The organism is Kitasatospora azatica KCTC 9699 (genome assembly GCF_000744785.1).
Lineage (GTDB): Bacteria > Actinomycetota > Actinomycetes > Streptomycetales > Streptomycetaceae > Kitasatospora > Kitasatospora azatica.
In genome coordinates, this window is record NZ_JQMO01000003.1 from 4,281,695 (window position 1) to 4,337,957 (window position 56,263).

The window sequence follows — 56,263 nt, forward strand, 5'->3', positions numbered from 1 at the left end:
GGCAGCTGCGTCAGGGTGTGGGTGCCGGGGTCTTGCTGGCGGTAGGAGTCGAGGTGGCTCTGGTAGTAGGCGTTCAGCGCATCGTCGGAGGCGGGGACGGCGCCGGAGGCGGCGAGCTTCTCCGGGAGCGCCGCACTGACGCCGTTCAGGACGTAGCTGAAGTAGTTGGCCTCGGTGTACTGCACGGGGCCGTAGATGACCTGGTGGGCGGCGACGGCCTTGAGTCGGCGGGCGTTCTCCGCCGTCCAGGCGGTGAGGAAGGCGTCGTAGCCGGCGTCGGGGATCAGCTGGTTCCGCTGCGCGAGGTCCAGGACCACGGTCGCGCGGGTGACGTCGGCCAGGGCAAGCTTCTTGAGGTGATCGGCGGGGGTCTGTCCGCCGTGCGCGGTGGTCCAGAAGTGCGGTCCGTCGGCGACGCCGTAGGTCTGCTGGAAGTAGGCGAAGGTCGCGGCCCGGTCCTGCGCCAGGTAGAGCGCGAACTCGCGCACGGGGATCTGGTGGCTGTCGATCTCGGCAACCGCGGCGCTGGACGGCGGTGGAGCGGCCGCCGATGCGGGACTGCTGCCCTCGCGGCCGACGGTCACGAGGACGATGGCGGCGAGGACGACGGCGCCGAGGAGACCTGCGACACCGACCGCCCACCGCGGAACCGCCCGACGCGGGACAGTACCGGTGGACGACGCCGTGCTGCGGCGACGGACCTGGCGGGTGGCCGTGCTCATTCCCGTCTCCTTTCCTCTGGGTTGGCCCGGCCCGGGAACTCTCGTTCCCGGGCCGGGAACCGCCTTCCGCGCGTCGGCTCAGCCGGCGGCGAGCTGGGAGATTTCCGTGCTGGTCAGGGTCCGGTTGTAGAAGTGGACGTCGTCGATCTGGGCGTTGGCGAAGTCGACGGGCCCCAGGTCCCACATCGCCGCCCCGATCAGGGTCGGCCCCACCGCCGTCCAGCCGCTGCTGAAGGAGGTGCTGCCCTGCAGCGTGCCGTTGACGTACAGGGAGATGGTGTGGGCGCTGCTGTCGTAGATCCCCAGGAGGTGGTACCAGGTGCCTGCGGTCGCCGACGAGGTCGCCGCGACGGAGGTACCCGTCGAGGACGTGGAGTCGGAGGAGCGGGTGGCGAAGGTGAACTTGCCGCCCGACAGCTGCAGGTAGAAGGGGGAGACATCGAAGCCGGTCACGCTGGCGAAGGTCTGGTTGCCGCCGCTGACGGTGTTCGGCTTGACCCAGGCGCTGACCGAGTAGCTCTGGCCGGTGTCGATGACCGTGGACGGGACGACCGCCATGGTGCCTGAGGTGCCGTCGAGGCTGAGCGAGTTGCTGCCGATCTTGCCGGAGCCTGCCCAGGTGGCGTGGCCTTCGGTGTAGCCGTTCGCGGTGTTGCCGACGAGGAGGTTGGTGACGGTCTGGCCGCTGCCCTCGTCGAGCTGGTAGTAGCCGGCGGCGCCGGTGCCCAGGGCGTAGGCCTCACGTGCGGTGAGCGCCTTCGGGGTCAGGCGGACGTCGTCGATGGCGCCGTTGACGAAGTCGACGTTGCCGCCGTTCCACTTGGCGCGGCCGATGGTGGTGTGGCCGTTGGCCTTCCAGGGCGAGGAGAACGCGGTGCTGCCCTGGAGGGCGCCGTTGACGTAGAGCGCGATGGTGTGGGCGCTGTTGTCGTAGACGCCGGTCAGCTGGTACCAGGTGCCGGTGGTCGGAGCGAGCCCCAGGACCTGGGTGGCGGTGGAGCCGGTGGAGTCGGAGCTGCGGGTGGTGAAGGCGAACTTGCCGCCCGTGAGCTGCAGGTAGAACGGGCTGATGGAGCTGCCGTCGGTGCTGGCGTAGGTCTGGTTGCCGGTCAGGCTGTTCGGCTTGACCCAGGCGGAGACCGAGTAGCTGCCGCTGGTGTCGACTGCGGTGGTGGGGACGTCGACCCAGGAGTTGCTCGCGCCGGTCAGGTTGACCGCTCCCGCGCCAACCTTGCCGGTGGTCCAGGAGGCGCCGGCCTGCAGGGTGCCGTTGTTGTTGCCGCCGCTGATATCGGCGGTCTTGGTTCCGGTGCCCTCCTCCAGCGGCCAGTACGCGCCGGAAGTGGCGGTGGGTCCGGCGACGGCTGCTCCGTTGTAGGCGCCGATGTTGGGTGCGGTGCTGGAGGAGACGGGGTTGCCGAAGTAGTCCTGGCCGCCGTTGCCGGAGATCAGGGTGCCGGCGCCGAGCGCGGGGGAGCCGGCCTGCAGCTCGTACACCGACGCGGAGGAACGACCCATGCCACCGGCGCCCGGGCTGACGAGCAGGGGATCGGAGGTGATCTTCGCCGGGTCGGTCGGCTCGGAGGCCGGGTGGTTGCCGTAGAAGAGGTTGTGGCTCCAGGTGGTGTTGGTGGTGCTGTACCCGCCGTTGCCCAGCTTGTAGATGAGGTTGTTGGAGAAGGTGACAGGGCTGTTCGGCGTTCCGTTGGTCACCTTGCCGTTGTCGCCCTCACCCATGTAGATGGTGTTGTTGTACACCTGGGCGAAGGAGTTGCTGTCGACGCCTTCCATGGTCGGGTAGACCGCGTTGTCCGTGCCGTCGTTCTGGCTGACGTTGTAACGGACGACCGAGCTCTTTCCACCGAAGCCGCTGCGGCAGCACCACTCGACGGAGCCGAACGGGTTGTCGTGCGTCCAGTTGTACTGGATGACCGTGCCGGTGGTGTTGTTGTCGATGTCGAAGGCCTGACCGTCGTAGAGCTTGCGGTACTGGCGGGCGACTTCGTTGTTCTGCCAGACGGCGTTGGTGGTCCACCCGCTCCACAGGCCGGCCCCCGAGTAGCGGTAGCCGCTGTCGGTGGCGACGTTGTTCTCGATGAGCGGGGAGGCGCAGAAGACGCAGACGATGTCGTTGCCGCCGGCGTCGGTGATGGTGTTGTTGTTGATCACCACGTTGGTGGTGTTGATGTTGTGGTTCAGACCCTGGAGGGAGCCGATGTAGACGGCGGCGGCGTCGTCGTGGGCGAGGGTGTTGCCCTGGACCAGGACGTCGTTCCAGCCGCTGGTGGTGTTGTTGTCGGTGACGTCGAACGCGATCGCGGCGGACCGGCTCGGCTGGACGTTCGTCCAGGAGCCCAGCACGTTGTGGATGTTGTTGTTGACGATGTGGATGCCGTTGAAGATCCCGCTGGTGTCGTTCTCCAGCTGGATGCCGCTGCGCACGGCGGCGCTTCCGGTGGTGTTGGTGATCTCCAGGTTCTGGATGGTCCAGTACTGCTGGTCCTTGAGCAGGACGGTGGCGGCTGCGCCGGCGCCGTTGAGGATGGGCGCGGCCCCGGAGCCGTAGCTGGAGACGGTGATCGGGTTGCCGGAGGCACCGGAGCCCTGGGGCTGGAGTTCGCCGGTCCAGGAGCCGCCGTCCTGGAACAGGATCTGGTTGCCGGCGGTGAACGTGGTGGCGTTGAGCTTGGCGATGCTCTGCCAGGGGGTGCCGGCGCTGCAGCCGTCGTTGCTGTCGCTGCCGCCGCTGGCGGAGACGAAGTAGGTGGTGCAGGTGGCCGCGTGCGCTTGCGTCGCGGGCACGATCACGACACCGAGCGCTGTCAGCGCGCTCGCTGTCGCCGCGAGGAGGCGTCTTTGCCGCTTTCGCATGGCGTTCCCCTTTTGAAGGGTGGTGGTGGGGGCGAACCCGGTGCGGGGGAGGGCGCAGCGGGTGCCCGCACCGGGTCGTTCTGGGGTGGGCCTCAGCCCTTGACGGCGCCGCTGAGCAGGCCGGACATGATCTGGCGCTGGGCGGCGAAGAAGAAGGCCACCATGGGGATGAGCGCCAGCACACTGAGGCTGAGGAAGGCCGGCCAGTCGACCTGGAACTGGCCGACGGAGGTGTAGACCTCGAGGACGATCGTGCTCTTGCCCGGGTCGCTGAGGTACACGCTCGGGGTCAGGAAGTCGTTCCAGACCCACATGGTCTGGAAGACCGCGACCGTGGCCAGGATGGGCCGGATGAGCGGCAGGACGATCCGCCAGAAGATCTGCCAGGGGCCGCAGCCGTCGATCCGCGCGGCCTCGACGACCTCCATCGGCAGCGAGGCCAGGTAGCCCTGGATGATGAACCAACAGAAGATCGAGCCCGCGCTGTAGACCAGGACCAGGCCGTTGAGGCTGTCGACCAGGCCCAGCTTGACGAAGATGCGGTAGACGGGGATCAGGGTGGACTGGGTCGGCACCACGAAGGCGAGCAGCAGCAGCTTGCCGAACCGCCGGTTGAACCGGGTGGGCCGCATGGTCAGCGCGTACGCCGCCATCGCGCCCACCAGCACCATCAGCGCCACCGAGAGCACGGTCACGTAGAGGGTGTTGGCGAAGGCGGCGAACACCGGGACGTCCTGCAGCACGCGCTGGTAGGTGGAGAAGTCCGGGGAGCTCGGCAGGGCCAGCGGCGAGGCGGTGGCCTGTTGCTGCGTCTTGAGGGTGTTGACCAGGACGTAGTAGAACGGCAGCACCATCACGGCGGAGATCGGCAGCATGTAGGCGCTGGTCAGCCAGCCGCGTCGGCGCAGGGACGTGAGCAGGGCCATCAGCGGAACCTCCGTTCCAGGCGGCGGGTCACCGAGAGTTGCAGGAAGAGCACGATCGCGACGGCGACGAGGAAGACCACGCCGAGGGCCGCGCCGAGTCCGTAGTCGCCCCCGCTGACGCCGCGCTGGATCAGCACCTGGGTGAAGGTGGTGGTGGCGTAGCCGGGGCCGCCCTTGGTGAGGGTGAACGGCAGGTCGTAGACCCGCAGACCGTTGATCAGCAGCAGGAACTGGCTGACCGTCATGGCCGGGGCCAGCAGCGGCAGGGTGATGCGGAAGAACTGCTGCCGCGGCGTGGCCCCGTCGATGGTGGCGGCCTCGTAGTAGTCCCGTGGGACGGACTGGAGGTACGCGAGGTAGAGCACGGCGTGCCAGCCGGCCTGCGCCCACACGCCGACCGTGACGACCGAGACCTTGGCGAGGGTGTTGTCCGACAACCACGGGACCGGCCCGACGCCGAAGACGTCTCCCAGTACGGAGTTGATGACGCCCGAGGAGAGCGGGGAGAGCACGAACGTCCAGACCAGGCCGAGCAGCGCCATGCTGGGGACGGCGGGGAAGAAGAACGCCGCACGGACCGCGTTGCGACCCGGGAAGCGGCGGTTGAGCACCGTCGCCAGCGGTATCGCGATGACGGTCACGATCACCGTGGTGGCCACCGCGTACAGCAGGGTGAAGCCCAGGCCGGTCAGGACCTCGGAGTCGGTGAAGATCTCCCGGTAGTTCCGCAGCCCCACCAGGTGACTGCTCTGGCTGAAGCCGCTGTAGTCGGTGAAGCTCCAGTACACCGACTCGGCCAGCGGCACCAGGAAGAACAGCGCCAGCACGACGGTGATGGGGATGAGGAACGCCTGGGTGCCCAGCCGCTCGCGCAGCCGGTGGCGGCTGATGCGGCGGTCGGCGCCGGCGGACAGGCCGCCGGCACGCACCAGGGGAGGAGCAGAGGTCTCGGTCGCCATGGCAGGAGCTACTTCCCGTCGAGCTGCTTGAGCTTCTTGTCCAGGGCCGCCGGAATGTCCTGCGGCTTGACCGAGCCCTGGATCATCTGCTGCAGCTGGGTGGTCAGCTCGGTGTTCAGGTCGTTGGAGTGACGCGGCCAGGCGACGACGGGCAGGTAGATCTTGCCGGAGCGGGCGCCCGCGGCCTGGTTGGTCAGCGCCGCCGGCACGGTCGGGGTGTAGTTGCTGGTGGTGGTGATCGCGCCGCTGGAGGTGCCGTACACCTTCGCGCCGTCCAGGCTCGCCATGAACTCCAGGAACTTCAGCGCCGCCTCGGGGTTCTTGGCCTTGGCGTTGACGGCGAAGCCGGGGCTGGCGGCACCGGTCCAGTAGGTGGTGCCCTTGTTGAAGCCGGGGATGGCCCCGGTGTCGAAGGAGAGGTCCGGGGCGCTCTTCTGGACGGTCGGGACGTTCCAGGTGCCGGCGCCGAACATCGCCACCCGGCTGTTCGCGAACTCGCTGACCACCTGGTCGCCGGTCAGGCCCAGGATGCTCTGCGGCGTCAGGCCCTGGGTGTAGAGCTTGCAGTAGGCGACGAAGGGCTCGGTCCAGGTGTCGGCGAAGGTCGTCTTGCCGGCGAAGATGTCCTGGTCGGGGAAGCCGCCGTGGTCGGCGAAGTAGCCGCCGAGCAGCCCCCACAGGGACATGAAGTTGCCCTCCTTGGCGGCGTCGTAGTACGGCGTGATGCCCTTGGCCTTCAGCGCGGCGCAGAGCTCCAGGAAACCGTCCCAGCTGTCGGGCAGGGAGCTGGCACCCACCTTGGCGAGCAGCGCCTTGTTGTACATGATGCCGCCGGCCCAGGAGGAGATGGACAGGCCGTAGACCTTGCCGTCGACGGTCATGAAGTCCTTGTTGGCGGAGTTCATCACGCTCAGGGAGGACTGGCCGGAGAGGTCCTTCACGAAGCCGCCGGGCACGATCTGCTTGTCCTCGGCGGTGAGGATGAACACGTCCGGGGCGGTGCCGGACTGCAGGCGGGTCTGCAGCGTGGAGACGTACTGCGCGACCGGCGGCGCGTAGGAGGCGGAGACGTCGAACCCGGTCTGCTGCTTGAACAGGTCGAGGACCGGCTGCATGACCGTCTGGGTGTCCCAGGACAGGAACGACAGCGTCTTCGCGCCCCCGCCGCCGCCGGCGGCCGTGCTGGTGGAGCAGGACGAGGTGGCCAGGGCGGTGCCGCCGAGCAGTGCGGCCATCAGGCTGCCCTGGACGAAGCGCCGTCTGCTGAGCTGGGCGGTGGTGGGGTCGATGGACATGGTCGCTCCTCGGGGAAAGCGGGTGGTGGGGGTCACGGCAGGGGCAGAGCGTCGAAGGGGACGGTGTCGCGGTCGAGGACGAGCCGGTCTCCGTCCGGGGTGAGGCGGGCCAGCTGGACCACCGAGCGGCGCTGGTGGAGTCCGGCGCTGTCCGGCAGCGACGGGTCGCGGTCGGGATGGGTGAAGTAGAAGACCCAGGCGGCGTCCGGGCCGGCGACCACGTCGGCGTGGTGGCCGATCCCCCGGTCGCCGGGGCGGGTCCCGGAGCGGTCGAGGATACGGCCGGCCGGGGTCCATGCGTCGAGGTCGGTCGAGCGGAACAGGTCCTGGCCGTCCCAGCAGTCGACGATCATCCAGTACCAGCCGCCGAGGGCGAAGACGTTCGGCCCCTCGTGCGGCCGGTGCGTCAGGACCGGACCACGCACCTGCCAGTGGTGCAGATCGGTGGAGTCGGCGGCCCAGGTGTGCGCCTCGTGGCCCTCGTCCTTGTACCACATGCGCCAGCCCGAGCCGTCCGGCAGCGGATGCACGCAGGCGTCGATGACGTACGAGGAGCTGAGCGCTACCGCTCCCTGGTGTGACCAGTGCCACAGATCGGTGCTGGTGTAGTGCAGGATCTGCCGCTCGTAGCCCTCCCAGCGGTCCGGTACGCCCTGGATGTAGCTGACGTACATGTGGAACCGGCCGTCCGGCGCCCGTACGACCTCCGGCGCCCAGAAGGTGTTGGTGCCGGGCTCGAACGGGAGACTGTCGAGCACCCCGCGGTAGAGCCACTCGCGGCCGTCGGCGCTCGTGGCCACGCCGATCGCGGTGCCGTGCACCCAGGCGAAGCCGGGAGCGGACACGTCCGCGCGGCGCTGCGTGTAGAACATCCACCACTGCGTGCCGTCGTGGATCACCACCGGGTCGGTCGGACCGGAGTGGACGGGATCTTCGTACAGCGGTGCGGGGGCGGGTGCGGGGAGTGGGGAGCCCATGGCGACCTTCTTCTTCCGGCAGCGGCCGGTGTCGTCGGGAGGCGTCGTACGCCGCGGTCCGAGACGGAAACCGGACGGCGAGAGCGGGATCAGCATGGACGTTGGGTACATCGTCGTCAAGCCCTGATGTCCACGAGTTTTCGGCCAGGTTTCACGGATCGCCTACTAATCCGTTCATCTCTGGCGATGTTTCTGCACGTGAGGCGGCCTATGCCTACCTTTGTCGCCCGCAGCATCGGCTGGTGTAGTCCGGGAGTCGCCGTCCACTCCGTTGACAACGATGAATCACCGATGCGATGCTCACCGCGCTCAGGGCCCAAGAGGACGAGGAGACATTGACCGTGCCAGCACGTACCAGCCTGGACCAGGTGCCGTCAGCCGCCGCGCCATCCACCCTTGGCCCGGCTCCGCATCCGCCGGCTGGATACCTGTTCGCGTACTTCGCCGGTGAGCACACCCACGACGGCGAGCAGGTCCGGTTCGCGCTCTGCGACAGCCCCCAGCCCTCCCACTGGCGGGAACTCACCGGCATACCCCGGCTCGCCCCCGCCGGAGGCGGCGCGCGGGACCCGTTCCTGATCCGCGACGCCCACGGCGACGGATTCCACCTGCTCGCCACCGACCTGCGCATCCACGGCAGCGAGGGCTGGGAGCAGGCCGTCGCCCACGGCAGCCGCAACCTGCTGGTCTGGCACTCGCCGGACCTCCATGCGTGGGACGGCCCGCACCGGGTCGAGGTCATGTCCGAACAGGCCGGCTGCGTCTGGGCGCCGGAGGCGGTCTGGGATCCCCAGCGACGCGAGTACCTGGTCTTCTGGGCCTCGACCCTCTACGACGAGGACGATCCCGACCACCTGCGCCCGTCCTACCACCGCATGTGGTGCGCGACCACCACGGACTTCCGCACCTTCGGCGCCCCGCAGGTGTGGGTCGACACGGGACACCCGGTCATCGACTCCACCGTGGTCGAGGACGACGGCTGGTTCTACCGGTTCAGCAAGGACGAACGGCAGCCCGAGACCCCCGACGCCAAGTTCGTGTTCGTCGAGCGCTCCCGCGAACTGGCGGCACTCCAGTACGAACCCGTGGCCAAGGGGCTGGGTCGCGGCGTGGCCGGCGCCCCCGGCTTGCAGCACGCCGAGGGACCGATCGTCCTGCCGGCCCCGGACCGACAGGGCTGGTTCGTGCTGCTGGACGAGTTCCTCGGCCGCGGCTACGTCCCCTTCCACGCCGACCGGCTGGACAGCCCCGTCTGGCATCCGGTCGCCGACCCCGAGCAGTGCTCCGTCCCGCCGGGGCTCAGACACGGCTCGGTGCTCGCGCTGACCGGCGCCGAGTGCACAGCACTGCTCCGGCTCGCCGCGCCGGAAGCCTAGAGTTCAGCCATGCCCACGATGTACGACGTGGCCCTGCGCGCCGGGGTCTCCCTCAAGACGGTCTCCCGTGTGGTCAACGGCGAGCCCAACGTCAGCGAGGAGACCCGGCGGAAGGTCACCGCAGCCATAGCGGAGCTGGACTTCCGCCCCAACTCGGTCGCCCGCAACCTGCGCACCGGGCGCGTCGACCTCGTCGGCCTCGCGCTGCCGTACCTGTCCCAGCCCTACTTCTCGGCGCTCGCCGAGGCGATCATGCGCGAGGCCGAGCGCCGCGGACTGACCGTCCTCGTCGAGCTGACCGGAGGCGACGCCGAAGCCGAACTCGCCCTCGTCCGCGAGCACGGCCACCACCTCGGCGGGCTGCTGCTGTACCCCATCGGGCTCTCCGACGCCCAGGCCCGTTCCGTGGCGGAGACGGTGCCCGCGGTCCTCATGTCCGAACGACCGTACGACGCACCGGTCGACCGGGTCGCCATGGCCAACCGGGAGGGCGTCCGGGCCCTGGTCGGCCACATGGCCTCCCTCGGATACACCCGGATCGCCGCTCTCGGCGCCGACCACACCGGACTCCCGGAACGCTCCGCCGCCCACCTGCGCCTGGACGGCTACCGCGACGGCCTGCGCGACGCGGGGCTGCCCTACGACCCGGAGCTCGTCCTCGATGTCGGCACCCCGCACTGGAGCCGGTCCGCAGGTGCCGAGCAGCTGCGCCGTCTGATCGCCTCACAGGTCCGGTTCGACGCCGTGGTGGCCTTCGCGGACGCGCTCGCCCTCGGCGCCCTGCACGCCGTGCAGGAAGCGCGGCTCCGGGTTCCCGCCGATGTGGCCGTCGCAGGCTTCGACGACACCGACGAGGCCCGCTACTCCTACCCGTCGCTGACCTCCGTCGCACCCGGAACGGCGCAGATCGCGCGCGAGGCACTCGACCTGCTCCGCGACCGCATGTCCGGCACCGCCCCCCAGGGAGAGGGCCGCCTCGTCGTGGCCGACTTCGAACTGGTCGTCAGGGAATCCACGCTGGGAGGGAGCGCCGCATGGGCAGGAGCGTGACGATGCGCGCGGTCGCCGAGCGCGCGGGAGTCTCGACCAAGACCGTCTCCAACGTCGTCAACGGCACCGGCGCCTTCAGCCCCGAGACGGAGCGCCGCGTCCGGGCCGCCGTGGAAGAACTCGGCTACCGCCTCAACCCCTTCGCTCGGGGCCTGCGTTCGCGCCGCACCGACACGGTCGCCCTGGCCGTTCCCAACCTCTACCAGCCCTTCTACGCCGAACTGGCCGAGCAGGTCATCCGCGCCCAGGAGATCCAGGGGCTGAAGGTCGTCCTCGAAGCCACCCACGGGAACGCGGAGCGCGAGCGGGCGGTTCTCACCGGCGCCCGCCGGGAACTGGTCGACGGCGTCATCTATGTGCCACACACCTTAGCCCCCGAGGAGCGGGCGAATCTGTCGGTCGCCCAGCCGACCGTGGTCCTCGGCGAACGACCCGACCCCGCCGGCGACCCCGGTGTCGACTCCGGCGTCGACTTCCTCGAGACCGCCAACGAGGAAGGCGCCTACGCGGCCGTCGGCCACCTCCTCGCCCAGGGGCGACGCCGCATCGCCGCCATCGGCGAGCGACCCGACTGGCAGGTCGGCGCACAGCGGCTGGCCGGCTACCGCAGAGCGCTCGCCGACGCCGGCGTCCCCTACGACCCATCTCTGGTCATCGGCGTGGACAACGTGGACATGTGGGCCTCGGGCGTGGGCGCGGCCACCCGCCTGCTCCGGACCCGGGTCCGCTTCGACGCGCTCTGCTGCCTCAACGACGTCATGGCCATCGGCGCGCTCTCCGTCCTGGAACGCAGCGGCATCGCCGTCCCCGGAGAGGTCGCCCTCCTCGGCTTCGACGACATCGAAGCCGCCCGCTACGCCTCCCCGCCGCTGACAACGGTCGACCCGCACACCGAGTCGCTGGCCCGCGCCGCAGTCTCCCTGCTGCGCTCGCGCCTGGAACTGGACGACTTCCGTGAGATGCCCAGCCGCCGCGAGACCGTGGGCTTCACCCTGCGGGTCCGGATGTCGACGAGCGAAGCGTGAAGGCCGCTCAGCACGTGAGCGGAGCACGCTGATTCGCAGGGAGCAGACGGGCTCGGTGGCCAGTCTCCGGCGTGTTCGGTGAGACTGCGCCTATCTGCCTACTGCCTACTGCCCACTGAGCAACCTGCTGCTGGAACACTGCGCTCCACACGGGCCTGAAGGGGACGGGACATGACCGGTGGTGTCGCCAGGCATTGAGAACCTCCCAGCCGACTTCGTGCCCGTGCTCGGTTACCTTCCGGGCGGGCTCGCTTCCGCCCGGTCGGACACCCGTTGGGCGTACCAGGAACCCGGGCAGGGTGCCCAGGCCGAGCCGCTGCGCGGTCGCGGGGGATTGAGGGGCGCGACCCTGATGCTACGCAGCGAGCCCTGCGACAGGGTGGAGGGACGGGAGCCCGCCGGATGGCGACCCTGGCTCCTGAATGGCACGACGAAGGGCTGGCCGAAGATGATGGTGGATCGTGACACCGAGTTCGACCTGGAGGCCTTGCAGCTCCTCCCCGAGGAGCTGGCGGCGGAGCAGGTCTGGTGTCGGCTTACCTGCAACCACACCATTTGCGATCACAGCAAGATTCTGGACTGACACGGGGGCTGCACGCGGCGGGTGCCGCGGACAGCCGGGGAACGGTGGCCCCTGACGGCCGGGCGGGTGTCGACGGACCAGCTGGTCCGCCGCGTCCGCGGGGCCCGGTACCGGTGGAAACCGGTGCCGGGCCCCTTCGTGCGTTCACCGAGCGGCCGGGCGTGGCGCCGAACAGCACTTGTCCACGGGTTTGGGAGGCAGTCGGCGCTCGCGGAGAATCGAAATGTTCATGGACTCGGACAGCACCGGCCCCCCTGGCCCCGCCCTGGTGATGTGCATGTTGCCAGGGCAGTCCGGTTGCGGCCGGAGTCAGCGGTATGCGGCGAGGAAGGCCCGGACGCCCGCGTCGGCGTAGTGGTCGAGTTGGGGCTGGGTGTGCTGCGGGCTGCCGTGGAACATGGCTTTGTTGACCGGGATCCACAGCAGCAGGCCGGAGAAGTGGTTGGCGGCCAGGAGGGGGTCGTCGATCCGCAGCAGGCCCTGGTCGGCCAGGCGTTGGAAGGTGTCGGCAAGGGTGGCCAGTACCCGCTCGAAGCCCTGCTCGTACCAGGCGGCGCCCAGGTCGGGGAAGGTGTCGGCGTTGGCGATGATGAGGCGCCGCAGCTGGAGCACCTGGGGCTGGGTGAGGGCGGTCAAGAACTGGCGGGCCAGCCGGAGCAGGTTCTCCTCCAGTGAGTTGGCGTCGGCGGGGATGCCGGCCACCAGGTCGATCATGGCCTCGATCCGGTCGGTGGTGGCCAGGACGATCGCGGCGAACAGCTTCTCCTTGTCGGCGAAGTGCTTGTACACCGTCTGCTTGGATACGGCGGCCAGCCTGGCGATGTCGTCCATGCTCGTGCCGGCGTAGCCCTTCGCCATGAACACCGTTGTCGCGGCTTCCATGATCGCCTGGTGCTTGCGGGCCGAGCGGCCGCCGGGTTCGTTCGTTTCCATGTTTCCTCCTTCGAGCAACAGTACTGGACAGTCCAGTTCCACGATGGGTACTGTACCGTCCAGTTCTGTAGTACTGTACCGTCCAGTTCCGAGGTCCAACCTCGGCTTAGGGGGATTTCGCATGACTCAGGCAATCCGCGTGCCGTTCACCGGCCGCGCTGCTTCGACTCCGCTCGCCACCCGCGCGCTGCTCGCCTGCGGGGCGGTGGCCGGCCCGCTGTTCCTGGGGATGGGAGTGACTGAGGGACTCACCCGCACCGGCTTCGACTTCACCCGAAACGCCATCAGCCAGCTCAGCCTCGGCCCGCTCGGCTGGATACAGGTCGCCAGCTTCCTGGTCACCAGCGTGCTGATCACCGCCGGCGCGGTGGGACTGCGGCGGGCGATCGGTCAGACCGCCGGTGGGACCTGGGCGCCCCGCCTGGTCGCCGTCTTCGGTGCGTCCTTCCTGCTCGCCGGGCTGTTCACAGCGGACCCCGGCGCGGGGTTCCCGGCCGGTACATCGGACGGTCCGGCCACGCTGAGCGGGCACGGAACGGTCCACATGCTCAGCGGCACAGTGGGCTACCTCGCGCTGTGCGGCGCGTTCCTCGTGCTGGCGCGGCACTTCGCCGCCCAGGGCCGGCGCGGCTGGGCCCTGGCCTACCGCCTTCTGCCGCTGGCGGTCATCGCCGGGTTCGCCGCCTCCGCCACCACGGTCGCGGCCTTCACCGCCGCAGCCGGCCTCGGCCTGCTCGCGCTCACCGCAGCCACTATCCAGCTGGCCGGCCTCGCCCCGGCCGCACGGAGGTAGCGGCTACAGCTCCCGCTCGCACAGCAACAACCCGAGACCACCGCACTCAGACAGACAGGATGCCGCGTCATGACCGCACCGGTGAAAGGCCCCGCCAGCTACTTCCCGTCGATCGAGAAGAAGTACGGCCGCCCGATCGAGCAGTGGAAGGACCTGATCCGCACCTCCCACCTGACCAAGCACATGGAACTCGTCGCATGGCTCAAGTCCGAGCACGGCCTCGGTCACGGGCACGCCAACGCCCTTGTCGCCCACACCCTCGCCGAGCGCGGCAGCAACTAGCCCCGGGTCGGGCGGGAGTTCTGCGGGCGGCGGACCTCACGCCCGACCCCGGGGTGCTGTCGGTTCTCGTGAACATCGAACACGCCGACCGCAGGGCGCCTCCCAAAGTGATGAACAACCGCTGTCGGTTCTCATGAACAGAACCGTCCTGCTGCTTCTCGGCGACGGATCGCCGGTACGCCTTGGACTCGCACGCCTGGTTGCAGTTCCGCTTCAGCCGGCCCCGGCCGGTGTGCGGCGGCAGCTCCGCCCCGCACCCCCGGCACGTGCGTTGGGCCAGCTGGCTGCGTAGGTGAGAGCCGAGGCGTGGGTGAGTTCTGGGCGCTGACCGCAACTCCGTGAAGCCTCGCTTCGTCGTGAAGCCTCGCTTCGTCCCGGGCCCGGAGCCGGCCGTGGCTCCCGTGCGGCCATTCGGGTGCCTTCCGGATATCTCGTGAGCGAGGGACAACCGGTGAGGGGTATGTCGTCTCCCACGAGATGACCCGGGACCCATGAGGAGACCAGCGTGTACGCAGCAGTGCGGCGGTACGAAGGGGTGACCGATCCTGCGGAGGCAGGACGCCGCGTGGCCGAGGGATTCGTGCCCCTCCTTCGCCAGGTTCCCGGATTCGTGGCCTATTACTGGGTTGATGCCGGGGACGGGGTGATGGTCTCCACCAGCGTCTTTGAAGACCAAGCCGGGGCGGAAGAATCAGTCCAGAGGGCTGCGGAGTTCGTGCGGGACACCCTCGCGTCACTGCTCCCCAATCCTCCCCAGGTCACGGCCGGCCAGGTCGTGGCTGCTGGGTAGCGACCTCTCCGCAGCGGGCCCTTCACGGAACTGCGGTCAGTCAGAGCCGAGTTCTGGCAGCGGCCGGCCGTTGATCGTGGGTCGAATCTCGGTGAGAACCGAGAGCACTCACGCATGTCGCTGATCTCCCGCAGTGCCCGGCGTTGACAGCGCGCAAGGATCGGCTCGACGGTCGGGGCATGGCGATCTCCGGTCTTCGTCGGCGCGCAGGTAGTCACGGAACAGCAGGACGTAGCGGGCGTTCGGGCCGCCGATCTGCCGTAGGTGGACGTTGCACCGCCGCCCGCCGATCGGCGGAGCGGACACGAGCTTCCGGCACTCCCGCCCGCCCGAGATCTCTGCACGGTCCCAGGGCTCCGGTCGAGGGGAACGTAGGCTTACGGGCTGTGAGTCAACAGGGTGAGGTCGGTAAGACGCGCTATCTGGTCCTTCATGACTATGGAATGGGGGGTCTGTGGTGGTGGGTGTGGGCGGGCTCGGCCGAGGAGATCGTCAGTGCCTGCGCCGAGGTTGAGGTGGTCACGGACCCGGACGTCGTGAGACGTGTGGAGACGTGGGGTTTGGAGGAGGTCCGTCTTGACGATCCGGACCCGAATCCGCTGTCCAGCCTCCGCGCTCAGCGGGATGCCCAGCGTGGTCAGCCGGGATTCGGTGTCCTGGCGGGACGGGACCGTGTGTGCTTGCGCTGGCCGGCGGGGGAGGACGGCGAGGTCTTCTTGATGGAACTCGGTCCGAATGGACGGCGGTTGCGGCAGATTGAGATCGGCCCGGACGGTGGCTCGGTCAGGACGGGCAATGGGGACTGGCCGTTCAACCCGCCGTTCGACCTTCACGATCCGCAATATGCGTCCTTGGAGATCGGCCCTGGTGAATTTGAGGATGCGTGGCAGCTGGCTCGTCAGGAGTCTGACGACTGATCAGGCGGCTTCCCGGGCTGCTTGAGGTCGGCAGAAGCGCTGGTACGGACCTCCGCTGAACTGAGGGAGCGGATGCGGCGGCTCCATCGGCTTGCGGGCAGCCCACCTCCGAGATTCCTGGAGTTGCGGGCACTCGAACCACGGTTCGGCTGAGCCGGTGCACCACGGCCCGCAACCACCGGCACCGCAGTCCGATGGTCGAGGCGGGCGAGCGCATCGCCTGAGGAGAGGAGAGCACGTGCCGATCGAAGCAGAGCTGAAGGCCGTCGTCCGGGACCCGGAGGCGGTCATGGCCCAGTTGGAGCGTGACTTCGGGGCGGGGCGCGCCCAGATCTACCGCGATACGTACTACGACGCGCCGGACGGCTCGTTGATGGGTGCCGACCGGGAGCTGCGAATCCGCACGGTGCACAGCGACAGTGACACCCGCACGGTTCTGACCTACAAAGGTGCCAGGGTGGATGAGGCGTCCGGGTCGAAGCCGGAGCACGAAACCCGGGTGGATGACGAAGTCGCGGCGCACGAGATCGTTCGCGGATTGGGCTTTGTGTCCCGGATTGCGTTCGAGAAGCGCTGTCGTAACTACTCGGGACATCGCGGTGGCCGTGAGCTCCTGGCGACCCTGGTGCGGGTTCCTGAGATCGACGGGACGTTCCTGGAGCTGGAGACCATCGCGGTGGACGAGCAGGACCTGCCGGACGCGCTGGCCGTGGTGCGCGCAGCCCTCGAACAGTTGGGAATCACTGACAGGGACCTCACGACGGAGCTCTACACCGACGCGGTGGCTGCTGCGCGCTAAGAAGGACCGCGCGGCGCTTGGTGCAGGTCAGAGGTGGTGTGGCAGGAGACGCGAGGGCTTCCCGTACACATTCAGCACACACATGGCAGACGATCCCGAACTCGACCGGTTCGCCCTGGAGTCGGCCGCTGGTGTGGGCGACGGCGAGGCCGTCGACCCACCCGGCATCAGACGCCGCCACCCGCACGGCTATTGACCCCGGCGCAGCGAGCCCGTGAGAATCGCGACACACATCCCCCCGGGACAACACCCTGAGCCGAGTCAGCATGCGTTGTTCCTGCCGCCCTGGGATGTTAACGCTAACAATTGCCTTTCGGGCAAGGGACAAGAGGTCAGCATGAGCGTTCACCCGCGCTTTCGACGTGGGCGGAGGGGGCTGCTGTCGGTACTGGCGACGGTCGCCCTCGCTGCCTGCTCCCTGGCGGGAGCCGGTGGACTGACCCCGGCGGCCGCCGCCGTCGCCTCCACCCAGGAGGCGGTGACGCCGTCTCCGATGGGATGGGCGTCGTGGAACTCCTTCGCCAGCCAGATCGACTTCAGCACGATCAAGGCCCAGGCCGATGCCCTGGTCTCGTCCGGCATGGCCGCCGCCGGCTACAACTACATCAACATCGATGAGGGCTGGTGGCACGGCACGCGGGACTCCAGCGGCACGATCACCGTGGACACCGCCAAGTGGCCCGGCGGAATGGCGGCCATCGCCTCGTACATCCACAGCCGGGGCCTGAAGGCGGGTATCTACACCGACGCGGGAAAGAACGGTTGCGGCTTCTACTTCCCCACCCCCAGTTCGGTGCCCCCCGCCCCGAACACCGGCAGTGAGGGCCACTACCAGCAGGACATGGAGACCTTCCAGAACTGGGGCTTCGACTACGTCAAGGTCGACTGGTGCGGTGGCGACGCCGAGCACCTCGACCAGAAGACGACGTACCAGGCGATCAGCGCGGCCAACACCGCCGCCACCGCCGTCACCGGCCGCAAGCTCGTCCTGTCCCTCTGCGAGTGGGGCACCGGCCGGCCCTGGAACTGGGCCGCCGGCACCGGAAGCCTTTGGCGCACCAGCGCGGACATCGTCCTCTTCGGCAACAACCCGTCGATGAGCAACATCCTGGGCAATTTCGACAAGACGCTGCACCCCTCGTCGCAGCACACCGGGTACTACAACGACCCCGACATGCTGACGGTCGGCATGACCGGGCTGACGGCGGCTCAGAACCAGACGCACATGGGCCTGTGGGCGATCTCCGGAGCCCCGCTCCTCGCGGGCAACAACCTGGCCACCATGAGTTCGACCACGGCGTCCATCCTGACCAACAGGGAGGTCATCGCGATCGACCAGGACCCGCGGGGCCTTCAGGGTGTCAAGGTCGCCGAGGACGCCACGGGCCTGCAGGTCTACAGCAAGGTCCTGTCCGGCAGCGGCAAGCGCGCCGTGCTGCTGCTCAACCGCACCTCCGCCGCCGCCCCGATCACCGCCCGCTGGACCGGCATGGGCCTGACCACGGCCTCCGCCTCGGTGCGCGACATCTGGTCCGCCACCGACCGGGGCGGCTTCACCACGAGTTACACCGCGACCGTTCCCGCGGGTGGCTCCGTGCTGCTGACCGTCTCCGGCACGGAGGCGTCCGGCACCACCTACGAGGCCGAATCCGCCGCCAACACCCTTGGCGGGTCGGCCGCGACAACCGCCTGCTCCGCGTGCTCGGGCGGATCGGAGGTCCACAACATCGGCAACGGCTCGGCCAACACCCTGACGTTCAACGGCGTCACCGCCTCCGCGTCCGGGGTCGAGATCGCCACCCTCGCCTACGTCAACGGCGGCAGCACCGCGCGTACGGCGGTGCTGCAGGTCAACGGGCAGGATCCGACGGTCGTCTCCTTCCCGCCGACCGGCTCCTGGTCCACCCCGGGCACCGTCTCCGTCCTGGTCGGCCTCGCCAAGGGCAGCGCCAACACCCTGAAGTTCTCCAACTCCACCGCCTGGGCGCCCGACCTCGATGCCGTCCAGCTCCAGGGCATCGCGGGCACCAACGGCAACGGGATCACCGGGAGCGGCTCGGGCCGCTGCGCGGACATCAACGACAACACCATCGTCAACGGCACGCAGGCTCAGCTGTGGGACTGCAGCGGCGGACACAACCAGACCTTCACGCCCACCTCCCGGGGCGAGCTGGTGGTCTACGGGAACAAGTGCCTCGACGCGTCCAACAACGGCAAGAGCAACGGCACCGTCGTCGACATCTGGGACTGCAACTCCGGCACCAACCAGAAGTGGACCGTCAACTCCAACGGGACCATCACCAACAACCTCTCCGGCCTGTGCCTGGACGCCTCCGGCAACGGCACCGCCAACGGCACCAAGCTGGACCTGTGGACGTGCAACGGCGGCAGCAACCAGAAGTGGACCCTCAACTGACTCCTGAGAGTTGCTGTGCCGGGGCGAGGCAGACCGCATGCGCGGTCTGCCTCGCCCCGGCCGAGGAGTGAACCCCCTGGGTGGGTCCCGCGATTCAGCGGGCGGTGAGGGTCCAGAGGTGGTCGGGGGTGCCGTTGTCGTCCCACTGGAGGACCTGGGCCCCGGAGGCGGTGCTCTCGTTGGTGACGCCGAGGAGCAGGCCGCTGTGGTAGTTGGCGATCTTGTACCGGCCGCCGCCGGCGGGGATCATCTGCCACAGGTGGTCGGGAGTGCCGTTGTCACCCCAGATCAGCGCGGTGCCGCCGTCGCTGGTGCTCTCCTGGTAGATGCCCAGAGCCTGGCCGCTCTTCTGGTTGATGATCTTGTAGAGGTTGGAACCGGCGGGCACCAGGGTCCAGTTCTGGTCGGTGCCGGTGGTGGGGGTGGCCTGGACGACGGCGGTGCCCTGCGCGGTGGCGGCGTTCTGGGTGTCCAGCGCGAGGCCGCTGTTGACGTTGGTGATCTGGTAGCGCCCGGCGAGCGATGTGGAGGTGCCGCTGGGGGTGACGACGAGGTGGTAGCCGTCGGTGGAGTTGGTGCTGACCGGCACCGTGACGGAGCCGTTCTGGACCGGGTAGTCGCTCTCGGAGATGGTGGTCGGCGAGGCGACGGCGGTGGTGCGGCCGGGGGAGGGCGTGTACTCCAGCTTGACGTGCACGGTGCTGCCGAAGGCCGTCAGGGAGCCGAGCCCGTTGAGGGTGACGGCCGAGGAGCCGGAGCCGCCACCGAAGATCACGCTGATCTGGTTGCCGGCGCTGTTGAGCGAGGCGGCGCCGTCGAGGCCGGTCTGCGCCGGGGGAGTGGTGGCGAGCATGTTGCCGGACATGTCGCCGTACCACTTGTAGAGCCAGTAGGCGCCGTTGGGCGAGCCGCCGGTGTCGACCAGGGTGTCGCCGAGGGTGCCGTAGTGGTTCCAGAAGGCGAGTTCGGCGTCGTGGACCCCGACTCGCTCGAACTTGGCGATATAGCCCGCCAGGGGGCCGGGCACGCCGACCTCGCTGGTGGTGGCGTACTCCTCGATGGCGATCGGGCGCGGGCTGATGCCCAGGCTGCTCTCCAGTGACCGGTACGCGGCGACGTCCGCGGCGATGTTCTGGCTGCCCCCGAGCTCGTGCCAGGAGACGATGTCGGGAACGGTGCCGCTGGCCTTGGCGTCGCTGAGGAAGGTGCTCATCCGGCCGCCGTTGTAGTACGAGTAACTCGGGCCCTGGATGGGGGTGCTGGCGCCCTTGGCGCGGATCTCCTGGTAGGTCCTGGCCCAACCGGAGTCGAAGGAACCGGCGTTGTTGGTGTCCCAGGTCCAGTCCGGCTCGTTCCACGGCTCGTAGGCACTGATGTTGGTGGCGCCGGAGGACTTGACCGAGGCGACCTGGGTGTCGACGGCGGACAGCCAGTCGTTCCAACTTACCCACTTGTAGGGGAAGTTGGGGTACCAGTCGGACATTCGGACGACGACCTTGGCTCCGGCCCTGGCCGCCTCGGGGGCGACCACCAGGGCGTCACCGGCGGGGCCGGGCTCGCCGTTGGGCAGCTGGTGGCCGCCGGGGGCCATCTGGACGAAGGTGTTGGGGTGCAGCGGTGAGACCAGGCTGTCGCTCGGACTGGTGGCGGTCGCGAGGCCGTAGAGACCGCCGCTGGCGACGTGGGTGACGGGCCGCAGGGTCTGGTTGGCGTTGACGACCAGGGTGGTGGTGGCGGCCTGGGCGGGGGTGCCGACGAAGGTTCCGGCGACCATCGCCAGGGTCGCGGTTCCGATGGCGGCGACGGTGGCGGTGCGCGGCAGCGGCCGTCGCCTGCGCGGCGTTTGCGGCGTCCGCGGTGTGTGCGGTGTCTGCATGGGGGAGCTCTCCTGACTGACTGGGTGGGGGTGAGCGGGGAGCGGGGACCGGCTCAGTCCTTGACGGCGCCGGCTGTGACGCCGGCGGCGACGTAGCGCTGTGCGAGGACGAGCAGGACAGCGGCGGGGATGGAGGCGACCACGGCGGTCGCCATGATCGAGTTCCACTCCTGGTTGTTGTTGCCGATGTAGCGGTAGATGCCGAGGGTGATCGGCTGGAAGTCGCCGCCGCTGTCGAGGGTGTTGGCGAAGACGAAGTCCGACCAGGCCCACAGGAAGCTGAACAGCGAGACGGTGACCACCGCGTTGCGGCTGACGGGCAGCACGACGGACCAGAAGGTGCGCAAGGCGCCGGCACCGTCGATGGTGGCCGCCGCGGTGAGTTCGTCGGGGATGCCCGACATGAACGCCGTGAAGATCATCACGCCGAACGGGACGGCGAGGGTGGAGTCGGCGACGACCAGTCCCCACCAGGTGCGCATGATGCCGAGGTTGAGGAAGATGCCGTAGAAGCCCATCGCCATGACGATGCCCGGGACCATCTGGGCGATCAGCAGCGAGATCCCCAGGAACCCGCCGCCCCTGGGGCGCAGCTTGGCCAGGGCGTAGGCGGCCGGTGCGGAGAGCACGAGCGTCACCACGACCGTGCCGAGGCCGATGAGCAGGCTGGTGCCGAGGTACGGCAGCTGGTCGTGCAGGACCGCCTGGTACCCGGTGAAGGTGGGGTGGAGCGGGAAGAGGTCCGGCGGGGACTTGCGCATGTCCTGCTGGGGAGTGAGGGACACGTTGATCATCCAGTACACCGGGAACAGCATCAGCGCGGTGAGGACGACGCCGATCACGGTCGTGCGAAGGGAACGTTCGGAGCGGGGGCTGCCGGCGCGGGAACGGCCAGTGCGGGGAAGGGTCATGCCTCCTGCCTCCTCTGGACGCGGATGTAGAGCAGGCCGAAGAGCAGCGCGATGAGGATGAGGATGTTGCCGACCGCCGCTCCGGGGCCGAACTGGGGCAGCAGAGTGCCGAATCCGAGCTTGTAGGACCAGGTCGCGAGCGTGGACGAGGAGTTCCCCGGGCCACCCCTGGTCATGATCCAGATCAGGTCGAAGACCTTGAGGGTGTAGACGAGGCCCAGCAGCAGGGTGATGGCGGAGACCGGCCGCAGCAGCGGGAAGGTGATGCGGCGGAACTGCTGCCAGGCGCCGGCGCCGTCGAGGGACGCCGCCTCGTACAGCTCGGCGGGGACGTTCTGCAGGCCGCTGTAGAGGACGACCAGGTTGAACGGGATGCCGATCCAGATGTTGGCGATGATGACCGAGGTCAGGGCCCAGCGCGGCGAGGTGAGCCAGTCGACGGGGGCGATCCCCACCAGGTGCAGCGTGTGGTTGACGATGCCGGATTCGCTGTTGAGCATCCACGACCAGGTCGACGAGGAGACGATCAGCGGCAGCAGCCAGGGGACGAGGAAGAGCGCCCGCAGGATGCCGGCCAGCCGGAAGTGCCGGTTGAAGAACACGGCCAGGGCCAGGCCGATCACGTACTGGAACGCGAGCGAGGCCAGGGTGAAGACCGCGGTGTTGGTCAGCGCGGGCCAGAAGGTCGGGTCGTGCAGGACCTGGGAGAAGTTGGCCCACCCCGAGAACGGGGCGTTGCCGTCGACGAACGAGCGCACCGTGTAGTGGTGCAGGCTCAGATCCAGGTTCCGGTAGAGGGGGTAGAGGTAGAAGGCGGCGAGGTAGACGACCAGCGGGGCGACGAAGGCCCACGCGGTGAGCTGGGTGCGTCGGCGCTGGCGCCGAACGGCGGCCCGCGCGTCGCGGGTTCGGTGGGTCGCCCTGGACGCCACCGGTGACCGCGGCGGGCGGTCGGTGTGGGCGAGAGTCACGGAAAGCTCCTTGAGCGGTGGCGGCGTCCAGGACGCGCGGTGGTCCCGAGACGAGGCTCCGGGTCAGCCCTTGTGGTTCGCGGCGGCGTTCTGCGCGGCGTCCAGGGCAGCCTGCGGGCCCTGGCCTCCGGACAGCGCGCCCTGCACGGCCGTCCACAACTGCTGTGAGATGACCGGATACTTGGAGCCGAGGCCGTTGCTGGTTCGGCCCCGGGCGGCGGCCACGGCGCTCACCCACGGTGTGAGGGCGGAGTTGGCCTGGGTCTGCTGGGCCTGCACGGCCTGGGTGGGGGCGATGTACGACAGCGTGGTGTCGGTGCCGAGCAGGTTGGCCGAATCGGTCAGACAGGAGACGATCTGCTTGGTGACGGCGTAGCGGGCGGTGTCCTTCTGCACCGGAACGGTGACGAACTCTCCACCGGTGGGGGCGGGGGCCGGTCCGCCGTCCTTGGCGGGGATGTTGATGACGCCGTAGGGGAAGCCGGCCTTCGCCGCGTTGGCCAGTTGCCAGGTGCCGTTCTCGCCGAAGGCGTACTGGCCGGTGGCGAACTCCTGCCAGCTGGTGGTCTGGGTGTTGTTCAGCACGTCGTTGGGTGCGGAGCCGTCGGCGACCCAGCCCTTCCACAGCGAGAGGGCGGCCACGCCCTTGGCATCGTTGAGGTGGGTGAGGTCACCGCCGGCGCCCCAGAACCAGGGCAGGAACTGGAAGCTGCCCTCCTCGGTGCCGATCGCGGAGAAGGTGATGCCCTTCTTGCCGGCCGCCTTGACCTTGGCCAGCGCGGAGTTGAGGGAGTCCCAGTTCGTGACGGAGGCGGGGTCGACGCCGGCGGCGTCCAGGACCGACTTGTTGTAGTAGAGCGCCAGCGTGTTCGCACCGATCGGGAGTCCGTAGGCGGCGCCGTCGATGGCGCCCGCACCGATGATGTTCTGCTGGACGGACGCGGTGTCCACGCCCAGATCGCTCATCTTGTTGAGGATCCCGGCCTCGACCAGTGTGGAGACCACGGGGTTGTCCACCAGCATGACGTCGGGCGAATTGCCCTGCTGGGCGGCGAGCAGGGCCTTGTTGCCGAGGTCGGTCGTGTCCAGGGAGGTGCGCTTGACGGTGACGCCGGCCTGGGTGCCGCACGCGGCGACGCGCTTGCCCCAGTCGGAGGTGGCGTCGAACTGCGGGTACGGGTCCCAGAAGGTGAAGGTGCCCTTGTCGGACGAGGACCCCTGGACGGTGGAGCCGCTGGAACAAGCGGTCGCGGAGGCGAGCGCGGTGACGGTGAGGAGGGCGGCTGCGATCGCGGTGCGCCGGGTCTGTCTCATCGGGATGACCTCATTGTGGGTGGGCTCGGTGCGGTGGGGACGGTCCGGAAGGGGACGCTGCGGAGGGGACGCTGCGGTGCGGGCGGTGCCGAGAGGTGCGGATGCCTCGGAGGCGGGGTGCGTCCTGAGCGGGGGATTCAGTCGGTGGGAAGCCAGACGCGCATGCTGCCGTCCTCGCGGTTGGCCCAGGCGTAGTAGGGGACGGCGGTGAGCTCCACCGGCTCGCCCGTGCCGACGGGCGACGCGTGGTCGCCGCGCTCCGCGTCCGTGCGGTCCTGGTAGGGCCACCAGCCGGACGGGGCGAGGCGGCGCCGGTAGCCCGCGCCGACCACCGTGACGACACCGCCGAGCAGGTCGGGACGGTCCTTGGCGGACAGCGGGCGGCTGGGGTCGAGGACGACGTCGTCCAGCCCGCCGCCCGGGTGGTCCACCTGCTCGACGCAGTAGACCAGCGGGCCGCGTTCGATCGCGACGCAGCCGCGGACGGCGTCCACCCGCGGGTCGGCCTCGACCAGGCGGACCGGCAGGTCCAGGTCCAGCACGAGGGCGTCCCCGGCGGTCCAGACGCGCTCCACCCGCAGCCAGCCGTCCTGCGCGGGCGCCTCGTTCTGCGTGCGGGCCGAGGGGACGCCGTCGACGCTGAGTGTGTAGTCGCGGCACCACTGCGGTATGCGCAGAGACAGCGTCCAGGGCATGTCCGGACACTCCTCGACGGTCACGGTGATGCGGCCCTGCCACGGATAGTCAGTGTTAACGTTCACAAAAATGGGCAGCCCTCGGTCCGTCTCCCCGCGGTAGCGTCCCGAGACGTACTGGTGCAGGTGAAGGCCGGAGCCGTCGGACGCGGACACGTAGTGCTCGAGGCTGGCCAGCAGCCGCATGACGTTCGGCGGGCAGCAGGCGCAGCGGAACCAGCGGGTACGGCGGGCCGACTGGTCGTCGCCCGTGTCGGTGTGGCCGTCGCGCACCTGCAGCGGGTTGACGTAGAGCCAGCGCTCTCCGTCCAGCGACATGCCCGCCAGGAAGCCGTTGAAGAGGGTCCGCTCGATCAGGTCGCTGTAGCGGGCCTGTCCCGTCAACAGGGCCATCCGCCAGCTGAATTGGATGGATGCGATGGCGGCACAGGTTTCGCAGTAGGCCCGCTCGTTGGGTAGCTCGTAGGGGTCGCCGAAGTCCTCCTCGTCGTGGTGGGCGCCGACGCCGCCGGTCAGGTGGGTCTTGGTGGCGACCATGGCGTGCCACAACCTGGCTGCGGCGGCGCCCAGTTCGTCGTCTCCCGTCTCGGTGGCCAGGTCCGCGGCCGCCGCCAGCAGGTAGAGCTGGCGGACGGCGTGGCCCTCCACGTTGTCCGCCTGGCGCAGCGGGACCCGGTCCTGGCAGTACCGCTCGCCCCCGAGCCGCCCGTGACCGAAGCGGTCCACGAAGTACCCGGCCAGGTCCAGGTAGCGCCGTTCACCGGTCTCCCGGTACAGCTCGACGAGCGCGGTCTCCACCTCGGGGTGGCCGTCGATGCCGTCGACGGGCTTCCCGCTGTCCGGGGTGCCGAACGTCGCGTCGATGTGGTCGGCGAACCGGCGGGCCACCTGGAGCAGGCTGTCGGCGCCGGTGGCCCGGTGGTGGGCGACGGCCGCCTGGATCAAGTGACCGGCACAGTACAGCTCATGACCCCAGCGCAGGTCCAGAAACGGACCGTCGCCCTTCCCGGACTGGAACCAGCTGTTGAGGTACCCGTCCGGCTGCTGGGCGTCCGCCACCAGGGCGATGATCTTCTCCATGTGCTCGGCCAACGATGCCTCCGCGGCGGCACCGTGCTCGCCGTCGGGGGCCTGACCGAGCTGCCAGGAGGCGGCCTCGAGCCACTTGTAGACGTCGGAGTCCATGAAGGGGTAGTCGCCGCGGAACGGGCCGTCGGCGGCGCCGGCCGCCAGCCGCAGGTCGTGGAGATTGCCGGCCGACTCGAGTAGGCCGGGCCCCTGGGGGATGGCCACGCGGGCGACCGTCCGGCGCCGGTCGTACCAGAAGCCCCCGCTCACGACCGGGTCGACAGTCGGCCGCTGCGCGGTGCGGGCCTGGGCACCGATCCGGACCGGACCGTGCGTGGCGGGGGTGGTCGGGGTGGCGGGGGCTGCGGGGGTGGAGGTGCTGCGGGACATGATCCTCCCAGGATCAACGCCGGGTGGCACAGGGCGGACAACGCAGACGGGGAACGGCAACATCGGCATCTGCGCAAACCTTTTCCAGCCGGAAACGTAGGCGGAACCAACCAGGGCGTCAAGAGTGCTGACAGCGAAGCATTTTTGCGTGCAACGTCTCGTCAGCACGCCACTGTTGTGGCACCATGAGGCCCGCCATCGAAACTGAGAAAAGGGTTTCCTCGTGTCCGAAAATGTCCGGCCGTCCGTCGGGACGAGAGCCAGGCTCGCGGACGTCGCCGCCCTGGCCGGGGTGAGTGTCGGTACGGCGTCGAAGGCGCTCAGCGGCAGCGGCCGGATGCGCCCGGAGACACGGCAGCGGGTGATGGCCGCGGTTCAGGCGCTGGACTTCCGCCCGAACCAGCAGGCGCAGAGCCTGCACAGCGGACGCAGTTGGACGGTGGGTCTGATGACCACGGACGGCATAGGCCGGTTCAGCACGCCGGTCCTGCTCGGCGCGGAGGACGCACTCGGGGCGGGCCGGATATCCGTGCTCCTGTGCGACACCCGGGGGGACGCCATCCGGGAGCAGCACCACCTGCGGAACCTGATGGACCGCCGGGTGGACGGCATCATCGTCACCGGTCGCCGCACCGACCCGAGACCCCCGCTGGAAGACGTGCAGGACGTACCGGTCGTCTACGCCCTCTCCCCGTCCACCGGCCCCTCCGACATCTCGGTGGTCAGCGACGAGAAGGGCGGCTGCCGCCTGGCGGTCGAACACCTGCTGGGCGTCGGGCGCACCCGCATCGCGCACGTGACCGGACCGGCCCACCACGCGGCGGCACACGACCGCGCCCGCTACACCGAGTCGCTGCTGAGCGAAGCGTCCCTGTCCCTGTCGACCGGCCGGGTGCACTATGGCGACTGGAGCGAGGCATGGGGCCGCCGGGCCACCGACTCGGTGCTGCGTTCCGCCCCGGACACCGACGCCTTCTTCTGCGGCAACGACCAGATCGCCCGAGGTGTCACGGACGCGCTGCGCGAGCGCGGAGTCCGGGTACCGGAGGATGTCGCCGTGATCGGCTACGACAACTGGGACACCATGGCACTCGCCAGCCGCCCACCGCTGACCACCGTCGATGTCGACCTGGTCGAAATCGGCCGCATCGCGGCCCTGCGGCTGCTGGAAGCCATCGATGCCCGGCCGAACCCCGGTACCCACACGGTGCCGTGTCGCCTGATGGTCCGGGAATCGGCCTGACAGGCCTGACCCGCTTGAAGCTGGGCGCCAACTGACTGCAGGTCAGGAGTGGTTGGTCGCAACGGTGGTGAGTGGTGGAGGGACGCCGCCGGCGCGCCGTCCCTCCACCGGGTCCCCGGACGGCAACCGGGCTCAGTCCCCCGGTCGGCTGGTAGGCCGGCCGAGGTAGGTCAGGACGCCCGGATCGGCCACCCGGATCTCGTGGAAGCCCATCCGGTCGTAGAAGCCGCGGGCGGCCGTGTTCGCGGTGACCATGCCCAGGTGGACCCGTGCCGCTCCGGCCTCGTCGAGGGCGGCGAACAGCGTGGTCAGCAAGGCGCGGCCGTAGCCCCGTCCCTGGTAATCGGGCAGCAGGTCGATGTGCAGGTGGGCCGGGTAGTCCGCGAGCTCGGGAACGAGCATGCGTTCCGGCCGGTGCAGCAGCGTGGCCATCACCTCGTCGGGCGTGCCGGGTTCGCCGGCCGGCAGCGGATGCCGGGCGGCGACCACGGGCAGCCACTTCTCGCGGAAGTCGCGGACGAAGCGCGTGGTGTCGCGGGTACCCAGCACGTAGCCCACCGGTCCGTCCCCGTCGTCGAGGACGAAGGCCAGCTCCGGTTCGAGGACCGTGTACGGCGCGGCGAAGATGTTCGGAAGCAGCTGTTGGTCGCGGTAGACGCCGCGGGCGTCACCGCCGGCTTCGGCGGTGCGCATGCAGATGTCGAAGACGGCGTCCCGGTCCCCGGGACGGTAGCGGCGGATGGCGGCCATGGGCGTTCGGAGCCTCCGAGCGGGGTTTGGGAGCGCTCCCAGTCTACTCGCAGTGCTGGGCGCCCAGGAACGCCACCCGCCGTTCTCAGTCAGCTCGGTGAGGAGGCGTCAGCTGTCGGTCAGGCGCGACGCGGGCAGACCGCGGATCCCGGTGCGGACGCGGTAGGTCGAGCCGGAGGCCGGGTAGCGGCCCAGCGCCTCCTGGTCGAGGCCGATCGAGGCGGTGGTGACGATCAGCTCGGTCAGGTCCGGGCCGGCGAAGCAGCAACTGGTCAACCGCGCCACTGGAAGCTCCAGTACGCCCACCAGGGCGCCGTCCGGGGCGAAGCGCAGCACCGCGCCGCCGTCCCAGAGCGCCGTCCAGAGGTGGCCCTCGGCATCCACGGTCAGCCCGTCGGGCGCACCGAGGCGGGGGTCGATGGTGATCAGCGTCCGGCTCTCCCCGAGCCTGCCGCTCCCGGGGTCGAAGTCGTAGGCGGTGATGGTGCCGGGCACGCTGTCGGTCACGTACATGACGGTGCCGTCCGGCGACCAGCCGAGCCCGTTGGGGATGGTCAGGCCGGTCAGCACGGTCTCCACCCGCCCGTGCTCGCGCGCCACGCACAGCAGGCCGGCTCCTGCTGCGGCGTCGCGGGCCATGACCCCCACCCAGAGCCGGCCCGCGGGATCGCACTTGCCGTCGTTGGCGCGGTGGGTGGCCGGATCGGCGGGCAGCTTCGCGACCTCGCCGACGCTGCCGTCCCGGCTCACGGCGAGCAGATCGGTGCCGACCGCGGCGAGCCACTGATCGGTGCGCCACGGCACGGCGCAGCCGATGTCGTCGGCCACCGGTATCCGGGTCGTGCCCTGGTCGGTGACGATCAGCAGCGCCCGCCCGGCGATGTCGACCAGACTCAGCGTGGCGCTCTCGGCATCCCAGCTCGGACCCTCACCGAGCAGCAGCGGCTCGTGGTCCAGCGGCTCGGGGTCGTCGTGTCGGATCTTCATGGTGCCTCCGGTGTGTTGGCTTCTGACGGTGTTGGCGCCTGGCTGGCGTTGTGGGACGCGCTCAGAGACCGGTCCGAGGCATCAACCGCGACGTGGGTACCACCGATCATGGGAGCCCCGGTGGATGCGGCGCGGACCAGCGCTCCCGGCCGGTTCGAGAGACCTCAGCGCGACCCCCAGCCGGGCGGGAGCAGATCCCAGGACCCGTGCCTGATCCACTCGCTCAGGGTCGCAGGCCTGCCGCTGTCGCCGTGGTGAAGCGACAGCGAGACGATTTGATCACAGGTGGCCCGCCCGTCCCACCACACTGTGCCGGCCAGTGGGCCCGTCATCACCAGCAGCGTGCTGAAGCCGCAACCGTTCTCCTGCACGATCACGGCGCCCGCCGTCTTCCGGTCTTCGAACTCCTCGCACTCCGTATCCCAGGCGTGCCAGGCAGCCGCGTAGGACAGATCGTCCGAGAAGTCCTCCAACCGGGGTTCCCGCTCTGAAAGTTCGGCATCCGCCTGGGCATAGGAGGCGGGGTGCGGAAACGGCGTGGCCAACAGGTCGCGTCGCCTGTTGCGGTTCCCGGCCCACCACCAGCCTTGATCCGTGTGCTCAAGCCGCGGCAGAACTCCACCCGCACTCACTCCCAGGACGTACGAGCGGTACTCCTCCGGAAATGAGATTCCGAGTGCTCGCTCGGCTTCCGCAACCTCGCGGCAGGTCAACGGGGGCGGGGCGGGAGTACTCCTCATGGGGCCGAGCTTAGGGGCGTCGCTTCGGGACGAGGACGGCTCTTCGTCGGTACCGGGACTCCGGCGTCGGCGCGCTCAACTCGGTCGTGGTCGGCCACGCGCGGTGCCGGGAGGGAGGTGCTTGACCCTCACGTGGCGTCATGGCCCATTGTCGGTGGTGTGGAAGAGCAACTGACGGTGGGACGGGTGGCCGAGCTGGCCGGGGTGAGCGTCCGCACGCTGCATCACTATGACGAGATCGGCCTCGTGCAGCCGTCCGCGCGGACCGCGGTGGGGTACCGGGCCTACTCGGCGGGGGACGTGGAGCGACTGCGGGAGGTGCTCGCCTATCGGCGGTTGGGCTTCGGGTTGCGCGAGATCGCGGATCTGGTGGACGACCCGACCACCGACGCGGTCGCGCATCTGCACCGGCTGCGCGGCCTGCTGGTGGAACAGCGCGAGCGTGCTGCGGCCATGGTGACGGCCATAGACCGGGAACTGGAGGCGCGGGCCATGGGGATCAGGACGACGCCGGAGGAGCAACTGAAGGTGTTCGGCGCGCAGTTGTACGAGGCCATCGGGTCCGCGTATCCGGCGACGCGGCGCACCGAGCCGCGGATCGCCGCGAGGGTCTGGGAGGCGCTCGGGGACGCCCGGACGGTGCTGAACGTCGGCGCCGGCACCGGGTCCTACGAGCCCCCCGACCGCGACGTCACGGCGGTGGAACCGTCGGCGGTCATGCGGGCGCAGCGTCCGGCGGGCGCGGCGCCGTGCGTGGCCGCCCGTGCGGAGCGCCTCCCGTTCGCGGACCAGTCCTTCGACGCGGCGATGGCGTTCAGCACCGTTCACCACTGGCACGACCCGATCGCCGGGCTGCGCGAGATGCGGCGCGTGGCCCGCCGCGTGGTGGTGTTCACGCACGACGCCAGTGACACGGGCTGGCGCCACCGGTTCTGGCTCAGCCGCGACTACCTGCCCGAGGTCGCCGGCCTGGTCGCCGGCCGGCCCTCGGTGGACCAGCTGGCCGGCGCGATCGGGGCCCGCATAGAGCCGGTGCTGATCCCGTGGGACTGCGCCGACGGCTTCTTCGAGGCCTACTGGCGCCGGCCCGAGGCGTACCTGGACGAACACGTGCGCCGCGCCGTATCGGTATGGACCAGGGTCGGACTGCAGGCCGAGCAGCGGGCAGTGAGCAGGCTCCGCGACGACCTTTCCTCAGGCCGCTGGGGCGAACGCAACCGCGACCTCGTCGCCCTCGACGCGGCCGAGCTCGGCCTGCGCCTTCTCGTGGCCTGAACCAAGGAGCTGTGATGATGCGGACCGACAAGGACACAGAGCACCACCAGGACTACGCGCCCGGCGGCGCATGCACCGAGCAGCACTGGCGGAAGGACGAACGGCTGCTTCACAGTTCGTCGTTCGGCGCGGCGGCGGCCGCATACGCCGAGCACCGTCCGGACTACGCGCAGGCCGCGGTGCGTTGGGCGCTCGAGCCGGCGCCCGGCCCGCGGGTGCTCGACCTCGGCGCCGGAACCGGCAAGTTGACCGCCACGCTGCTGGCCTTGGGTGCCGAAGTCCTCGCGGTCGAGCCCGACCCGGCGATGCTGGCCGAGCTTCGTGGCGCGCTGCCGGCCGTCCGGGCCCTGCCGGGCAGCGCCGAGGCGATACCGCTGCCGGACGGGTCCGTCGATGCCGTGCTGGCCGGCAACGCCATGCACTGGTTCGACATGGCCGTCGCGGGACCCGAGATCGCCAGGGTCCTCGCACCCGGCGGAGTTCTGGCCGGCCTGTGGAACGTCATGGACGACCGGGTCGACTGGGCTGCCGGACTCGAGGGGGTCAGCGGGAGTGCGGCCATCGGCCCGCGTGACACGCGCAGCAACTGGCGCGCCGCGACGGCGGACCTGCACCCTCCGAAGAGCGGCGCCGCCCGATTCGACTCGCCGGAGCAGGCCGACTTCCCGCACGGACAGTGCCGCACCGCCGACTCCCTCGTCGCGACACTCGCAACGCGCGCGGGGATGCTCGTGATGCCGGACGAGGAACGAGAGACCGCGCTCGGCCGGATTCGCGCCTTCCTCGCGAGCCAACCGGAGACGGCCCAGGGCGAGTTCACCCTCCCGATGCTGACCGGAGTGCTGCGTGTCCGGCGGCGGTGAAGGCCGGCGACCGTTGGGAGGGCGCGGTCAGGACGTTGCCCGCTTGTCAGGACGCCCGCACGGTACGCTGCTCGCTCACCGAGGGAATCGAGCGGCGCATGGATGCGATGAAGCCCCTCCGGGAGGCGCTGCTCTGCTTGGTACTCCAGAACCAGGCTACCGAGGACCTTCCCACAATCGCTGCTGAAGCCTTGGCGGCGGGTATCGGCAGCCCATCGCTCGTGGACCTCGCATATGTGCGCTCTGGTGATTCAGACGAAGCGCGCGACCTGTTTCTGGATGCCATGGACGAGCTGGGTGTCTCTCGGCCCCAAGACCCGACCGATGCGTTCCAACTGGCGCGTTTCATCGCGACGGAGATCCTGGCCGGCACCGTCTCACCGGAGTCCGGCGCCTGGCAGATCGGATGGCGGGCATGGGACCCGCACCCGGACCATCCCGCTGAACTGGCCATCTTCATGGGACTCGCCAGCGCGTCCGAGGACTACCCCGACGAGCGGGACTACTACGAGCAGGCGATCATTCGCGAGGCGCGCAGGCTCGTGGATGCCGCGCCCCAGTAGCTGACACCTCGTCAGCTGGGGGTGAGGGTCTGGGCGCCGAGGACGGCGAGCCGGTCGAGTACCCGCATCAGACCGGGGCCGATGTGCCGGGGGCGCGATGCCGGCGGCCATGGGCTACTGGCCGTTGGGCTTGACCTCGGTGGCGACGAAGTCGCCGATCGCCCCGAAGACCGCGGCGGGCTGCTCGATGTGCGGGAAGTGCCCGGCCTCCGAGATCGGCCGGAAGGTGGCGCGGGGAAAGGAGTCGGCCAGCGCGCGCTCGTACTCCAGCGGGGCGATGCCGTCCTGCTCGCCGGCGATCACCAGCACCGGGACGTTGACCCGGTGCAGGCGCCCGCGCAGCTTCGGATCGCAGCAGAAGGGGTCGCCCGCGTACACGGCCAGGGTGCGCTGGTTGGCCGCCATCGCGGCCAGCTGCGCCGGGCCGAGGGTGGCCGGGTTCGGGCGGAACTGCGGGTTGTGGAAAGCCAGTTCGCCGGTCTTGACCGGGCCGAGCTCGGCGGGGTTGGCGAACTGCAGCGGGGGCTCGGGGGAGATGCCGGTGGAGGCGAGCAGGGTCAGGCAGGAGATCCGGGAGGCGTTGTCGCGCAGCGCCATCTCGGCGGCGATCCAGCCGCCGACCGAGTTGCCGGCCACCATGACGCCGCTCAGGTCGAGCGCGTCGAGCAGGTCGAGGTAGGCGCCGGCCAGGTCGGCGACGGTGTCGGTGGATTCCGGCCGGGGCGTGCCGTCGAAGCCGGGGTGGGTCGGCACGACCACGTAGGCGTGCTGCGACATGCCGGCGGCGAACCCCGCCATCGAGCGCGGCCCGGCGCCGCCGTGCAGCATGAGCACGCCGGTGCCGTCGGTGTTCTCGCCGAACTCCTGGATCGTGACGGCGAGGCCGCTCGGAAGGTCGATGGTGTGGGTGGTGCTGGTGGGAGCAGAGCTGGTCATGGTGATGGGTTCCCTCGGGTGTCCGTATGCGGGAGTTCGGGCATGCGGGTATTCGGGTGTCCGGTGTGGAGGATGCTCAGGCGAAGTCGGTGGCCGGTTCGGTGGCGTAGCGGCTCATCGCCTCGATCGTCACCTCGGGGGTGAGCGGCCGGCCGTTGGCGATCATGTCGCGCAGATCGCGGAAGTAGTTGACGTACAGGTCCGGGGTGAAGGTGTTGAGCAGGACCGTGGTGCCGTCGGTCGGGTTGGCGAAGGTGTGCGGGGCGCCGGGCGGGATCATGACCAGCGTTCCGGCGGGCGCGTCGTACTCGCTCTTGCCGACGGTGAACCGGGCCGCGCCGGACACCACGTAGAAGCCCTCGTCGTGCCGGGCGTGGCGGTGCTGCGGCGGCCCGGCGGTGTGCGGGGCGAGCGTGATCTCCCCGACGCCCAGGCGGTGCCCGGTCGTGCTGCCGTCCTCCAGGATCCGCATCAGGGTCGGGCCGAGCTGGATCGACTCACCACCGTCCGGGCCGACCACTGAGACTTCTGCCATCTGAACCTCCAGCGAAGAGGGGCCGCCCCCCTTATGGGGGTTGGCTCTCATGAAGGTAGGCGATCCGTTCGCTTCATGCAAGTTAGCTCTCATGACGAGAGTTGACTTGCCCTTCCCCGTGGGGGGCGGATGGGGTGCCAGACCGGGGATGGGTGCGCGGTTACCAGGTAGTGGCCGGGAGCGTGGAACTCTCGCAGTCACCCCATGCGCAGCCGTCGGCGGAGCGCCGAGGCGGTGCTGGCATGATCGGCGTTGCGGGCGAGCTGCCCGCCGAGGCGATCGAGGACCGTAGGGGTTGACGTCAGTGGGCGACCAGGCCACGAGCAGCAGTCTGTCCGAGCCCGCGGCGGGGCCCTCGGCTCCGGCCGTCTCCTGGGAGGACGAGTGCCGGTTCGAGGCGCTGGTCGCCGATCCGTCCGTGGCGGCGACGATCGCCACCTGTGCGATGCGGGCCGGTGCGCCGCGGGAAAGCGCGGAGGAGTTCCTCGGGTCCTGGGCCGGCGCCCTGATCGTCGGCGGCGCCATGCTGCGGGGCGCGGAGCGGGGGCGCGAGCGGGCGCTGCGGTGGGGGTTGCAGACCGGGAAGTCGCGGACCGAGGAGTTCGCGCTGCCGATCGGGCGGGTCACGGTGGCGGTGCTGTGCTCGCTGGCGCGCAAGCGGCTGCTCCTCCAGGGGGTGGAACAGCGCCCGGACGGTTGCACGCTGACCGCTCGAATCCCGTCCGACGCACGGACCTTCGGCGGCGTACTGCGGGTGTCGGTGGACCGGACGGCGACCGGCACCGTGGTGCACGCGGCGGCGGAGATCCCGGGGCAGCTGTTCGACTGGGGCGTCAGCAAGAAGACCGTCGCCACGCTCCTGACGGACATTCCGGTGCTGCTCGCCTGACCCGTCGTCGAGTCCGCGGCCGCCGGCTCAGGCGGCGTACGGGTTCAGCGGGCCGTCGACGTCCAGCAGGAGGAGTGGCCGCGAGGATGCTCTCACCGCGGTTACGGTAGGCCCTCGACCCGAGCCTCCGCATACGGATATCTCGGGCGATGGAGGGGGAGCGGTATGGCGGCGACGGCGCGGGTCGAGGTGGCGACGGCTGCGCGGCGGCGGTGGCTGATGCTGGCGCTCGGGATTGCCGCGCAGACAGCGGCCTGTCTCTTCGTCTACGGCGTCCCGTACCTGGTTCCGGTCCTGCGCGGTGGGGCGGAGCACCTGTCGCTGGCCCGGGCCGGGGTGGTGGTGGCCTGTCCGACGGTCGGGTTGTTGTTCTCCCTGGTCGCCTGGGGTGCGCTCGCGGATCGGTACGGGGAGCGGGTGGTGCTGGGCAGCGGGCTCGGGCTGGGCGCGGTGCTGGTGCTGGGGGCCGCCGCGGTGCACGGTGCGGTGCTGCTCGGGGCGGTCTTCGTGGTGGCGGGCGCCGCGTGCGCTTCGGTCTTCTCGGCCAGCGGGCGGTTGGTGATGGGCTGGTTCGCGGTCGGGGAGCGCGGGTTGGCGATGGGCCTGCGGCAGACCTCGACCCCGCTCGGGCTCGGGCTGGCGGCGGCGACCTGGCCACCGTTGGCGGCAGCGGCGGGGACCTCAGGGGCGCTGCTCTTCACGGCGGGGTTGATGGGCCTGGTGGCGGTGTTGCTCGCCCTGCTCCTGGTGGACCCGCCGCGCACGGAGCGGCCGGGCCGCCGGGAGCCGGCGGCCCGGTCCGGGTCGCCGTACCGGACACCGACGCTCTGGCGGATCCACGGAGCCGGGGCGCTGTTGGTCTGGCCGCAGTTCACGGCGGGCGCGTTCGGGCTGGTGCTGCTGATCGACGTGCGGCACTGGCAGTCCACCGCGGCCGGTCAACTGATGGCGGTGGGACAGCTGTTGGGGGCGGGTGCACGGGTGGCGGCCGGTCGCTGGTCGGACCGGGTGCGCAGCCGGCTCCGGCCGATGCGGCAACTGGCGGCGGCCACCGCGGTGTTGATGGGGGTGACGGCGCTCTGCGTCTGCCGGCCGTCGGTGCTCACGGATCTGGCCCTGGTGCTGGCCTGCGGTCTCACCGCGAGCACCAACGGACTCTCCTTCACCGCCACCGCCGAACTGGCCGGGCCCGCCTGGGCGGGGCGGGCGCTGGGCGTGCACAACACGGGCCAGAACCTGACCGCCTCGCTGACTCCGCCGCTGGCCGGGGCCCTGATCGGGGCGACCGGCTACCCGTGGGCCTTCGCCCTGGCGGCGGTGCTGGCCGCGCTGGCAGTAGTGGTGACGCCCGGGAGCGCTTAAGGGCCTGGGAAGTGCGGGCTCAGCAGTGCGGGCTCAGCAGTCCGGGCTCAGTAGTCCAGGCTCGGGTACCAGTCGCCGCGTCCCTGCGGGGTGAGGTCGAGCAGGTTCCAGACCGGGGAGAGCAGGTCGATGCCGCGCTGGTCGATGTCCTCCGCCATCCTGGGCCGGGCCGAGTACCGGTGGCGGATGGTGCCGTCCGCGTCCCGGGTGAAGACCGAGACGGTGGACTCCTGGTTGCCCTGCTCGTCCTCGCTGCCGAAGTCGTACTTGAAGGTGTTGGCCCCGCAGCTGAGCAGCCGCAGCCGCTCCCAGCCGCGGCGCCGGGCGTGGGCGCGCAGCGGCTCCGGGTCGGCGGCGGCGACCACCGCGAGGTCGGCGTTGCGCTGCAGGTGGTGGGCGATGCCGTTGAAGCCGTCGAGCCAGAGCGTGCACATCGGGCAGGGGTTCCGCTGCCGCTTGCCGTACATGAACTGGTAGACCACCAAGGCGCGTTCGGGACCACTGAAGAGTTCGCCGAGCTGCACGGGGCGGACCGGGAGGTCGCCCTGGTCGAGGTAGGCGGGGCCCTCCAGGAAGGTGTAGTCGGTCACTGCGGGCCCGGGCGGCAGCGCTCGGCGCTGCGCTGCGACCCGCTCCTGATGGTGCATCAACTCGACCTCGGCGAGCCGCAGTTCCTCACGAGCGGCCTGGTACTGCGGCGACTCGCCGGGCAGGCGGGTCCGGTACGCGTGGAACGGCGGCATGAGCTGGTCCTGACGGTGCGTCGGCAGATGGTCGTCGGAGCCAGCGTCGACCGACCTCACCCCGCCCGGCAACCGCTGGCCGCCGGGCGGGTGAGGTGCTGTCAGCCAGCGGGTTCCAGCAGCTGGGCCAGGCCGTCGAGGGTGCGGGCCAGTACGAACTCGAAGAGCAGGTCGAGGTCGAAGTCGAAGTCGCCGTCGACCAGCTCGGCGATCACCCGGGCGAAGGAGGGGTACTGTCCGCCCGACAGGAGCGCGGTCAGCGCGCCCTCCTGGGTGGCCATCCACTCCTCCTCGGTCATCGTGGTGCGGCGCCGGTCGGCGGCCTCCAGGTCCAGGTTGACCGCGATCCCGCGGACCAGGGCGAACATCATGATGTGGATGTTGAGCCGGGTGCCGGCGTCCAGGCCCAGCCCTTCCAGCGAGCTGAGTACCCACTCGCCGTGGCGGATCGCGCCGGGCAGCGGGACCGGGCGGGTCAGCGAGATGGACTGGGCGAGCCAGGGGTGGCGGCGGTAGACCGACCACTGGACGCGGGCGATCGCCGCCAGCCGGGGGCGCCAGCCGGTCAGCTCGGCGGGGGGCAGTGCGACGCTGCCGAGCACCCGGTCGGCCATCAGGTCGACCAGCTCCTCCTTGCTCGCCACATGCCGGTAGAGCGCCATCGGCGCGACGCCGAGCTCGGTGGCGACCCGGCGCATGGAGACGGGGGGCAGGCCCTCGGCGTCCGCGACGGAGACGGCGGCCTGGACGATCCGGTCGCGGGAGAGGCCGGGCTCGCTCTCCCGGGGCTCCCGGCGCCGGACCTCGCGCGGCGCGCCGGGCGCCGGCGCGCCTGCCGTCGGCGTGGTGGTGGTCGGCGTGGCGGCAGGCGGCGTGGTGGTGGTCGGCGTCGCGGCAGGCGGGGAGCCGGGTGCGAGCGCGGCCACCCGGTCCGCCTCGGGCGCCACCACCGTCCCCGCCCCGGGCTGCGAGCGGACCAGCCCTTCCTGGCGCAGCGTGGTCAGCACCTTGGTCGCGGTGGCCATCGCGACCCCCCACTCCTGGGTGATCCGGCGGGTCGACGGCACCCGGTCCCCGGGGCGCAGTGCCCCACTGGCGATCCGTCCCCTCAGCTCGGCGGCGATCCGCAGATAGGGCGGGGTGTTGGGCGGCAGCTCGACGGTCATGGGGAGAACTGTACTAGTGCGCCTAAAGGTCTGCCACCCAGGCCCGTCAAGAACTGCCTTGCCAGAGCCAGTGCACTATGCGTACCCTGTACACATCGAAGGGCGTACGACGTACGCTCCAGCTGCTCGTACCTGCCTGGGGGAACTCCGATGGCCAATCGTCGCGCCTGGCTCGCGCTCTCCGTTCTGATGCTTCCGCTGCTCCTGGTCTCGATGGACGTCTCGGTGCTCTACTTCGCCGTCCCGTTCATCAGTCAGGACCTGCACCCCAGCAGCACCCAGCAGCTGTGGATCTTCGACATCTACGGCTTCGTGCTGGCCGGCCTGCTGCTCACCATGGGCGCCCTCGGCGACCGGATCGGCCGCCGCCGACTGCTGCTCTCCGGCGCGCTGGCCTTCGGCGCCGCCTCCACCCTGGCCGCCTACGCCGGCAGCGCGGGCACCCTGATCGCGGCCCGCGCCGTGCTCGGCATCGCCGGTGCCACCCTGATGCCCAGCACCCTGGGCATGGTCCGCAACCTCTTCCCGGACGCCAGGCAGCGCGGCCGGGCCATCGCCGTCTGGACGGCCGTGACCAGCGGCGGCATCGCGGTCGGCCCGGTGCTCAGCGGCATCCTGCTGGAGCACTTCTGGTGGGGCTCGGTCTTCCTGATCAACCTGCCCGCGATGGCGCTGCTGCTGGTGCTCGGCCCGGTGCTGCTGCCCGAGACCCCGCGGCTACGGGGCGGTCGCTTCGACCTGCCGAGCGCGGTGCTCTCGCTGGCCGCGATCCTGCCGCTGATCTACGGCATCAAGGAGCTGGCCCGGAACGGCTTCCAGTCGCTGCCGGCCGGCGCGATCCTGCTCGGCCTGCTGGCCGGCGCGGTCTTCGTGCGGCGCCAGCGGACCCACCCCGGCGCGCTGATCGACCTCGCCCTGCTGCGCAGCCGCGGCTTCTCCAGCTCGGTCGCGATGAACGTGCTGGGCATGTTCGGCGTGGTCGGGATGGCCATCTTCGTCACCCAGTACCTGCAGCTGGTCCTCGGCATGAGCACCCTCGAGGCGGCGCTGTGGAGCGTGCTGCCCAGCGTCGCGGTCGGCGCGGTGGCGCCGGCGGCGGCCGCGCTGGGCGCCAGGATCGGCAAGGCGAAGGTGATCGCCGGCGGGTTCCTGCTGATGGCGCTCGGCTTCGGGACGCTGGCCCTGGCGGACGCGCACTCGGCGCTCTGGGTGGTGCTGGTCGCGGCCGGTGTCTACGCCTCCGGCGCGGTCGCTCTGATGTCGCAGGTCAGCGAGGTGGTGATGGCGGCCGCGCCGGCCGAGCGGGCCTCCACCGCCTCCGCTCTGCTGGAGTCCGGCACCGAACTGGGCGGGGCGCTCGGGATGGCGATCCTGGGCAGCATCGGCACCGCGGTCTACCGCGCCGACGTCCAGGCCGCCTTGCCGGCCGATCTGCCGGCCGACGCGCTGGCGCAGGTCCGCGACTCGCTCGGCGGCACCGAGGTCGCGCTGGCCCAACTGCCCGCCGAGACCGGCAAGCTGGTGCTGGGTGCGGCCCGGGACGCGTTCGCCGGCGGCATGCAGGCGGCGGCGATCGCGGCGGCCGTGCTGATGGTGGCGGGCGCGGTGCTGGCCCTGGCCCTGCTGCGCCACCTGCCGGTCGGCACCCCGCAGTCGCCCGCCGGGCAGGACAGCGGACAGCGTGCGGACGTGCTGGTCTGACGCGGGCCTACGGCTGGTCTGACCGGGCCTACGGCTGGTCTGACCGGGCCTACGGCTGAGGGGGTGTCGCGGTGGCGGCACCCCCTCAGCCGTCCGGCCGGGGTTCAGCGGTGGCCCGGGAACTCCACCACCTGCTGGTAGGTCGGGCGGTTCTGCCAGGTGGTCTTGGCGTCGGTCACCCCGCCCAGCGGCCGCTGGATGATGGTGTCCGCGCACCACTGGTCACCGGCCGAGCAGTCCCCGTCGCCGGGGTAGACCTGGGCCGGGGTCTGGGTGGCCGCCTGCTGCAGGGTGCTCAGCAGCACGCTCCGACAGGCCGTCAGGCTGCCGCCTCCGCAGAACGGTTGGGCCAGCGGACCGGCCACCGGCCGACCCAGGGCGGTGCGCAGGTCCTTGTCCAGGTAGCTCCACCAGCCGTACTGGAAGGAGGAACCCTTGTGCGGGATCGACTCGTTGGCGCTCACCCCGCCGTTGGCCGGGCCGCTCTGGCCGCCGGACGGGGACTCGTTGATCTGCAGTGCCCCGGTGAGTGCGCCGAACAGGCCGTCGCCGAGGCCGGGTTGGAAGACGCCCTGGGCCAGCAGCGGCCACCAGGCGTCCATGGTGCGGATCGCGTCCGCGTCGGCGTAGCCGTGGCTGCCGGCCGAGGTCTCGGTCCGCTTCGCCCCGTCGCTCCGCCAGGTCTGCAGCTTCTGTACCACTGCGGCGAGTTGCGGATCGGTGACCGGAGAGGTGGCGATCACCTGGAGCAGCTCGGGCAGCACGTCCTCACCGCGCAGGTCGGTGACGGCCGCGCTCTCCATCGCGTGGGCGAGCGAGGCGCGGGTGACCCCGCCCTTGGCGACCAGTGCCTTGACCCGGTCGTCGAGCAGGTTGCCGCGGTGCACCGAGCCGTTGCCGAAGCCCGAGGCGCCGAAGTTGACGGCCTGCTTGTTGTTCCAGGAGATGTAGTAGTCCTGGTCCACCGACTGCGGGTGCTGGGCCGGCGGGGTGTACTGGGCGGTGTTGGTGGCGGGGGAGAAGCCCTGCCACTCGTAGGCCGGATCGGCCAGCACCGGCAGCCCGGCGTCGACGCCGGGAGCCCTGACCGGGTTGTTGCCGGAGTTGTAGTAGGCGGTGTGCTGGGAGTCCGCGTAGAACCAGTTGAAGGTGTAGTTGATGTTCTGCGCGGCCTGCTGGAAGCCCGCCGGATCGTGCACCGCGCCGGGGTCGTTGAGCATCTGGAAGCCGATGATCGAGTCGGCCTCGTGGCGGTAGGTGGAGCGCAGCGAGGTGAAGGCGACCGGTTTGCCGGCGACCGTGCCGCGGGCCGTCACCAGGCCGTAGTTCGAGCGGTACATGACCAGCGTGTAGGAGCCGGCCGCGGTGGAGTCGGCGGTGGTCGGGGACCAGGCGTCCTGCCGGGAGAGCTTGTCGAAGGGGGTGCAGACGCCGTGGTAGAGGTAGGAGTCGGCCGCGGTGGTGACCGGTGAGCCGTCCGTGCTGCAGAGCGGCACGGCGTAGGTGTCGGTGATGTCCTGGCCGGCCGAGGTGGCGCTCCAGGCGTAGTCCTGGCCGCGGCCCAGCTGCACGTAGAAGCTCAGGCCGGCGAAGGCCGCGCCACGGGCGCTGATCCCCGGGCCCTGCAGTTCCTCCAGCATCAGCAGCTGCGGCGCGAAGTAGCCGGTCTGCGGGCCGAAGACCGCCACCGGGTGTCCGCTGGCGGTGTACTTGCCGGAGACCAGCAGCGCGTTGGACATGCCGTGCTTGGCGGTCAGCAGGTTGCCGGGCAGCACGCCGGGGGCCTTGGTGGTGGCGCTGTTGGCGGAGCCGGTCGCGTCGTAGATCAGCCGCTCGGGCACCACCGAGCCCCGGTCCGGCATCGCGACGCCCTGCGGGTCGTCGGGCGGCAGCGCGTACGGGAAGGACTGGCCGTCGTGCAGGGTGCTGACCGACTCCGGGTCGTCGGCCTCGCGCAGCGAGCGCCACAGCTGGTCGCCCAGCGCCGTCCCGTACCGTGCCTCGGCGGCCTGCTTGACCTGGGCCGAGGCCAACTCGCCGCCGCCGCCCGCGCCGAACAGCGCGCCGACCACCGAGGCGAGTGCGACCAGGTCGGTGAGTTTGAAGGGGTCGATCGAGCCGGCGTTGGTGATCGCGTCGATGTGCCCGGTCAGGTCGTACTCGCCGGGGAAGTAACGGCCGTTGTAGGACTGGGAGATGTACTGGTTGATGCCGTCCAGGTAGGCCTGTGCGTCGGCCAGCGCCTGGCGGGCCCGGTCGCCCTGGTTCGCGATGGCGTCGATCTGGCTCTGCAGTTCGGCCTCGGTGTACGGTGCGGCCTGCCAGAAGCTCTGCTCCAGTTGCCGGTTGGCCGCCGCGCCGCCGGCGAAGCCGGACAGCTGGCCGCGGCCGACGTGCCGGAACAGGTCCATCACCCAGAGCCGGTCCTGGCCGGCCGCGTAGCCGGCGCCGAACTCGGTGCCGTACCGGGTGCGGCCGGTGATGTGCGGCACGCCGGTGGCCTTGTCGCGCACGATGGTGACGTCCGGGCGGGGGCTGCTGGTGCTGGCCACCTGGGCGGCCGGCACGCCGAACGAGGCGTCGTTGAAGAAGCCGGCCAGCTGGGCGTTGGTCAGGTTCGGGTAGGCGGAGGCGAGCGCGGTGTACGGGCCGAGCTGGTCGTCGGTGTGCGCGGGACGGGTGCCGAACAGCCGGTTGCCGATGATGTCGGCGAGGGTGGCGTTGCCGTTCTCACCGGGGGGCAGGATGTCGTTGCACTGGGCGGCGCAGTAGTCGGGGGCCGCTGCGGCGGGGGTGCTGGTCGCGGTCGCGGCGCCGGGGGCGGCGGCCAGCAGGGCGGCCGCCAGGGTGGCGGCGAGGGCGAGCCGCAGGCGTGGGGGCAGGTTGAGGCGCAAGCGTGGGGGCAAGGCCAGGCTCCTCACTCCGAGGGGTGGGTGGGAAACCTGACGGTAAGTCGGTTACTGGTCGGTTGGCTAGCCGTTGTGCGCGGGTTTGTCATGATTCTTTGTCATGTCTTGATCGATTATGAGGGCGCCGCGGGGCAGCTGAGATAAGAAAGAGGTAAAGCGCTGGCAACCGTTCGCCTGTGCGACAGATCCCTTTGGCCCAGCGCACGTCCAGCCCGGCAACAACGATGGCATGCGTGTCGCCATCATCACCGAGTCCTTTCCGCCGGAAGTCAACGGCGTCGCCCACAGCGTGCTCCGCACCGCCGAGCACCTGGTCCGTCGTGGCCACCAGCCCCTGGTGATCACCCCCGCGCCGGCTCGCGGTTCGAGCTGCCCGGCGCACTCCTTCGGCCCGGACGCCACCGAACTGCCCGTCGTCCGAATCCCCTCCGTCCCGCTGCCCGGATATCCGCAGGTCCGGGTCGCCCTGCCCAGCTCCCGGCTGGGCGCGGCACTCGCCGCGCACCGGCCCGACGTCGTCCACCTCGCCAGCCCCTTCATCCTCGGTGCCCGGGGAATGGCCGAGGCCAGACGCCTCGACCTGCCCGCAGTCGCCGTCTACCAGACCGACCTGGCCGGCTACGCCCAGGCCTACCGGGTCGGCGGCGGCCTCGGCGCCGCCACCGCCTGGCACCGGATCCGCAGCATCCACCGGGCCGCGGCCCGCACCCTGGCCCCCTCCACCCCCGCCGCCCAGGACCTCACCGCGCACGGCGTCCCCCGGGTCCACCTGTGGCCGCGCGGCGTCGACTCACTGCGCTTCCACCCCCGCCACCGCGACCAGGCGCTGCACCGCGCGCTGGCCCCCGGCGGCGAGGTGCTGGTCGGCTACGTCGGCCGACTGGCCCCCGAGAAGCGGGTCGACCTGCTGGCCGGGGTCGCCGCACTGCCCGGAGTGCGGCTGGTGGTGATCGGGGACGGGCCGAGCTCGGGCGCACTGCGCGAGCTGCTGCCCGGGGCGGTCTTCCTGGGCCGCCGCACCGGTGAGGAACTCGCCCGCTGCTACGCCACCCTGGACCTGTTCGTGCACACCGGTCCGCTGGAGACCTTCTGCCAGACCATCCAGGAAGCGATGGCCAGTGGCGTCCCCGTGGTCGGGCCGGCCGCCGGCGGGCCGCTGGACCTGGTGGGCCACCGCAGGACCGGCCTGCTGGTCGCCCCGCGGGACGCCCGCGCGGTGGCCGAGGCGGTCGCCGAGCTGGCCGCCGACCCCGCCCGCCGGACGGCGTACGGACGGGCCGGACGGGCCGACGTGCGGGCGCGCACCTGGGACGCGGTGGGCGACCTGCTGCTGCGGCACTACGCCGAGGTGGTGGCCGAGCACCGCGGCGAGCAGTTCGACCCGCAGGTGCTCGCCGCGCAGGTGCTCCCCGCGCCGGTACTGCCCGCCCCGGTACTGCCCGTGCCGGCCCAGTCCGCACCGATCGTGGCGCCGGTCGAGGAGCAGCCGGTATGAGCGGGTCACTGCGGATCGTCCGACTGGCGAACTTCGTCACCCCCGTCTCCGGCGGTCTGCGCACCGCGCTGCGCCACCTTGGCGCGGGCTACCTGGCCGCCGGGCACCAGCCGGTGCTGGTCATCCCCGGGCCCGAGTACCGGGACGAACTCACCGACCAGGGCCGGGTGGTGACCCTGCCGGGCCCGGTGCTGCCGGCCAGCGGCGGCTACCGGCTGCTCGCCGACCGGCGGGCGGTGGCCCGCACCCTGGAGGAGCTGGCCCCCGACCGCCTCGAGGTCTCCGACCGCACCACCCTGCGCTGGACCGGACGGTGGGCGCGCAGTCACGGGGTGCCCGCCGCGATGGTCTCGCACGAGAACGCCACCGGGCTGCTGCGCACCCGCGGCCTGCCCGAGCCGCTCGCCCGCACCCTCGCCGACCGGCTCAACTCCCGTACCGCGCAGGCCTACGACACCGTCATCTGCACCACCGCCTGGGCGGCCGCCGAGTTCCGCCGGCTCGGCGTCCAGCACCTGGTGCAGGCGCCGCTCGGCGTGGACCTGGAGCAACTCCACCCGTCCAGAAGGGACTTGGCGGTCCGGGCCAAGTACGCCGAGGACCGGCAGCCACTGCTGGTGCTCTGCTCCCGACTCTCGCCCGAGAAGCGGCCCGGGCGGGCCCTGGAGGCGCTGGCGGAGCTGCGCCGCTCGGGCAGCGACGCGGTGCTGGTGGTGGCCGGCGCCGGCCCGCTGCGCGAGCGCCTCGAAGCACGGGCCCGGCGCGACCGGCTGCCGGTCCGGTTCCTCGGCCACGTCGCCGAACGAGCCGATCTCAGCGGCCTGTTGGCGGCCGCCGACGTGGTGCTCGCGCCCGGGCCGATCGAGACCTTCGGGCTGGCGGCGCTGGAGGCGCTGGCCTGCGGGACTCCGGTGGCGGCGAGCCGCTCCTCCGCGTTGCCGAGCATCATCGGCTCGGCGGGGGTGGCGGCCGACGACTCCGGGCACGGCTTCGCCGAGGCCGTCGGCGAGCTGCTGGAGCGCCCGGAGCGGCAGCGTCGGGAGGCAGCCCGGGAGCGGGCCGAGCGGTACAGCTGGGAGGCCGCGGTGGCGGCCTTCCTGGCGGTGCACGAGGGTGCCGGGAGGTCTGCGTCGCCGGCCGAGGAGCCGCTCGGGAGCAGCAGATGACCGCGCCGACCCGACCCGAGGCCGTCCTGGCGCCCGGCCCACGGCTGCGCACGCTGCGCTTCGTCGCGCTGGGGGACTCGCTCACCGAGGGGGTCGGGTCGCCCGCCGAGGGCGGCTGGCGGGGCTGGAGCGCACTGCTCGCGCCCTCGCTGGCCGCCGCCCCGGTGCGGGTGGAGCACCACAACCTGGCGCTGAGCGGCGCCCAGGCAGCCGATCTGACGGACCGTCAACTCCCGGCGGCGCTGGCGCTGGACCCGCACCTCGCGGCCGTGGTGGTCGGCGGCAACGACACCCTGCGCGCGGGCTTCGACATCGCCCGCACCGCCGCCGCCCTCGACACCACCCTGGGTGAACTGCGGGCCGCCGGCGCCGTACTGCTCACCGCCTGCCTGCCGGATCCGGGCGCCCTGCTGGGCCTGCCCGGCCCGCTGGCCCGTCCGCTGGCTCGCCGGATGGCGGCGGTCAACGCCGTGGTCCACGAGCTGTCCGACCGGCACCAGGCGGTGCACCTGCACCTGGCCCGGCTCCCGTGGCTGAGCGACCGCGCGCTGCTCAGCGCCGATCGCCTGCACCCCAGCCCCGTCGGGCACCTGCTGATCGCCCGGCACTACCACGCCCTGCTCGCCGCGGCCGGCCACCGGCTCGGCCCGGAGCCCACCGACCTGCTGGCGCCCCCGCCCCCGTCCCGGGCCGCCGACCTGTGGTGGCTCGCCACCCGCGGCACCGCCTGGCTGGCCCGCCGCAGCGTCGACCTGATCCCCGGCCTGCTCGCGCTGGCCGCCGTCGAGACCACCAACGCGCTGTGCGGCCGCACCGCCGCGCTGGACGCCGAAGCCCTGGCGGCGGCCAGGGCGGCGGTGTCGCGCCTGGGCTAGAGGTCCCGGCGGTGCACCGGGAGGACGGTGAGCGCGACCGCGACCAGGGCCCAGGCGGCCAGGACCGTCCAGGCGCCGGTCCCGGTGGTCGGGTACTGCTCGTGGAACCAGGGCGGCGGGTTGCCCTCCAACAGGCGCCGCCAGGCGTTGAACGGCAGTGCGTGGGAGATGACGGCCTGCCAGTAGTGGTTGACCGGGATGCTGAGCGGTGCCACGACCAGCAGCACGATGACCGAGACCACACTGGTCGCGCTGGTCCGGATCAACGTGCCGACGGCCATCCCCGCCAGCCCGCAGACCGGTGCGACCAGCGCGGAGGCCACCACCAGCCGCAGTGCGCCCGGGTAGCCGATCGACAGCCCGACGTGCCGACCGGAGAGCACCGCCTGGGTCAGCCAGAACGAGCACCCGGAGACCAGCACGCCGTAGGCCGTCATCACCGCCGTCACCACCAGCACCTTGGCCGCCATCACCGACCGGCGGGCCGGCACCGCGGCGAAGGTGGTCCGGATCAGTCCGCTCGCGTACTCGGTGACCACGGCCATCGCGCCGAGGGCGCCGACGGCGAGGATCATGATCATCATGGAGTTCCGGTTGAACGCGTCGTGCATCGCCCACATCGGGAAGAAGTACTGGGTCCTGACCTCGAGGCTGTAGCCGGGCCAGTTGGTGTAGTCGGCGTAGGCGCCGTTCACGTTGAACCCGATCACCGCCAGCGCGCTCAGCCCGTAGCCCCAGCGGGTGGAGCGCAGCGACCAGAGTTTGGTCCACTCGGCGGCCAGCAGGTCCCGGAAGCGGGCCAGCGGCTCGGCTGGGGTGGTCATCGGGCTTCTCCTGCCAGGTAGTCGACGCGGTCGGCGGTGAGTTCCATGAAGGCCTCCTCCAGCGAGGCCGAGCGGGTGGCGAGCTCGTGCAGCAGGATCCGCCGCCGGAAGGCGAGTTCGCCGATCCGGACGGCGGACAGGCCGGTGACGGTGAGGAGTTGGGAATCCTCGGCCTGCAGCTCGACCTGGACCCCGGCGCCCTCACTCTCAAGTGCCGCCCGCAGCTCGGCGCTCTGCGGGGTGCGCACCAGGACGCTCAACCGGGTACCCCGGGCCGCGAACTCGGCCAGGCTCTGGGCCGCGATCAGCTGGCCGCGGCCGATCACCACGAGGTCGTCGGCGGTGTTCTCCATCTCGGTCATCAGGTGGCTGGAGACGAAGACCGTACGCCCCTCGGCGGCCAGCCGCCGGAAGAGTCCGCGCACCCAGAGCACGCCCTCGGGGTCCAGGCCGTTGAGCGGCTCGTCGAAGAGCAGCACCGGCGGGTCGCCGAGCAGGGCGCCCGCGATGCCGAGCCGCTGGCGCATGCCGAGCGAGTAGCCGCCGATGCGTCGGCGCGCAACGTCGGCCAGGCCGACTTCCTGCAGCACCTCGGCCACCCGCCGCTGCGGGATGCGGTTGCTGCGGGCCAGCGCGGACAGGTGGGCCTGGGCGCTGCGCCCGCCGTGCACGTCGGCGGCGTCCAGCAGGCCGCCGATGTGGCGCAGGCCGCGCGGGCGGTCGCGGAAGGTCACGCCGTCCACGGTGACGCTGCCGCTGGTCGGGTCGTTGAGGCCGAGGACCATGCGCAGGGTGGTGCTCTTGCCGGCGCCGTTCGGGCCGAGGAAGCCGGTGACCCGGCCGGGGTGGACGGTGAAGCTCAGGCTGTTGACGGCCGTGGTCTTCCCGTAACGCTTCGTCAGTTCGTTGACTTCGATCACGGGGACAACGCTGCCGGTGCCGCACCCCGCCCGGCATCGGGCCGGCAGCCACATTCCCCGACGCCCCGTCAGCCCGGGGGAGTAAGCCCCCGGGCCAATGCTCCGCCGCAGGTCGGACGGCTACCATCGGCGCATGTCAGCCATGCCGAGACCGCCGTTGATCAAGCGCATCCCGCCGGGCGTCTGGCTGCTGCTCGCCTGGTACGCGGGCCAGGTCGGCACCCAGTTCTCACGGGGCTGGGCGAGCGGCCTGACCTGGTGGGCCGTCGATCCCGGCCAGAACTGGGCGACCGTGCTGAACATCCTGCTCACGGCGGCGGCCGCCACGCTGCTGCGCCGCCACCCGCTGCCGGCCTTCCTGCTGACGTTCGCCGGCGCGGTCCACCTCTCGTACGACATGCACACCCAGGTGATCGAATTCGGGTACGCCGCCGGGGCGATCGTCGCGCTGCACTATGTCGCGGTCGGCCACCGGCGGCGGACCTCGCTGGCCGTCGTCGGTCTGGTCGCCGTCGCCATGGCGTACTACAACCTGTCCACCACGCCGGTTCTCTTCCCCGGGCCGGGCCTGCACGTCGACAACACCCGGGTCTGGGTGCTGGTGCTGCTCTTCCTGGTCGCCTGGTTGAGCGGCAACTCGGTGCGCCAGGGCCGGGCCCACGCCGAGGCGCTGCGCAGCCAGGCCACGGCCCAGGCGGTCACCGCCGAACGCCTGAGGATCGCCCGCGAGTTGCACGACATGGTCGCGCACAGCATCGGCATCATCGCGATCCAGGCGGGGATGGGCAGCCGGGTGATCGAGACCCAGCCGCAGGAGGCCCGCAAGGCGCTCAGCGCGATCGAGGCCACCAGCCGCGAGACCCTCTCCGGGCTGCGCCGGATGCTCGGCGCGCTGCGCCAGGCCGAGCCGGGCCGGCCGCAGCAGGCCGCCCCGCTGGACCCGGCGCCCGGCCTGGCCGACCTCGAGGAGCTGGCCGCGCGGACCACCGCCGCCGGCGTCCGGGTGGAGGTGCGTCGGCGCGGTGAGCTGGGCCCACTGCCGGCCGAGATCGACCTCTCCGCCTACCGGATCGTCCAGGAGGCGATCACCAACGTGGTTCGGCACGCCGGGACGACGTTCTGCTGGGTGGAGGTCGACCAGCGGGAGGAGGAGTTGGCCGTGGAGATCACGGACGACGGGCGCGGCGCCGAGCCCGGTGCGCGCGGTGGCGGGTACGGGCTGGTCGGGATGCGGGAGCGGGTGGCGCTGCTGCACGGCTCGCTGCAGGCCGGGCCGCGCCCCGAGGGCGGCTTCCGGGTGGCCGCGCGGCTGCCCCTGCCGCCGGACCGGACGATGGCTCGGACGGTGTCTCGGACGACGTCTCAGACGATGGGGGTGGAGTAGTGCTTCGGGTGGTTCTCGCCGATGACCAGCCGCTGGTGCGCGCCGGGCTGCGGGTGCTGATCGCCGACACGCCGGACCTGCAGGTGGTCGGCGAGGCGGGGAACGGCGCCGAGGCCGTCCAACTGGCGCGCGAGCTGCGGCCCGACGTGGTGGTGATGGACATCCGGATGCCCGGCATGGACGGCATCGAGGCCACCCGCCAGGTGACGGCGGGTGAGGGCCTGAGCAAGGTGGTGGTGCTCACCACCTTTGACGACGACGACTACGTCTACGGCGCGCTGCGGGCCGGCGCGAGTGGGTTCCTGGTCAAGGACATGGCGCTGGAGGAGATCCTCGGCGCGATCCGGGTGGTCGCGGGCGGCGACGCGCTGATCGCGCCGAGCGTGACCCGCCGGCTGATCGCGGAGTTCGCCGGGCGCCCGGAGCCGGCGGCCGGGCGGGCCAACGGGTCGACCCGCTCGGTGGAGGGGATCACCGAGCGGGAGCGGGAGGTGCTGACCCTGGTGGGACGCGGGCTGTCGAACAGTGAGATCGCCGCCGAGCTGTTCATCAGTGTGGCTACCGCGAAGGCCCATGTGGCGCGGCTGTTCAGCAAGTTGGAGGCGCGGGACCGGGTGCAGCTGGTGATCACCGCGTACGAGCTGGGGCTGGTGGCGCCACCGAGATGAGCAAGCGCTCAGTCAGCTGGCAAGGGCTGAGCAAGCGCTCAGTCACCCCAGGGTCTGGGTGGCCAGCTGCACCTGGTGCTCCAGGCCGGCCTTGACCTGGGCCATCTTCTCGGCGTTGGCCGCGATGGTCGCCTGCTGGTACGCGAAGTCCACCGCGTACCAGGTGCCCACCACGTTGTTCTCGTGCCGACAGGCCGCATCCGCCGTCGCCACCTGCAGCTCGTGCTGGTCGGGCAGCGGGCCCTTGAACCACTGCTGGTCGCCGGCGGCCTTCACCGGGTCCGGGTAGTCGTAGCCGCTGCGCGCCATGCACTGGGACCAGGTGGCGAAGACCGCCTTGGTCCGCTGGTCCTGCTGGGAGGCGTCCAGGGTGGCGAACTTGACGTCGTTGGCGAACTGCGCGTCGCCGACCAGGCCGGTGACGGACCCGGTGAACTGCTGGTTCACCTCACCCACGCAGCCGTGCTCGGGCACCTTCTGACTGTTGATCAGCTGCCCGCCGGGCCCGAACCGCTGGTTGGGATCGGAGGTGCCGCGCAGCGCCGCGACCTCCTGGGCCGGCAGCAGTGCGTCGGCCGCACCGGGCTTCTCCCTGCTCGCCGGCGTCCCGCCCTCCGCGTGGTAGCCCCACTTCGCGGACAGCGCGGCGTTCTGCCGCCCGTAGCGTCCGTCCGTCCGGCTGTCGGGCGCGCCGCTGTCCCGCGGCATCGGGATCGAGGTCGGTGGGCTGAAGGTGAAGCCGAACCGCGCCATGCAGCCGGTGATCAGCCGCTGTTGCGCCTTCTGCACCTTGTCCAACTGCGCCGGGGTCATCAAGTAGCCGTCCAGCGGCAGCGGTTGGTCGTTGGCCGAGTCGAGCGTCGGGATCGTGGCGACGGTCGGGGCGGTGCTGGGCAGGACGGGCGGGGTCGCCGGGGCCGCACTCGGCTTCGAGGCGCCACCGGGGTTGGAGTCCGCGACGGCGGCCGTGCAGCCCGCCAGCAGGAACGGCAGGGCCAGGAGGGCAGCGGTGCGACGAGAGTGACTGGACATCAGACGTTCTCTCTTCCGGATCGGCGAGTCCTCGCCGGGGCGGGCGGGTAGGCTGGAGGGCACTGGAGTGCAGCGGGCTCCGGCCAGTGCGAATGGCCGGAGCCCGCTGTCATGTCAGTGCCGTGCGAATGTCGGTGCTCTGCGGGCTGGGGTCCGGGGTTACCGGAAGGCGCCCGAGGCGTTGTTGTTCTTCATCGTGGCGCTCAGGTCCACCGTGGCCATCGACGGGATGGTCTGGCAGGCGAAGCTGCAGCTGTAGTTGCTGTTGTAGTACACGACGAAGTTGCCGCTGTACCAGCTGTCCACCGCCGCCGCGTTGTTCTTCACCGAGACGCCCGCACCCGCGCTGCCGTTGTTGCCGGCCGAGAAGGTGAAGTTGTAGGGGCTGGAGTAGTTCGCGATGTCCACGTACTGCTGGAAGACCGCGCCGTAGCCGTGCGAGGAGGAGTTGTAGTACAGGCAGACGGTGCCGGAGGAGCAGTCGTAGTTGATGGCGGAGGCCGAGGTGGCAGTGGCCAGGCCGGCGGTGAGCAGGGCACCGGCCACGGCCGCGGTGACGGCGAGCTTCTTGACGAGCATTCTGCTGTTCCCTTTCTTCCCGGAGCCGGAACTTCCGGCCTCCGTCACCCCGTTGGAGTTTCCGGGGGCTTGTTCGGTTGCTGTGTGTCCATGGTGTTGCCGGGCCTTATTGCCGTGATCTCCGTGTCGTATCACCGCGTTATCCAAGGGCGGAGCGACAGTCGGGCGCGGCCGCCCAGCATGATGGGTGCATGCGTCTGCACCCGATCAGCTGGACCCGGCTCACCACCGCCCTCGCGGACCGCGTCGAGGCGCTGACCCCGGCCGACGGCAGCGTCTGGCCGCGCGTCGCCGTGGACGGCGCGCCGGCCGCGCAGCCCGAACGGTTGGCGCAGGCACTCGCGGAGGAGCTGCGGCTGCGCGGGCGCTCGGTGCAGCGGGTGCGGGCACAGGGGTTCCTGCGGCCTGCCTCGCTGCGGCTGGAGTACGGGCACCAGGACGCCGATGCGTACTTCGACCTGTGGCTGGACGACAACGCGCTCTTCCGCGAGGTCTTCACACCGCTCGACCCCGGCGGCAGCGGCCGGATCCTGCCCGACCTGCGCGACCCCGTCACGGACCGGTCCACCCGCAGCCCGTATCTCGAACTCCCGCCCGGTACCGTGCTGTTGCTGGACGGGGCGCTGCTGCTCGGGCGGTGGTTCCCGCTCGACCTGACGGTTCATCTGAGGATGTCCGCACCTGCCCTGGCCCGCCGCACCCCCGGCGCCGACCAGTGGACCCTGCCCGCCTTCGCCCGCTACGAGTCGCAGGTCCAGCCCGCCGAGGCCGCGGACATCCTGGTCCGCGCCGACGACCCGAACCACCCGGCCTGGAACCAGCCCTGAGCACCGGAACTCCTCAGCCGAGCAGGCGGACCAGTTCCGCATGCTGCCCCCGCGGCGCGGCCAGGAAGCCGGCCGAGGCGTGCGGCAGCCACGGCGCACCCGAGTGGTCGGTCACCAGCGCGCCCGCTTCGCTCGCGATCAGCGCGCCCGGCAGGAGGTTGGGGCCGTCGAGGCCGAACTCCCAGAAGGCGTCCAGGTGGCCGGAGCCGACCTGGGCCACCTGGAGGGCGGTCGGCCCGAGGTTGCGGACGGCGAGGACGCCGCCGCTCAGCACGGCGGTCAGCGAGGAGCCCGCGCGGCGCAGCGCCGCCGGGTCGCGACCCACGGTCGGGGGCTGGCTGGTGGCGACCACGGCGGCGGCCAGCTCCCGGGTGGACGGGCTGACCAAGCGCTCGTTCAACCACGCGCCCTCGCCCCGCGCCGCCGTGTAGGTGAAGCCCAGCAACGGCGCGTGCACCACCGCGAGCACCGCCTCCCCGTCCCGCAGCAGGGTCGCCGTCACCGCCCAGTGCGGCTGGCCGAGCAGGTACTGCACGGCGCCGTCGGTGGCGTCGCAGAGCCACCACTCGCCGTCCACCGGCACGGCGGAGTCCAGTTCCTCCGCCACCCAGCCGGCCTGCGGGCGCAGCGCCGTCAGCCGTTCGCGCAGCAGCGCGGCGGCGGGGCCGTCGATCGCGGCGAAGGCGGCCAGCGCCTCGTCCCGGGTGCGGGCGGCCACCGGCTCGGCGCGGTGCCGCTCGACCAGCCAGGCGCCGACCTCGCGCACCGCCGCGGTTGTCTCGGTGAGGATGGAGTTCGTCATGGACAACGAGTACCGTTCAACAGCAGGAAGCAGACGCTCCAGCATTCAGAACCAGCGGAGATCGGACAGCAGTGCACCCTGATGTGACGGATCCAGCCAGCCTCCTGGACCTCCTGGACCGCCGCCTGGTCTGCGCCCTGCAGCTGGACGGCCGGGCCGAACCGGGCCGGATCGCCGGCGTGCTCGGCGTCTCGGTCCGCACCGTGACCCGCCGGCTGGCCCGGCTGCGTGAGAGCGGCGTGCTGAAGGTCGTACTGATGCCCCGCGCCGAGGACGAGGCGGTCGGTGCGCTGCTGCTCCGGGTGCGGGTGCTGCGCGGCCGGGTCGCGGCCGTCGCCGACGCGCTGGCCGCGCGCCCGGACGTGCCGTTCGTGGACGTGATGCTCGGCGGCCAGGAGGTGAGCGCGGTGGTGGTCACCGACCGCGCCGGCCGCGACCGCCTGCTCTACCACCAGCTCCCGGGCACCGACGCCGTCACCGAGACCACCGTGCACGCCGTGCTGCACCTCTTCGCGGACGCCGGCCAGTGGCAGGCGGGCCTGCTCACCCCGGACGAGGTCGCCGCACTCACACCCACACGGCCGACCCCGACCCCGCCGCACCGGATCGAGCTCGACCCGCTGGACCACGCCCTGCTCACCGAACTCGGCGAGGACGCCCGCCGCTCCCAGGCCGCCCTGGCCGCCGCCGTCGGCGCGCCGGAGTCCACCGTCCGCCGCCGGCTGCACCGGCTGGACGCGGCCGGCCTGCTGCGCACCCACGCCACCATCGACCCGCGCCTGCTGGGTCTGGCGGTGGACGCCAACCTCTGGCTGGCGCTCCCGCCGGGCCGCCTCGCCGAGGCCGGCAGGCTCCTCGCCGGCCACCCGCAGGTGCACGGTGTGCTGGCCACCAGTGGGCCGCACAACCTGATGGCCACCGTCTTCTGCCCGGACTACGCGGCGCTGTTCCGCTTCACCACCGAGGTGCTCGGCCCGCTCGGCGCCGACCGGGTGGAGACCGCGATCGTCGGCCGGGCCGTCAAGCGGGCGGGGGTGCGGCTCAACCGCCCTGCCACGTTCTGACGATCCGTCAGCTCGAGCTCAGGCCCTGGTGGTCGACCCCGGGCGCACCACCATCAGCACCGTGACGACCACCCAGAGCAGCGAGAAGATCCCGGTGCTCATGGTGAGCAGCTTCAGCCCGCCGAGCGCCTTCGCGGAGTCCGCGTCCGCCTCCCCGGCCAGCGCCGAGATCACCGCCTCCTGGCGGGGCAGCACCAGCACCAGCAGCACCAGTGCGGCGATCACGGTCAGCACCAGCGAGGTGATCAGCCAGGGGCTGCCCATCACGCCCATCACCTGCGCCGTCCCGATGCCCAGCACCGGCACGGCCACCCCGATCGCCGCGTAGACCTGGGTGATCCGGTAGAGCAGTCGCACTGCGGCGAGGTCGGTGCCGTCGGCGCCCTCGGCCAGTGCCGCTCGGGCCTTGCGCGGGAACATGCTCGCGGCGACGGTCACCGGGCCGATCGCGATGACGGCAGCCAGCACGTGCAGGCTCAACAGGAACTTGGCCATGGTTTTCGACAGCCTTCGGGGTAGTCCAGCGGTAGTCCGCGGGGCCGCCCGGTCTGCGGCGGCTCCGCCGGGCACGCTAACACCCGTCCCAGCGGCCCCGAACGCGCGGCCCCGAACGCGCGGCCCCACGCCCAGGGCCTGGCGTCCAGGGCCCGTCGTCCAGCCCGACGGAACAGGCGTTACAGGCCGCTGATCTTCAGGTTCGCCCGCAGCTGGTCGAACATCCGCTGTCCCTCGGCCGCCTGCTCGGCGGCCGAGGGCATCGCGAGCTCCAGCTTGTAACCGGTGCCGTCCTTGCTGACCAGGTCCAGGGTGAGCGAGCGCTGGTCCTTCGGGTGCTCGTAGTCCGAGGTGTCGTGGTAGTGGACGTCCAGCAAGCCGGCGCCCTTGCCCTGCTGTTGGACCTCCGCCACGGTGCCGTCCGGCTTGGGCTCCTGGTAGTAGTGGTCCTTGTACCAGGCCAGGTCCCGATTGGCACAGGCCAGTGAACTCGCGTTCTCCCCGGTCCATTTGCTGAACTTGACGGTGAACACCTTGGTCGGGTCGGCGTAGGTCACCGAACCGTCGTCCACGCTGCGGACGTAGGAGGCCGGCGCGGCCAGGCTGGCGTTCAGCCGGCCCTCCTGGTACGTCTTCCAGCCGGTGGGCAGCTCGTTGCCGCCGAACGGGTCCGCGATCGCCCAGACCAGTCCCAGCGCCACCACCAGGGCTCCTGCGCCGAGGCCCAGTTGGGCTCGCCGACTGCCGCGCAGCAGCTGCCGGGCGCGCTCGGGCGCCGCCGATGGGCTGGCCGGCTCAATCGGCGAGGCCTGCCGCCGGGGCGGCGCCGCGGCCGGCGGTTCGGCCACCGCCCGCAGGGCCTGGCTGAGTGCGGCCGCGCTCGGCCGTACCTCCGGTTCCTTGCGCAGCAGCTGGGCCAGCACCTCGCCCAGCTCGCCGGCGTTCGCCGCGCGCGGCAGCTCGGCCAACACGATCGCCTGCAGGGTGGACGGGGTGGTCTGCCGGCGGAACGGCGAGACGCCCTCGACCGCCTGGTAGAGCACCACGCCCAGCGACCACAGGTCCGACTCCGGGCCCGGCCGACGGCCCAACACCCGTTCCGGGGCGATGTACTCGGGCGAGCCGATGAAGGCCCCGGTCTCGGTGAGCCGCTGCTCGCCCTCCACCTGGGCGATCCCGAAGTCGGTCAGCACCACCCGGCCGTGCCGCCCGACCATGATGTTGGCGGGCTTGACGTCCCGGTGCAGCACGCCGGCCTCGTGCGCGGTGGCCAGCGCACCGAGCACCGCGAGCCCGATCCGGGCGGCCTCCTGGGCCGAGACCGTGCCCTCCTGCAGCACCTCGGCCAGCGAGCGCCCGCGGACCAGCTCCATGACGATCCACGGGCTGTCGTCCACCGTCACCACGTCGTGCACGGTCACCACCGAAGGGTGGTCGACCCGGGCGGCGGCCCTGGCCTCGCGCTGCATCCGCAGGTAGGCGGTCTCGCGCTCGCCCTCGGTCAACTGCTCGGGCAGCCGTGGCTCCTTGA

Annotated in this window: 51 protein-coding genes (2 of these 51 cut by a window edge); 24 read left to right on the top strand and 27 right to left on the bottom strand. The window is 71.1% G+C overall.

Translation table 11 applies throughout. The features are described 5' to 3' along the window. The 6 genes from BR98_RS29680 to BR98_RS29705 form a co-directional block, all read right to left on the bottom strand. Window positions 1–722 carry the 5' portion of a hypothetical protein gene (locus BR98_RS29680; protein WP_035849510.1) on the bottom strand. 133 nt of this gene lie to the left of the window's left edge, so 722 of the gene's 855 nt are visible here — the first part of the coding sequence; the start codon lies at window positions 720–722; its stop codon lies off the left edge, out of view. Window positions 723–800: 78 nt separating this feature from the next. Beyond that, complete coding sequence (locus BR98_RS36730; protein WP_232247670.1) at window positions 801–3,524, bottom strand: LamG domain-containing protein; 2,724 nt, start codon at window positions 3,522–3,524, stop codon at window positions 801–803. 161 nt (window positions 3,525–3,685) lie between these two features. Next, window positions 3,686–4,519 carry a carbohydrate ABC transporter permease gene (locus BR98_RS29690; RefSeq protein ID WP_051970389.1) on the bottom strand — a complete coding sequence of 278 codons (834 nt, stop codon included), beginning with the start codon at window positions 4,517–4,519 and terminating at the stop codon, window positions 3,686–3,688. Beyond that, complete coding sequence (locus BR98_RS29695) at window positions 4,519–5,478, bottom strand: carbohydrate ABC transporter permease (RefSeq protein ID WP_083977130.1); 960 nt, start codon at window positions 5,476–5,478, stop codon at window positions 4,519–4,521. The genes BR98_RS29690 and BR98_RS29695 overlap by 1 nt, the downstream gene beginning before the upstream one ends. 8 nt (window positions 5,479–5,486) lie before the next feature. Then, complete coding sequence (locus BR98_RS29700) at window positions 5,487–6,773, bottom strand: ABC transporter substrate-binding protein (RefSeq protein WP_035849512.1); 1,287 nt, start codon at window positions 6,771–6,773, stop codon at window positions 5,487–5,489. 32 nt (window positions 6,774–6,805) lie between these two features. Then, entirely contained in the window at window positions 6,806–7,750 is a 945-nt protein-coding gene (locus BR98_RS29705) for a glycoside hydrolase family protein (protein ID WP_035854324.1), read from the bottom strand. Between the two features lie 341 nt (window positions 7,751–8,091). Between BR98_RS29705 and BR98_RS29710 the strand changes: the two genes are divergently transcribed. The 4 genes from BR98_RS29710 (at window position 8,092) to BR98_RS29725 (ending at window position 11,784) form a co-directional block, all read left to right on the top strand. Further along, complete coding sequence (locus BR98_RS29710; protein WP_157537979.1) at window positions 8,092–9,126, top strand: glycoside hydrolase family 43 protein; 1,035 nt, start codon at window positions 8,092–8,094, stop codon at window positions 9,124–9,126. A gap of 9 nt (window positions 9,127–9,135) precedes the next feature. Then, window positions 9,136–10,176 carry a LacI family DNA-binding transcriptional regulator gene (locus BR98_RS29715; RefSeq protein ID WP_035849515.1) on the top strand — a complete coding sequence of 347 codons (1,041 nt, stop codon included), beginning with the start codon at window positions 9,136–9,138 and terminating at the stop codon, window positions 10,174–10,176. Continuing rightward, window positions 10,161–11,201, top strand: a complete 1,041-nt coding sequence (locus BR98_RS29720; RefSeq protein ID WP_063774859.1) for a LacI family DNA-binding transcriptional regulator — start codon at window positions 10,161–10,163, stop codon at window positions 11,199–11,201. The genes BR98_RS29715 and BR98_RS29720 overlap by 16 nt, the downstream gene beginning before the upstream one ends. Window positions 11,202–11,379: 178 nt before the next feature. After that, a complete protein-coding gene (locus BR98_RS29725; RefSeq protein WP_035849522.1) occupies window positions 11,380–11,784 on the top strand; it encodes a hypothetical protein in 405 nt (134 codons plus the stop codon). Window positions 11,785–12,093: 309 nt separating this feature from the next. On the opposite strand, the gene BR98_RS29730 is transcribed toward BR98_RS29725, so the two are convergent. Continuing rightward, window positions 12,094–12,717, bottom strand: coding sequence for a TetR/AcrR family transcriptional regulator (locus tag BR98_RS29730; RefSeq protein ID WP_035849525.1), 624 nt, complete (start codon window positions 12,715–12,717; stop codon window positions 12,094–12,096). Window positions 12,718–12,838: 121 nt separating this feature from the next. Here BR98_RS29730 and BR98_RS29735 point away from each other — a divergent pair, with 121 nt between their 5' ends. From BR98_RS29735 to BR98_RS29760, 6 genes are all read left to right on the top strand, one after another. Beyond that, on the top strand, window positions 12,839–13,510 hold the full coding sequence (locus BR98_RS29735) for a DUF998 domain-containing protein (RefSeq protein WP_051970394.1): 672 nt from the start codon (window positions 12,839–12,841) through the stop codon (window positions 13,508–13,510). Window positions 13,511–13,579: 69 nt separating this feature from the next. Next, window positions 13,580–13,792 (top strand): DUF4287 domain-containing protein, encoded by a 213-nt coding sequence (locus tag BR98_RS29740; protein WP_035849527.1) that lies wholly within the window; start codon window positions 13,580–13,582, stop codon window positions 13,790–13,792. Between the two features lie 505 nt (window positions 13,793–14,297). After that, a complete protein-coding gene (locus BR98_RS29745; protein ID WP_035849530.1) occupies window positions 14,298–14,582 on the top strand; it encodes an antibiotic biosynthesis monooxygenase in 285 nt (94 codons plus the stop codon). Between the two features lie 386 nt (window positions 14,583–14,968). Next, entirely contained in the window at window positions 14,969–15,499 is a 531-nt protein-coding gene (locus tag BR98_RS29750; RefSeq protein WP_035849534.1) for a hypothetical protein, read from the top strand. Between the two features lie 238 nt (window positions 15,500–15,737). Then, on the top strand, window positions 15,738–16,298 hold the full coding sequence (gene cyaB, locus BR98_RS29755; RefSeq protein WP_035849537.1) for a class IV adenylate cyclase: 561 nt from the start codon (window positions 15,738–15,740) through the stop codon (window positions 16,296–16,298). A gap of 337 nt (window positions 16,299–16,635) precedes the next feature. Further along, the gene (locus tag BR98_RS29760; protein ID WP_051970399.1) at window positions 16,636–18,714 is read left to right on the top strand and encodes an RICIN domain-containing protein; all 2,079 of its coding nucleotides are present in this window, start codon (window positions 16,636–16,638) and stop codon (window positions 18,712–18,714) included. Window positions 18,715–18,808: 94 nt separating this feature from the next. On the opposite strand, the gene BR98_RS29765 is transcribed toward BR98_RS29760, so the two are convergent. The 5 genes from BR98_RS29765 to BR98_RS29785 form a co-directional block, all read right to left on the bottom strand. Then, window positions 18,809–20,590 (bottom strand): RICIN domain-containing protein, encoded by a 1,782-nt coding sequence (locus tag BR98_RS29765; RefSeq protein WP_232247672.1) that lies wholly within the window; start codon window positions 20,588–20,590, stop codon window positions 18,809–18,811. A 53-nt stretch (window positions 20,591–20,643) separates the two neighbouring features. Continuing rightward, on the bottom strand, window positions 20,644–21,405 hold the full coding sequence (locus BR98_RS29770; protein ID WP_051971217.1) for a carbohydrate ABC transporter permease: 762 nt from the start codon (window positions 21,403–21,405) through the stop codon (window positions 20,644–20,646). Window positions 21,406–21,497: 92 nt separating this feature from the next. After that, window positions 21,498–22,472, bottom strand: a complete 975-nt coding sequence (locus BR98_RS29775; RefSeq protein ID WP_035849540.1) for a carbohydrate ABC transporter permease — start codon at window positions 22,470–22,472, stop codon at window positions 21,498–21,500. Window positions 22,473–22,535: 63 nt separating this feature from the next. Continuing rightward, window positions 22,536–23,786, bottom strand: a complete 1,251-nt coding sequence (locus tag BR98_RS29780; protein ID WP_035849543.1) for a sugar ABC transporter substrate-binding protein — start codon at window positions 23,784–23,786, stop codon at window positions 22,536–22,538. Between the two features lie 137 nt (window positions 23,787–23,923). Then, the gene (locus BR98_RS29785; RefSeq protein ID WP_035849546.1) at window positions 23,924–25,939 is read right to left on the bottom strand and encodes a glycoside hydrolase family 127 protein; all 2,016 of its coding nucleotides are present in this window, start codon (window positions 25,937–25,939) and stop codon (window positions 23,924–23,926) included. A 223-nt stretch (window positions 25,940–26,162) separates the two neighbouring features. Between BR98_RS29785 and BR98_RS29790 the strand changes: the two genes are divergently transcribed. Then, a complete protein-coding gene (locus tag BR98_RS29790) occupies window positions 26,163–27,182 on the top strand; it encodes a LacI family DNA-binding transcriptional regulator (RefSeq protein ID WP_083977136.1) in 1,020 nt (339 codons plus the stop codon). A gap of 132 nt (window positions 27,183–27,314) precedes the next feature. Here BR98_RS29790 and BR98_RS29795 read toward each other — a convergent pair whose 3' ends face one another. The 3 genes from BR98_RS29795 to BR98_RS29805 form a co-directional block, all read right to left on the bottom strand. Beyond that, window positions 27,315–27,932: a GNAT family N-acetyltransferase gene (locus BR98_RS29795; protein WP_035849548.1), complete on the bottom strand. Its 618-nt coding sequence runs from the start codon at window positions 27,930–27,932 to the stop codon at window positions 27,315–27,317. Between the two features lie 108 nt (window positions 27,933–28,040). Further along, on the bottom strand, window positions 28,041–28,919 hold the full coding sequence (locus BR98_RS29800) for an SMP-30/gluconolactonase/LRE family protein (protein WP_051970401.1): 879 nt from the start codon (window positions 28,917–28,919) through the stop codon (window positions 28,041–28,043). Between the two features lie 164 nt (window positions 28,920–29,083). After that, a complete protein-coding gene (locus tag BR98_RS29805; RefSeq protein WP_035849550.1) occupies window positions 29,084–29,659 on the bottom strand; it encodes an SMI1/KNR4 family protein in 576 nt (191 codons plus the stop codon). A gap of 186 nt (window positions 29,660–29,845) precedes the next feature. Here BR98_RS29805 and BR98_RS29810 point away from each other — a divergent pair, with 186 nt between their 5' ends. From BR98_RS29810 to BR98_RS36735, 3 genes are all read left to right on the top strand, one after another. Continuing rightward, window positions 29,846–30,934 carry a MerR family transcriptional regulator gene (locus BR98_RS29810; protein ID WP_198042305.1) on the top strand — a complete coding sequence of 363 codons (1,089 nt, stop codon included), beginning with the start codon at window positions 29,846–29,848 and terminating at the stop codon, window positions 30,932–30,934. Window positions 30,935–30,948: 14 nt separating this feature from the next. After that, entirely contained in the window at window positions 30,949–31,797 is an 849-nt protein-coding gene (locus tag BR98_RS29815; protein ID WP_232247673.1) for a class I SAM-dependent methyltransferase, read from the top strand. A 98-nt stretch (window positions 31,798–31,895) separates the two neighbouring features. Continuing rightward, window positions 31,896–32,360, top strand: a complete 465-nt coding sequence (locus BR98_RS36735; protein ID WP_157537981.1) for a hypothetical protein — start codon at window positions 31,896–31,898, stop codon at window positions 32,358–32,360. Window positions 32,361–32,474: 114 nt separating this feature from the next. Here BR98_RS36735 and BR98_RS29825 read toward each other — a convergent pair whose 3' ends face one another. Together BR98_RS29825 and BR98_RS29830 are read right to left on the bottom strand one after the other, a co-directional pair. After that, window positions 32,475–33,296: an alpha/beta fold hydrolase gene (locus BR98_RS29825; protein ID WP_051970409.1), complete on the bottom strand. Its 822-nt coding sequence runs from the start codon at window positions 33,294–33,296 to the stop codon at window positions 32,475–32,477. A gap of 76 nt (window positions 33,297–33,372) precedes the next feature. Then, a complete protein-coding gene (locus tag BR98_RS29830; protein ID WP_035849554.1) occupies window positions 33,373–33,831 on the bottom strand; it encodes a cupin domain-containing protein in 459 nt (152 codons plus the stop codon). Window positions 33,832–34,126: 295 nt separating this feature from the next. Between BR98_RS29830 and BR98_RS29835 the strand changes: the two genes are divergently transcribed. Continuing rightward, window positions 34,127–34,720, top strand: coding sequence for a hypothetical protein (locus BR98_RS29835; protein WP_157537982.1), 594 nt, complete (start codon window positions 34,127–34,129; stop codon window positions 34,718–34,720). Between the two features lie 165 nt (window positions 34,721–34,885). Continuing rightward, the gene (locus BR98_RS29840) at window positions 34,886–36,082 is read left to right on the top strand and encodes an MFS transporter (RefSeq protein WP_035849558.1); all 1,197 of its coding nucleotides are present in this window, start codon (window positions 34,886–34,888) and stop codon (window positions 36,080–36,082) included. Between the two features lie 47 nt (window positions 36,083–36,129). Here the strand turns inward: BR98_RS29840 and BR98_RS29845 are convergent, their stop codons facing one another. Together BR98_RS29845 and BR98_RS29850 are read right to left on the bottom strand one after the other, a co-directional pair. Next, window positions 36,130–36,825: a DUF899 family protein gene (locus tag BR98_RS29845; protein ID WP_035849560.1), complete on the bottom strand. Its 696-nt coding sequence runs from the start codon at window positions 36,823–36,825 to the stop codon at window positions 36,130–36,132. A gap of 101 nt (window positions 36,826–36,926) precedes the next feature. Further along, window positions 36,927–37,991 carry a GntR family transcriptional regulator gene (locus BR98_RS29850; RefSeq protein WP_035849562.1) on the bottom strand — a complete coding sequence of 355 codons (1,065 nt, stop codon included), beginning with the start codon at window positions 37,989–37,991 and terminating at the stop codon, window positions 36,927–36,929. Window positions 37,992–38,141: 150 nt separating this feature from the next. Here BR98_RS29850 and BR98_RS29855 point away from each other — a divergent pair, with 150 nt between their 5' ends. Further along, a complete protein-coding gene (locus BR98_RS29855; protein WP_035849568.1) occupies window positions 38,142–39,692 on the top strand; it encodes an MFS transporter in 1,551 nt (516 codons plus the stop codon). Between the two features lie 104 nt (window positions 39,693–39,796). Here BR98_RS29855 and BR98_RS29860 read toward each other — a convergent pair whose 3' ends face one another. Continuing rightward, window positions 39,797–42,598 (bottom strand): penicillin acylase family protein, encoded by a 2,802-nt coding sequence (locus BR98_RS29860; protein WP_407639511.1) that lies wholly within the window; start codon window positions 42,596–42,598, stop codon window positions 39,797–39,799. 232 nt (window positions 42,599–42,830) lie between these two features. Here BR98_RS29860 and BR98_RS29865 point away from each other — a divergent pair, with 232 nt between their 5' ends. The 3 genes from BR98_RS29865 to BR98_RS29875 are packed head-to-tail and all read left to right on the top strand — an operon-like array spanning window position 42,831 to window position 46,137. Continuing rightward, complete coding sequence (locus BR98_RS29865) at window positions 42,831–44,096, top strand: glycosyltransferase family 4 protein (RefSeq protein WP_083977138.1); 1,266 nt, start codon at window positions 42,831–42,833, stop codon at window positions 44,094–44,096. After that, window positions 44,093–45,262 (top strand): glycosyltransferase, encoded by a 1,170-nt coding sequence (locus BR98_RS29870; protein ID WP_035849573.1) that lies wholly within the window; start codon window positions 44,093–44,095, stop codon window positions 45,260–45,262. The genes BR98_RS29865 and BR98_RS29870 overlap by 4 nt, the downstream gene beginning before the upstream one ends. Then, complete coding sequence (locus BR98_RS29875) at window positions 45,259–46,137, top strand: SGNH/GDSL hydrolase family protein (protein ID WP_083977140.1); 879 nt, start codon at window positions 45,259–45,261, stop codon at window positions 46,135–46,137. The genes BR98_RS29870 and BR98_RS29875 overlap by 4 nt, the downstream gene beginning before the upstream one ends. Here BR98_RS29875 and BR98_RS29880 read toward each other — a convergent pair. Both BR98_RS29880 and BR98_RS29885 read right to left on the bottom strand, forming a co-directional pair. After that, entirely contained in the window at window positions 46,134–46,961 is an 828-nt protein-coding gene (locus tag BR98_RS29880) for an ABC transporter permease (protein ID WP_035849576.1), read from the bottom strand. The two genes, BR98_RS29875 and BR98_RS29880, sit on opposite strands and share 4 nt — an antisense overlap. Next, window positions 46,958–47,881 (bottom strand): ABC transporter ATP-binding protein, encoded by a 924-nt coding sequence (locus BR98_RS29885; protein WP_035849577.1) that lies wholly within the window; start codon window positions 47,879–47,881, stop codon window positions 46,958–46,960. The genes BR98_RS29880 and BR98_RS29885 overlap by 4 nt, the downstream gene beginning before the upstream one ends. 133 nt (window positions 47,882–48,014) lie before the next feature. Here BR98_RS29885 and BR98_RS29890 point away from each other — a divergent pair, with 133 nt between their 5' ends. Then, window positions 48,015–49,265: a sensor histidine kinase gene (locus BR98_RS29890; RefSeq protein ID WP_035854351.1), complete on the top strand. Its 1,251-nt coding sequence runs from the start codon at window positions 48,015–48,017 to the stop codon at window positions 49,263–49,265. Beyond that, window positions 49,265–49,933, top strand: coding sequence for a response regulator (locus BR98_RS29895; protein WP_035849579.1), 669 nt, complete (start codon window positions 49,265–49,267; stop codon window positions 49,931–49,933). The genes BR98_RS29890 and BR98_RS29895 overlap by 1 nt, the downstream gene beginning before the upstream one ends. Window positions 49,934–49,975: 42 nt before the next feature. Here BR98_RS29895 and BR98_RS29900 read toward each other — a convergent pair whose 3' ends face one another. Beyond that, window positions 49,976–50,965, bottom strand: coding sequence for a hypothetical protein (locus BR98_RS29900; RefSeq protein ID WP_035849582.1), 990 nt, complete (start codon window positions 50,963–50,965; stop codon window positions 49,976–49,978). A 159-nt stretch (window positions 50,966–51,124) separates the two neighbouring features. Further along, on the bottom strand, window positions 51,125–51,544 hold the full coding sequence (locus BR98_RS29905) for a hypothetical protein (protein ID WP_035849584.1): 420 nt from the start codon (window positions 51,542–51,544) through the stop codon (window positions 51,125–51,127). Between the two features lie 191 nt (window positions 51,545–51,735). Here BR98_RS29905 and BR98_RS29910 point away from each other — a divergent pair, with 191 nt between their 5' ends. Next, complete coding sequence (locus tag BR98_RS29910; protein WP_035849588.1) at window positions 51,736–52,371, top strand: nucleoside/nucleotide kinase family protein; 636 nt, start codon at window positions 51,736–51,738, stop codon at window positions 52,369–52,371. Window positions 52,372–52,384: 13 nt separating this feature from the next. On the opposite strand, the gene BR98_RS29915 is transcribed toward BR98_RS29910, so the two are convergent. Continuing rightward, complete coding sequence (locus tag BR98_RS29915) at window positions 52,385–53,173, bottom strand: inositol monophosphatase family protein (protein ID WP_051970413.1); 789 nt, start codon at window positions 53,171–53,173, stop codon at window positions 52,385–52,387. 83 nt (window positions 53,174–53,256) lie between these two features. On the opposite strand from BR98_RS29915, the gene BR98_RS29920 reads away from it, so the two are divergent. After that, window positions 53,257–54,237: an Lrp/AsnC family transcriptional regulator gene (locus BR98_RS29920; RefSeq protein WP_035849591.1), complete on the top strand. Its 981-nt coding sequence runs from the start codon at window positions 53,257–53,259 to the stop codon at window positions 54,235–54,237. An 18-nt stretch (window positions 54,238–54,255) separates the two neighbouring features. Here BR98_RS29920 and BR98_RS29925 read toward each other — a convergent pair whose 3' ends face one another. Continuing rightward, window positions 54,256–54,732 (bottom strand): DUF2269 family protein, encoded by a 477-nt coding sequence (locus tag BR98_RS29925; protein ID WP_035849594.1) that lies wholly within the window; start codon window positions 54,730–54,732, stop codon window positions 54,256–54,258. Between the two features lie 179 nt (window positions 54,733–54,911). Continuing rightward, window positions 54,912–56,263: the 3' portion of a serine/threonine-protein kinase gene (locus BR98_RS29930; RefSeq protein ID WP_035849596.1), read on the bottom strand. 280 nt of this gene lie beyond the right edge of the window; the window shows 1,352 of its 1,632 coding nt (coding positions 281–1,632); the start codon falls outside the window, past its right edge; the stop codon is at window positions 54,912–54,914.

Excerpts from the sequence above, each read along its gene's own strand:
- BR98_RS29715 (WP_035849515.1), top strand. The coding sequence starts at position 9,136 with ATGCCCACGATGTACGACGTGGCCCTGCGCGCCGGGGTCTCCCTCAAG.
- BR98_RS29690 (WP_051970389.1), bottom strand. The coding sequence starts at position 4,519 with ATGGCCCTGCTCACGTCCCTGCGCCGACGCGGCTGGCTGACCAGCGCC.
- BR98_RS29735 (WP_051970394.1), top strand. The coding sequence starts at position 12,839 with ATGACTCAGGCAATCCGCGTGCCGTTCACCGGCCGCGCTGCTTCGACT.
- BR98_RS29905 (WP_035849584.1), bottom strand. The coding sequence starts at position 51,544 with ATGCTCGTCAAGAAGCTCGCCGTCACCGCGGCCGTGGCCGGTGCCCTG.
- BR98_RS29865 (WP_083977138.1), top strand. The coding sequence starts at position 42,831 with ATGCGTGTCGCCATCATCACCGAGTCCTTTCCGCCGGAAGTCAACGGC.
- BR98_RS29815 (WP_232247673.1), top strand. The coding sequence starts at position 30,949 with ATGATGCGGACCGACAAGGACACAGAGCACCACCAGGACTACGCGCCC.
- BR98_RS29910 (WP_035849588.1), top strand. The coding sequence starts at position 51,736 with ATGCGTCTGCACCCGATCAGCTGGACCCGGCTCACCACCGCCCTCGCG.
- BR98_RS29900 (WP_035849582.1), bottom strand. The coding sequence starts at position 50,965 with ATGTCCAGTCACTCTCGTCGCACCGCTGCCCTCCTGGCCCTGCCGTTC.
- BR98_RS29695 (WP_083977130.1), bottom strand. The coding sequence starts at position 5,478 with ATGGCGACCGAGACCTCTGCTCCTCCCCTGGTGCGTGCCGGCGGCCTG.
- BR98_RS29880 (WP_035849576.1), bottom strand. The coding sequence starts at position 46,961 with ATGACCACCCCAGCCGAGCCGCTGGCCCGCTTCCGGGACCTGCTGGCC.
- BR98_RS29805 (WP_035849550.1), bottom strand. The coding sequence starts at position 29,659 with ATGAGGAGTACTCCCGCCCCGCCCCCGTTGACCTGCCGCGAGGTTGCG.
- BR98_RS29845 (WP_035849560.1), bottom strand. The coding sequence starts at position 36,825 with ATGCCGCCGTTCCACGCGTACCGGACCCGCCTGCCCGGCGAGTCGCCG.
- BR98_RS29700 (WP_035849512.1), bottom strand. The coding sequence starts at position 6,773 with ATGTCCATCGACCCCACCACCGCCCAGCTCAGCAGACGGCGCTTCGTC.
- BR98_RS29705 (WP_035854324.1), bottom strand. The coding sequence starts at position 7,750 with ATGGGCTCCCCACTCCCCGCACCCGCCCCCGCACCGCTGTACGAAGAT.
- BR98_RS29825 (WP_051970409.1), bottom strand. The coding sequence starts at position 33,296 with ATGACCAGCTCTGCTCCCACCAGCACCACCCACACCATCGACCTTCCG.
- BR98_RS29855 (WP_035849568.1), top strand. The coding sequence starts at position 38,142 with ATGGCCAATCGTCGCGCCTGGCTCGCGCTCTCCGTTCTGATGCTTCCG.
- BR98_RS29770 (WP_051971217.1), bottom strand. The coding sequence starts at position 21,405 with ATGCTGTTCCCGGTGTACTGGATGATCAACGTGTCCCTCACTCCCCAG.
- BR98_RS29785 (WP_035849546.1), bottom strand. The coding sequence starts at position 25,939 with ATGTCCCGCAGCACCTCCACCCCCGCAGCCCCCGCCACCCCGACCACC.
- BR98_RS29850 (WP_035849562.1), bottom strand. The coding sequence starts at position 37,991 with ATGACCGTCGAGCTGCCGCCCAACACCCCGCCCTATCTGCGGATCGCC.
- BR98_RS29780 (WP_035849543.1), bottom strand. The coding sequence starts at position 23,786 with ATGAGACAGACCCGGCGCACCGCGATCGCAGCCGCCCTCCTCACCGTC.
- BR98_RS36735 (WP_157537981.1), top strand. The coding sequence starts at position 31,896 with ATGGATGCGATGAAGCCCCTCCGGGAGGCGCTGCTCTGCTTGGTACTC.
- BR98_RS29925 (WP_035849594.1), bottom strand. The coding sequence starts at position 54,732 with ATGGCCAAGTTCCTGTTGAGCCTGCACGTGCTGGCTGCCGTCATCGCG.
- BR98_RS29765 (WP_232247672.1), bottom strand. The coding sequence starts at position 20,590 with ATGCAGACACCGCACACACCGCGGACGCCGCAAACGCCGCGCAGGCGA.
- BR98_RS29760 (WP_051970399.1), top strand. The coding sequence starts at position 16,636 with ATGAGCGTTCACCCGCGCTTTCGACGTGGGCGGAGGGGGCTGCTGTCG.
- BR98_RS29800 (WP_051970401.1), bottom strand. The coding sequence starts at position 28,919 with ATGAAGATCCGACACGACGACCCCGAGCCGCTGGACCACGAGCCGCTG.
- BR98_RS29840 (WP_035849558.1), top strand. The coding sequence starts at position 34,886 with ATGGCGGCGACGGCGCGGGTCGAGGTGGCGACGGCTGCGCGGCGGCGG.
- BR98_RS29740 (WP_035849527.1), top strand. The coding sequence starts at position 13,580 with ATGACCGCACCGGTGAAAGGCCCCGCCAGCTACTTCCCGTCGATCGAG.
- BR98_RS29830 (WP_035849554.1), bottom strand. The coding sequence starts at position 33,831 with ATGGCAGAAGTCTCAGTGGTCGGCCCGGACGGTGGTGAGTCGATCCAG.
- BR98_RS29795 (WP_035849548.1), bottom strand. The coding sequence starts at position 27,932 with ATGGCCGCCATCCGCCGCTACCGTCCCGGGGACCGGGACGCCGTCTTC.
- BR98_RS29730 (WP_035849525.1), bottom strand. The coding sequence starts at position 12,717 with ATGGAAACGAACGAACCCGGCGGCCGCTCGGCCCGCAAGCACCAGGCG.
- BR98_RS29870 (WP_035849573.1), top strand. The coding sequence starts at position 44,093 with ATGAGCGGGTCACTGCGGATCGTCCGACTGGCGAACTTCGTCACCCCC.
- BR98_RS29915 (WP_051970413.1), bottom strand. The coding sequence starts at position 53,173 with ATGACGAACTCCATCCTCACCGAGACAACCGCGGCGGTGCGCGAGGTC.
- BR98_RS29890 (WP_035854351.1), top strand. The coding sequence starts at position 48,015 with ATGTCAGCCATGCCGAGACCGCCGTTGATCAAGCGCATCCCGCCGGGC.
- BR98_RS29875 (WP_083977140.1), top strand. The coding sequence starts at position 45,259 with ATGACCGCGCCGACCCGACCCGAGGCCGTCCTGGCGCCCGGCCCACGG.
- BR98_RS29720 (WP_063774859.1), top strand. The coding sequence starts at position 10,161 with ATGGGCAGGAGCGTGACGATGCGCGCGGTCGCCGAGCGCGCGGGAGTC.